Source organism: Streptomyces hyderabadensis (genome assembly GCF_020404845.1).
Classification (GTDB): Bacteria; Actinomycetota; Actinomycetes; order Streptomycetales; family Streptomycetaceae; genus Streptomyces; species Streptomyces hyderabadensis.
In genome coordinates this window covers 54,146-111,010 of sequence record NZ_JAIOJZ010000003.1, presented here as the reverse complement: position 1 = coordinate 111,010, position 56,865 = coordinate 54,146, and the positions used below count along the sequence as shown (strand labels likewise).

Annotated in this window: 50 protein-coding genes (2 of these 50 only partly in view); 22 read left to right on the top strand and 28 right to left on the bottom strand. The window is 71.8% G+C overall.

Annotation, left to right across the window (positions count from 1 at the left end):
• The 4 genes from K7854_RS04095 to K7854_RS04080 form a co-directional block, all read right to left on the bottom strand.
• Positions 1-94: the 5' end (the start) of a LysR family transcriptional regulator gene (locus K7854_RS04095; RefSeq protein WP_226024965.1), read on the bottom strand. Its footprint begins 812 nt before the window's first position; only the first 94 of its 906 coding nucleotides appear in the window; its start codon is at positions 92-94; the stop codon falls past the left edge of the window.
• A gap of 201 nt (positions 95-295) precedes the next feature.
• On the bottom strand, positions 296-1,474 hold the full coding sequence (locus K7854_RS04090) for a cystathionine gamma-lyase (RefSeq protein WP_226024964.1): 1,179 nt from the start codon (positions 1,472-1,474) through the stop codon (positions 296-298).
• Positions 1,471-1,965: a low molecular weight protein-tyrosine-phosphatase gene (locus tag K7854_RS04085; RefSeq protein WP_226024963.1), complete on the bottom strand. Its 495-nt coding sequence runs from the start codon at positions 1,963-1,965 to the stop codon at positions 1,471-1,473. The genes K7854_RS04090 and K7854_RS04085 overlap by 4 nt, the downstream gene beginning before the upstream one ends.
• Before the next feature lie 5 nt (positions 1,966-1,970).
• On the bottom strand, positions 1,971-2,348 hold the full coding sequence (locus K7854_RS04080) for a phage holin family protein (protein WP_127891969.1): 378 nt from the start codon (positions 2,346-2,348) through the stop codon (positions 1,971-1,973).
• A gap of 59 nt (positions 2,349-2,407) precedes the next feature.
• Between K7854_RS04080 and K7854_RS04075 the strand changes: the two genes are divergently transcribed.
• From K7854_RS04075 to K7854_RS04060, 4 genes are all read left to right on the top strand, one after another.
• A complete protein-coding gene (locus tag K7854_RS04075) occupies positions 2,408-2,725 on the top strand; it encodes a cupin domain-containing protein (protein WP_003975009.1) in 318 nt (105 codons plus the stop codon).
• 152 nt (positions 2,726-2,877) lie between these two features.
• A complete protein-coding gene (locus K7854_RS04070; protein ID WP_127891968.1) occupies positions 2,878-3,090 on the top strand; it encodes a DUF5326 family protein in 213 nt (70 codons plus the stop codon).
• Between the two features lie 330 nt (positions 3,091-3,420).
• Positions 3,421-4,134 (top strand): IclR family transcriptional regulator, encoded by a 714-nt coding sequence (locus tag K7854_RS04065; protein WP_372481001.1) that lies wholly within the window; start codon positions 3,421-3,423, stop codon positions 4,132-4,134.
• Between the two features lie 100 nt (positions 4,135-4,234).
• Complete coding sequence (locus K7854_RS04060; protein ID WP_127891967.1) at positions 4,235-4,672, top strand: SsgA family sporulation/cell division regulator; 438 nt, start codon at positions 4,235-4,237, stop codon at positions 4,670-4,672.
• 52 nt (positions 4,673-4,724) lie between these two features.
• Here the strand turns inward: K7854_RS04060 and K7854_RS04055 are convergent, their stop codons facing one another.
• Positions 4,725-6,317 (bottom strand): YibE/F family protein, encoded by a 1,593-nt coding sequence (locus K7854_RS04055; RefSeq protein WP_226024961.1) that lies wholly within the window; start codon positions 6,315-6,317, stop codon positions 4,725-4,727.
• 253 nt (positions 6,318-6,570) lie between these two features.
• On the opposite strand from K7854_RS04055, the gene thiC reads away from it, so the two are divergent.
• Both thiC and K7854_RS04045 read left to right on the top strand, forming a co-directional pair.
• Entirely contained in the window at positions 6,571-8,367 is a 1,797-nt protein-coding gene (gene thiC, locus K7854_RS04050; RefSeq protein WP_226024960.1) for a phosphomethylpyrimidine synthase ThiC, read from the top strand.
• A gap of 209 nt (positions 8,368-8,576) precedes the next feature.
• Positions 8,577-10,052: a VWA domain-containing protein gene (locus tag K7854_RS04045; RefSeq protein ID WP_226024959.1), complete on the top strand. Its 1,476-nt coding sequence runs from the start codon at positions 8,577-8,579 to the stop codon at positions 10,050-10,052.
• 24 nt (positions 10,053-10,076) lie between these two features.
• Here the strand turns inward: K7854_RS04045 and K7854_RS04040 are convergent, their stop codons facing one another.
• From K7854_RS04040 to K7854_RS04030, 3 genes are all read right to left on the bottom strand, one after another.
• Positions 10,077-10,949, bottom strand: a complete 873-nt coding sequence (locus tag K7854_RS04040; RefSeq protein ID WP_226024958.1) for a hypothetical protein — start codon at positions 10,947-10,949, stop codon at positions 10,077-10,079.
• Positions 10,950-11,131: 182 nt separating this feature from the next.
• Positions 11,132-12,238 carry a Ser/Thr/Tyr protein phosphatase SppA gene (gene sppA, locus K7854_RS04035; RefSeq protein WP_264086884.1) on the bottom strand — a complete coding sequence of 369 codons (1,107 nt, stop codon included), beginning with the start codon at positions 12,236-12,238 and terminating at the stop codon, positions 11,132-11,134.
• 506 nt (positions 12,239-12,744) lie between these two features.
• Positions 12,745-13,857: a LacI family DNA-binding transcriptional regulator gene (locus K7854_RS04030; RefSeq protein WP_087808419.1), complete on the bottom strand. Its 1,113-nt coding sequence runs from the start codon at positions 13,855-13,857 to the stop codon at positions 12,745-12,747.
• A gap of 414 nt (positions 13,858-14,271) precedes the next feature.
• On the opposite strand from K7854_RS04030, the gene hisC reads away from it, so the two are divergent.
• From hisC to K7854_RS04000, 6 genes are all read left to right on the top strand, one after another.
• Positions 14,272-15,351, top strand: a complete 1,080-nt coding sequence (gene hisC / locus K7854_RS04025; RefSeq protein ID WP_226024956.1) for a histidinol-phosphate transaminase — start codon at positions 14,272-14,274, stop codon at positions 15,349-15,351.
• Positions 15,352-15,646: 295 nt separating this feature from the next.
• Complete coding sequence (locus K7854_RS04020) at positions 15,647-17,152, top strand: cytochrome ubiquinol oxidase subunit I (protein WP_226024955.1); 1,506 nt, start codon at positions 15,647-15,649, stop codon at positions 17,150-17,152.
• A 20-nt stretch (positions 17,153-17,172) separates the two neighbouring features.
• Positions 17,173-18,177 carry a cytochrome d ubiquinol oxidase subunit II gene (gene cydB / locus K7854_RS04015; protein ID WP_226024954.1) on the top strand — a complete coding sequence of 335 codons (1,005 nt, stop codon included), beginning with the start codon at positions 17,173-17,175 and terminating at the stop codon, positions 18,175-18,177.
• 80 nt (positions 18,178-18,257) lie between these two features.
• Positions 18,258-21,782: a thiol reductant ABC exporter subunit CydD gene (gene cydD, locus K7854_RS04010; protein WP_226024953.1), complete on the top strand. Its 3,525-nt coding sequence runs from the start codon at positions 18,258-18,260 to the stop codon at positions 21,780-21,782.
• 134 nt (positions 21,783-21,916) lie between these two features.
• A complete protein-coding gene (locus K7854_RS04005) occupies positions 21,917-23,599 on the top strand; it encodes a GAF domain-containing sensor histidine kinase (RefSeq protein WP_226024952.1) in 1,683 nt (560 codons plus the stop codon).
• A 157-nt stretch (positions 23,600-23,756) separates the two neighbouring features.
• Positions 23,757-24,806, top strand: a complete 1,050-nt coding sequence (locus tag K7854_RS04000) for a M23 family metallopeptidase (RefSeq protein WP_226024951.1) — start codon at positions 23,757-23,759, stop codon at positions 24,804-24,806.
• Between the two features lie 46 nt (positions 24,807-24,852).
• Here the strand turns inward: K7854_RS04000 and K7854_RS03995 are convergent, their stop codons facing one another.
• The 5 genes from K7854_RS03995 to K7854_RS03975 form a co-directional block, all read right to left on the bottom strand.
• Positions 24,853-25,740 (bottom strand): HAD family hydrolase, encoded by an 888-nt coding sequence (locus K7854_RS03995; RefSeq protein ID WP_226024950.1) that lies wholly within the window; start codon positions 25,738-25,740, stop codon positions 24,853-24,855.
• A gap of 110 nt (positions 25,741-25,850) precedes the next feature.
• Entirely contained in the window at positions 25,851-26,756 is a 906-nt protein-coding gene (locus K7854_RS03990; protein WP_226024949.1) for an LLM class flavin-dependent oxidoreductase, read from the bottom strand.
• Positions 26,757-26,807: 51 nt separating this feature from the next.
• Positions 26,808-27,254, bottom strand: a complete 447-nt coding sequence (locus K7854_RS03985) for a hypothetical protein (RefSeq protein ID WP_226024948.1) — start codon at positions 27,252-27,254, stop codon at positions 26,808-26,810.
• A gap of 3 nt (positions 27,255-27,257) precedes the next feature.
• Positions 27,258-27,821, bottom strand: a complete 564-nt coding sequence (locus K7854_RS03980; RefSeq protein ID WP_226024947.1) for an RNA 2'-phosphotransferase — start codon at positions 27,819-27,821, stop codon at positions 27,258-27,260.
• A gap of 110 nt (positions 27,822-27,931) precedes the next feature.
• Positions 27,932-29,689 (bottom strand): SDR family oxidoreductase, encoded by a 1,758-nt coding sequence (locus K7854_RS03975; RefSeq protein WP_226024946.1) that lies wholly within the window; start codon positions 29,687-29,689, stop codon positions 27,932-27,934.
• 285 nt (positions 29,690-29,974) lie between these two features.
• Between K7854_RS03975 and K7854_RS03970 the strand changes: the two genes are divergently transcribed.
• The 4 genes from K7854_RS03970 to K7854_RS03955 are packed head-to-tail and all read left to right on the top strand — an operon-like array spanning position 29,975 to position 33,474.
• Positions 29,975-30,937 carry an ABC transporter ATP-binding protein gene (locus K7854_RS03970; RefSeq protein WP_226025082.1) on the top strand — a complete coding sequence of 321 codons (963 nt, stop codon included), beginning with the start codon at positions 29,975-29,977 and terminating at the stop codon, positions 30,935-30,937.
• Entirely contained in the window at positions 30,927-31,835 is a 909-nt protein-coding gene (locus K7854_RS03965) for an ABC transporter permease (protein WP_226024945.1), read from the top strand. Before K7854_RS03970 ends, K7854_RS03965 begins: the two co-directional genes overlap by 11 nt.
• Positions 31,832-32,743: an ABC transporter ATP-binding protein gene (locus tag K7854_RS03960; protein ID WP_102932619.1), complete on the top strand. Its 912-nt coding sequence runs from the start codon at positions 31,832-31,834 to the stop codon at positions 32,741-32,743. The genes K7854_RS03965 and K7854_RS03960 overlap by 4 nt, the downstream gene beginning before the upstream one ends.
• Positions 32,744-32,754: 11 nt before the next feature.
• Positions 32,755-33,474: an ABC transporter permease subunit gene (locus K7854_RS03955; RefSeq protein WP_226024944.1), complete on the top strand. Its 720-nt coding sequence runs from the start codon at positions 32,755-32,757 to the stop codon at positions 33,472-33,474.
• A gap of 253 nt (positions 33,475-33,727) precedes the next feature.
• On the opposite strand, the gene K7854_RS03950 is transcribed toward K7854_RS03955, so the two are convergent.
• The 9 genes from K7854_RS03950 to K7854_RS03910 form a co-directional block, all read right to left on the bottom strand.
• The gene (locus tag K7854_RS03950; RefSeq protein WP_226024943.1) at positions 33,728-34,570 is read right to left on the bottom strand and encodes an HAD family hydrolase; all 843 of its coding nucleotides are present in this window, start codon (positions 34,568-34,570) and stop codon (positions 33,728-33,730) included.
• A complete protein-coding gene (gene serS / locus K7854_RS03945) occupies positions 34,567-35,844 on the bottom strand; it encodes a serine--tRNA ligase (protein ID WP_226024942.1) in 1,278 nt (425 codons plus the stop codon). Before serS ends, K7854_RS03950 begins: the two co-directional genes overlap by 4 nt.
• 562 nt (positions 35,845-36,406) lie before the next feature.
• Positions 36,407-37,339 (bottom strand): prephenate dehydratase, encoded by a 933-nt coding sequence (gene pheA, locus K7854_RS03940; RefSeq protein ID WP_226024941.1) that lies wholly within the window; start codon positions 37,337-37,339, stop codon positions 36,407-36,409.
• Positions 37,340-37,419: 80 nt separating this feature from the next.
• Positions 37,420-38,733 carry an iron uptake transporter deferrochelatase/peroxidase subunit gene (gene efeB / locus K7854_RS03935; protein ID WP_226024940.1) on the bottom strand — a complete coding sequence of 438 codons (1,314 nt, stop codon included), beginning with the start codon at positions 38,731-38,733 and terminating at the stop codon, positions 37,420-37,422.
• A gap of 8 nt (positions 38,734-38,741) precedes the next feature.
• Complete coding sequence (locus K7854_RS03930; protein WP_226024939.1) at positions 38,742-40,817, bottom strand: copper resistance CopC/CopD family protein; 2,076 nt, start codon at positions 40,815-40,817, stop codon at positions 38,742-38,744.
• 13 nt (positions 40,818-40,830) lie between these two features.
• Entirely contained in the window at positions 40,831-41,352 is a 522-nt protein-coding gene (locus K7854_RS03925; protein ID WP_226024938.1) for a copper chaperone PCu(A)C, read from the bottom strand.
• A complete protein-coding gene (locus tag K7854_RS03920; protein ID WP_226024937.1) occupies positions 41,349-41,999 on the bottom strand; it encodes an SCO family protein in 651 nt (216 codons plus the stop codon). The genes K7854_RS03925 and K7854_RS03920 overlap by 4 nt, the downstream gene beginning before the upstream one ends.
• 132 nt (positions 42,000-42,131) lie before the next feature.
• Positions 42,132-42,893 (bottom strand): YcnI family copper-binding membrane protein, encoded by a 762-nt coding sequence (locus K7854_RS03915; RefSeq protein ID WP_226024936.1) that lies wholly within the window; start codon positions 42,891-42,893, stop codon positions 42,132-42,134.
• Positions 42,894-43,023: 130 nt separating this feature from the next.
• On the bottom strand, positions 43,024-43,866 hold the full coding sequence (locus K7854_RS03910; RefSeq protein WP_226024935.1) for a hypothetical protein: 843 nt from the start codon (positions 43,864-43,866) through the stop codon (positions 43,024-43,026).
• Positions 43,867-44,107: 241 nt separating this feature from the next.
• On the opposite strand from K7854_RS03910, the gene K7854_RS03905 reads away from it, so the two are divergent.
• The gene (locus K7854_RS03905; protein ID WP_226024934.1) at positions 44,108-44,572 is read left to right on the top strand and encodes an ATP-binding protein; all 465 of its coding nucleotides are present in this window, start codon (positions 44,108-44,110) and stop codon (positions 44,570-44,572) included.
• A gap of 75 nt (positions 44,573-44,647) precedes the next feature.
• On the opposite strand, the gene K7854_RS03900 is transcribed toward K7854_RS03905, so the two are convergent.
• On the bottom strand, positions 44,648-46,132 hold the full coding sequence (locus K7854_RS03900) for an aminopeptidase P family protein (RefSeq protein ID WP_226024933.1): 1,485 nt from the start codon (positions 46,130-46,132) through the stop codon (positions 44,648-44,650).
• 133 nt (positions 46,133-46,265) lie between these two features.
• On the bottom strand, positions 46,266-47,699 hold the full coding sequence (locus tag K7854_RS03895; RefSeq protein ID WP_226024932.1) for a PP2C family protein-serine/threonine phosphatase: 1,434 nt from the start codon (positions 47,697-47,699) through the stop codon (positions 46,266-46,268).
• Positions 47,700-48,347: 648 nt separating this feature from the next.
• On the opposite strand from K7854_RS03895, the gene K7854_RS03890 reads away from it, so the two are divergent.
• Positions 48,348-49,013: a bifunctional DNA primase/polymerase gene (locus tag K7854_RS03890; protein WP_226024931.1), complete on the top strand. Its 666-nt coding sequence runs from the start codon at positions 48,348-48,350 to the stop codon at positions 49,011-49,013.
• Between the two features lie 55 nt (positions 49,014-49,068).
• Complete coding sequence (locus tag K7854_RS03885) at positions 49,069-49,857, top strand: hypothetical protein (RefSeq protein ID WP_226024930.1); 789 nt, start codon at positions 49,069-49,071, stop codon at positions 49,855-49,857.
• 245 nt (positions 49,858-50,102) lie between these two features.
• On the opposite strand, the gene K7854_RS03880 is transcribed toward K7854_RS03885, so the two are convergent.
• The 3 genes from K7854_RS03880 to K7854_RS03870 form a co-directional block, all read right to left on the bottom strand.
• A complete protein-coding gene (locus tag K7854_RS03880) occupies positions 50,103-51,068 on the bottom strand; it encodes a DUF5926 family protein (protein ID WP_226024929.1) in 966 nt (321 codons plus the stop codon).
• 259 nt (positions 51,069-51,327) lie between these two features.
• Positions 51,328-51,966, bottom strand: coding sequence for an ATP-binding protein (locus K7854_RS03875; protein ID WP_226024928.1), 639 nt, complete (start codon positions 51,964-51,966; stop codon positions 51,328-51,330).
• A 127-nt stretch (positions 51,967-52,093) separates the two neighbouring features.
• On the bottom strand, positions 52,094-52,921 hold the full coding sequence (locus K7854_RS03870; RefSeq protein ID WP_226024927.1) for a glycerophosphodiester phosphodiesterase: 828 nt from the start codon (positions 52,919-52,921) through the stop codon (positions 52,094-52,096).
• A 262-nt stretch (positions 52,922-53,183) separates the two neighbouring features.
• Between K7854_RS03870 and K7854_RS03865 the strand changes: the two genes are divergently transcribed.
• Positions 53,184-54,776, top strand: a complete 1,593-nt coding sequence (locus K7854_RS03865; protein ID WP_226024926.1) for a S1C family serine protease — start codon at positions 53,184-53,186, stop codon at positions 54,774-54,776.
• Positions 54,777-54,891: 115 nt separating this feature from the next.
• Here K7854_RS03865 and K7854_RS03860 read toward each other — a convergent pair whose 3' ends face one another.
• A complete protein-coding gene (locus K7854_RS03860) occupies positions 54,892-55,785 on the bottom strand; it encodes an NADP-dependent oxidoreductase (protein WP_226024925.1) in 894 nt (297 codons plus the stop codon).
• A 70-nt stretch (positions 55,786-55,855) separates the two neighbouring features.
• On the opposite strand from K7854_RS03860, the gene K7854_RS03855 reads away from it, so the two are divergent.
• Both K7854_RS03855 and K7854_RS03850 read left to right on the top strand, forming a co-directional pair.
• The gene (locus K7854_RS03855; RefSeq protein ID WP_226024924.1) at positions 55,856-56,446 is read left to right on the top strand and encodes a TetR/AcrR family transcriptional regulator; all 591 of its coding nucleotides are present in this window, start codon (positions 55,856-55,858) and stop codon (positions 56,444-56,446) included.
• 322 nt (positions 56,447-56,768) lie between these two features.
• On the top strand, positions 56,769-56,865 hold the beginning of the coding sequence (locus K7854_RS03850) for an RNHCP domain-containing protein (protein ID WP_226024923.1). The gene runs 272 nt beyond the window's last position; 97 of the gene's 369 nt are visible here — the first part of the coding sequence; it begins with the start codon at positions 56,769-56,771; the stop codon falls past the right edge of the window.

Below are 56,865 nucleotides of genomic sequence, written 5' to 3'. Positions count from 1 at the left end.
CGGCGGGCTGGGAGAGGCCGAGCAGAGCCGCCGCGCGGGTGAAGGAACCGGCCCGGTGCACGGTGACGAAGGTGCGGAGCAAGGCCAGATCCACGGAAAGCCGTCCCCTCTTCTGTTCTTTCCCAGCCCTCCGGCCGTGCCCAACTATAAATATGTCGATAGGTCGCTGTCGCTACTGTGATTGGACACTGACACTGAGTCAACTAGCCTTGGTCGCGCGGTTCTTCGCGCGCGGAACCGGAGGGCGGTCCGAGCCACGAGGGGGGAGGCTCGGACCGCCCGTCGCGCATGGGCGTCAGTCCGCCGTTTCGTCCAGCGCGCGCAGCAGGTCCGCCACCAGGTCGTCCGGGTCCTCCGCGCCGACCGAGAGCCGGACGAAGCCCTCCGGCACCGCGTCGCCGCCCCAGCGTCCGCGCCGCTCCGCGGTGGACCGCACCCCGCCGAAGCTGGTCGCGCCCTCGACCAGCCGGAGCGCGTCGAGAAAACGATCGGCACGCGCGCGCGAGGGCAGCGTGAAGGAGACGACGCAGCCGTAGCGGTGCATCTGCTGCGCGGCGACCTTGTGGGACGGGTCGTCGGGCAGCCCGGGGTACCGCAGGCCGGTGATCTCGGGCCGCGTCCGGAGCGCTTCGGCCACCTTGAGCGCGGTGGCGTCCTGCCGGTCCACGCGCAGCTGGAGGGTGGCGATCGAGCGGTGCGCGAGCCAGGCCTCCATGGGCCCGGGAATCGCACCGACGATCTTGCGCCAGCGCCGTACGGCGGCCATCGCCCCGGCGTCGCGGCCCGCCACGTAGCCGAGGAGGACGTCGCCGTGGCCGGTCAGCTGCTTGGTGCCGCTGGCCACCGAGAAGTCGGCGCCCAGCTCGAGCGGACGCTGCCCGAGCGGCGTGGCGAGGGTGTTGTCGACGGCGACGAGCGCTCCGCGCGCGTGGGCCGCCTCGACGAGCCGCCGCACGTCGCACACGTCGAGCCCGGGATTCGACGGCGTCTCGATCCACAGCAGCTTCGCCCCGTCCAGGACCTCGAGCTGGGCGTCCTGGCCGGTCGGCGCGGTGCGCACCTCGATGCCGTACGCCTCCAGCTGCGCGCGGACCAGGGGAAGCGCCTGGTAGCCGTCGTCGGGCAGGACGACCGTGTCGCCGGCCCGCAGCTGGGAGAAGAGCACCGAGGAGATCGCGGCCATGCCCGAGGCGAAGACCAGTGTCTCCACGTCGGCCACGCCGGGCGCCTCCAGCTCGCCGATGGCGCTCTCGAGCCGTGTCCAGGTGGGGTTCTCGTCGCGGCCGTAGGTGTACGGGCCGGTCGGGTCGCCCGGCAGGTGGAAGTGGGCGGCGAACACCGGACCGGGCAGGGTGGGCTCGTGCTTGACGGGTTCGGGCAGCCCGGCCCGTACCGCGTGGGTGCCGTCACCGGGGCCGGAAGCGGATCTCTCCGTGCCCGTACCGGCCCTGTCGTTCGTAGCGGAATCGCTCATGCCGCCCGTCCTTCCACTTGCTCGCGTACCGCGGCGAGCAGTCCGGTGCTCGCCGCCTCCACCATCTCAAGGCATTCCTCGAAGCCGTCCCGGCCCCCGTAGTACGGGTCCGGCACGTCCAGGTCACCGCCCGCGGCGGCGGGGTCGTACGACCGCAGCAGGCGCACCTTGGCCGCGTCCCGTTCCATAGGGGCGAGCCGTCGCAGGGCCCTCAGGTGCCCGGCGTCGAGGGCGACGACCAGGTCGAGACGGGAGAACCAGGACTGCTGGAACTGCCGGGCCGTGTGGTCGAGGCCGTAACCGTGCTCCGTCAGGACGGCCACGGTGCGCGGGTCCGCACCCTCGCCCTCGTGCCAGCCGCCCGTGCCGGCGCTGTCGGCCTCGACGAGGTCGTCGAGCCCGGCGTCCGCCACGCGCGCGTGGAAGACGGCCTCGGCGATCGGGGAGCGGCAGATGTTGCCCGTGCACACGAAACAGACGCGGTAGGTCATCGGGCTCAGTCCCCGTCGGGCAGGAACGCGTTGAGGGCCCAGGAGACGATCGAGACGATCAGGCCGCCCAGGACCGCGGTCCAGAAACCGTCGACGTGGAAGCTCACGTCGAGCTTGTCGGCCACCCACGACGTGAGCAACAGCATCAGCGCGTTGACCACCAGCGTGAACAGGCCGAGGGTCAGGATGAACAGGGGAAAGGTCAGCACCTGCACGATCGGCTTCACGACCATGTTGACCAGGCCGAACACCAGGGCGACCACGATCAGGGTGAGGGCCTTCTCCCCGGTGCTGCCCCCGGTCAGGGTGATCTTGTCGAGCAGCCAGACGGCGACGGCGAGGGCGCCGGCGTTGGCGATCGTCTTGACTAGGAAATTCTTCATGTGTCTGATCGTGGCAGACGCGATCGGACCAGAACGGCGAGGCAGGGGCGGACGAGGCGATGAAGGCATTCCGGCTGGACGAACTGGAGGCGGAGCGCGCCGCCAACGACGGTGCCTACCTGCAGTTCCTGCGGGAGCGGAACATGTCGGTCGGCCTGTACGCCCTCGACGCGGGGACCACCGACCCGCAGAAGCCGCACGCGCAGGACGAGGTGTACTTCGTGGTGAGCGGGCGGGCCGCGATCACGGTGGGCATGGAGACCACCCAGGTCGCCCGGGGCAGCGTGGTCTACGTGCCGGCCGGGGTCGCCCACAAGTTCCATCACATCAGCGAGGACCTGCGGGTGCTGGTGGTGTTCTCTCCGCCGGAGAGCTGAGGCCCGGCCCCGTGGTTCCCTAGGGGATCGGTCAGGGGGAGACAAGGGATGCGGGGCCCCTGCCGTGGCGTTCGCGGCTCTAGCATCGAGGGCAGGACATCAGAGGATTCCCCAGGACTCCTGGGACTCCCCGAAAGGTGAGGGCAAGGGCGATGCGAGAGATCTTCACGGGACTGCCGTGGTGGGTGAAGTGGATCGCGGTGCCGGTCATCGCCCTGGTCGTGTTCGGCGGGCTGATCGCCAGCGTGGTCGGGTTCGTGATCGGACTGCTGTTCAAGCTGCTGATCTTCGTCGCGCTCGTCGGCGGACTGATCTACGTCGTACGCAAGTTCATGTCGAGTTCGTCGTCGCGCAGCGACTGGTGAGAGCCGTGGGACACCGGTGGCGGTAACAGGAACCACCGGTTCCCTCGGGCGAGGGAAGTTTCCCGGACGGGCCGTCGGTGAGCGGTGACCGGCGGTTAGAGTCCGGAACTCAAGGCGGGGGCGACCTCGCGAACGGCGTACACCCCCACCCGTGTTCTCCGCACGGGCTGCCACCTCGCGTTCCGGGAGTGACCCTTGGCCACGGCTGACACCGCATTCGCTCAGCTGCACGCCCTGCCCGTGCAGCCCTGCTCGACGCCTCGGACACCCCCCGCGTCGGCCTCCGCCGATCCGCCCTCCGCGACTCTGATCGGCTCGGTGCAGCGGGCGATGCGCCTGCTCGAGTGCGTCGCCGGGCACGAGTACGGGGCCCCCGCCAAACAACTGGCCCGCGAGACGGGGCTGGCGCTGCCCACGGCGTACCACCTGCTGCGCACCCTGGTGCACGAGGGGTATCTGCGCCGGGACAAAGGGCTGTTCTTCCTCGGCGAGGCCGCGGAGCGGCTGAGCAGCAGCGGGGCGGAGCAGAAACGTCGCAGCACGGTGGTGGACACCATGGCGCGCTGGCGCGACGCGATCGGCGTCCCCGTGTACTACGCCATGTACCGGGACGGCGAGATCGAGGTCATGTGCGTCTCCGACACCCCGGGCAATCCGGCGGTCGAGGAGTGGGCGGACTTCCGCGAGACGGGACACGCGCACGCCATCGGCCAGTGCCTGCTGTCCCAGCTGGACGAGGACGCGCGCCGTGACCACCTGGACCGCTACCCGGTGCGGCCGCTCACGGCGTACACGGTGCGTGACGGCCACAGCCTGCTGAAGCGACTGGAACGCATGCGCCGGATGACGCCGGTGACCGAGCGCCAGGAGTACGCGTTGGGGACGGTCTGCGCGGCGATCCCCATCACCGTCGGCACCACGGCCGCCACGATGGCCATCTCGCTGCCCCTCCAGCAGGCGGACCGGCTGCTGCCCGCGGCACAGCGTCTGCAGACCGAGGTGGGGCGGCGTCTGGGCTCGCTCGCGCTCTCTATCAGTATCTGAAAACTCACTCCTTGTGATCTGGTGTGTACGTTGAGCAAGATGCCACCAGTGTTAGAGGTTTGATTCCCGGACAGTCGACGGCGAATGACGGGGTAGGCGAATGGGCGAGTCCGTACAGGCAGAGGTCATGATGAGCTTTCTCGTGTCCGAGGAGCTCTCTTTCCGCATCCCGGTGGAACTGCGCTACGAGACCCGGGATCCCTATGCCGTACGCCTGACCTTCCATCTGCCCGGAGACGCGCCGGTGACCTGGGCCTTCGGCCGGGAGTTGCTGGTCGACGGGGTGGGCCGGCCGTGCGGCGACGGCGATGTGCGCATCGCGCCGGTCGACCCCGAGCCACTGGCCGAGGTGCTGATCCGCCTTCAGGTCGGCGGCGACCAGGCGCTGTTCCGTTCCTCGGCGGCGCCACTGGTGGCTTTCCTCGACCGCACCGACAAGCTGGTGCCGCTGGGCCAGGAGGGTGCGCTCGCCGACTTCGACAGCCACCTCGACGAAGCCCTGGACCGCATCCTGGCGGAGGAGCAGAGCGCGGGCTGAACCGTTACGGCAGTCCCGCGGCGGTGGCGTAACGCTTCACCGGGCGGGTCCGTCAGCGCTTACGGCGACGGCCCCGCCCGCGCGCCGGTGCTCCGGCGCCGGCCGCCGCCTCCGGGACCCGGGACGGCCGGTCCGCCGACACGACCAGGGCGGCGAGGGCCGTGGTGACCGGCACGGACGCCACCAGGCCGATCGAGCCGACCAGCGTCCGCACGATCTCCTCCGCGACCAGTTCGCTGTTGGCGACCGTCCCCACCCCGCTCTGCGCGATCGAGAACAGCAGCAGCAGAGGCAGCGCCGCGCCCGCGTAGGCCAGGACCAGCGTGTTCACGACCGAGGCGATGTGGTCGCGGCCGATGCGGATGCCCGCGCGGTACAGGCCGCGCCAGCCCATCGTCGGGTTGGCCTCGTGCAGCTCCCAGACCGCCGACGTCTGGGTGACCGTCACGTCGTCGAGGACACCGAGCGAACCGATGATGACCCCGGCCAGCAGCAGACCGCTCATGTCGATCGACGGGTACAGGCCGTGGATGAGGCCGGTGTTGTCGTCCGTGTTGCCGGTGAGCGCGGCCCAGCCGATGAAGAGCGAGCCGAGCACACCGATCAGCAACAGCGAGATCAGGGTGCCGAGCACCGCCACGGACGTGCGGGCCGACAGTCCGTGGCACAGGTACAACGCGATCAGCATGATGGCGCTGGACCCGATCACCGCCACGACCAGGGGGTTCGAACCCTGCAGGATTGCGGGCAGGATGAAGAAGTTCAGCAGCAGGAAGCTGATGGCCAGCGAGACCAGCGCCATCAGGCCGCGCAGCCGTCCGACGACCACGACGGCGAGGGCGAAGATGCCCGCGAGCAGGGCCAGGGGGAGCCGGCGGTTGATGTCGGTCACCGAGTACTGCAGGTCCTTGGGCGCGGAGGGCTCGTAGGCGACCACCACCTTCTGTCCCTCGTGCAACTGCCGTGACTGGTCCGGCTGCACGATCTCTTCGAACGTACGGCCCTTGTCGTCGCCGGTGTCCACCCGGATGGTCGCCCGCTTGCACTCGCCCTCCGCCTGCTGCACCGCGGAGGAACCCTCGGCGGTGGAGGTGTCGCCGGTCGGGGTGGAGCCCGAGGCGTTGACGGACTGGCAGCTCAGCTCGACCACCTTGGTCACGGTGGCCTGCTGCGTCTGCCGGTCGAAGCCGACCCCGGTGCGCTCGTGCGGCGGGGCGCCGCCGGGCCACAGCACCGCCAGCCCGACCACCACGGCCGCGGCGAAGGGAATCAGGATCGCGGCGATGACCTTCCGCAGGTGCCGGGAGACGGGGGCCGCCGGACCATGACCGTGGGCGTGCGAGTGCCCGTGCCCGCCACCGGCCCCGTGCCCGCCGCCAGCTCCGTGGCCACCGTCGGCCCCGGAGCCACCGCTCGCTCCGGGCCCATTCCCCGCCCCGGGCCCACTTCCCGCGCCGTATCCAGCCCTCGCGCCGTGTCCGGCTCCCGCGCCGGGGCCGTGGCCGTGATCGGCCTCGGGTCTGCCGGTGCCCGCGCCTTGAGCGTCGACGGGGGCGTGGCCGGTGGCCCGGCCGTCGCCCTCTTCGGCGTTCGGTCCGCGGCGGGGCCGACGCGGCGGAAAGGAGGGATGCTGCGGTGTGGTCACCGCCCGATCATCGCAAGAACGAGGGGGGCCCTCTGTTCACCGCGCCCGAATGGGCGTTAGCGTGGAGGCACCTTTGTACACGCGGGAGCTCGGAGCACCGGGCTGAGAGGGCGCTGACCTCCGTCCCAGCGATGTTTCACGGGAAACGTCACCGAAACCGAGTGATGTATCCCACGAAGCGTCACCGGACGGAATCCGCTGCGTCGACCGCCGAACCTGTTACCGGGTAATGCCGGCGTAGGGAGTAGGTCTCATGACCATCAAGGACGCACGCACGCCTGCCTCCGCGCAGAACTCCGCAACGGAGGCCGGGAAGTCCATCGGCTGGCACAAGGCGTACATCGAGGGCTCGCGCCCCGATCTGCGGGTGCCGGTCCGTCAGGTGCACCTCACCAACGGGGAGTCCGTCACCCTGTACGACACCTCGGGCCCGTACACCGATCCGCTCGTCGACACCGATGTCCGCAGGGGCCTCGCACCGCTGCGGGAGCACTGGATCATCGCCCGCGGCGACACCGAGGAGTACGCGGGCCGTCCCGTCCGTCCCGAGGACGACGGCATCAAGCACACCTCGCCGCGCGGCGGCCTGCGCAACCTCGACGCCGTCTTCCCCGGTCGCCCGCGGCAGCCCCGGCGGGGCCGGGACGGCACCGCGGTGACGCAGCTCGCGTACGCGCGACGGGGCGAGATCACCCCGGAGATGGAGTACGTGGCCGTCCGGGAGAACGTCTCGCCGGAAGTGGTCCGCGAGGAGATCGCGGCGGGACGTGCCGTGCTGCCCGCCAACGTCAACCACCCCGAGATCGAGCCGATGATCATCGGCAAGCGGTTCCTGGTCAAGGTGAACGCCAACATCGGCAACTCGGCGGTGACGTCCTCCATCGAGGAGGAGGTCGAGAAGATGACCTGGGCGACCCGGTGGGGCGCCGACACGGTCATGGACCTCTCCACCGGCCGCAACATCCACACCACGCGTGAGTGGATCCTGCGCAACTCCCCCGTTCCCATCGGGACCGTGCCGCTCTACCAGGCACTGGAGAAGGTCGACGGCCGGGCCGAGGAACTGACCTGGGAGATCTACAAGGACACCGTGATCGAACAGGCCGAGCAGGGCGTGGACTACATGACGGTCCACGCGGGTGTGCGCCTGCCGTACGTGCCGCTGACCGCGAACCGCAAGACCGGCATCGTCTCGCGGGGCGGCTCGATCATGGCGGCGTGGTGCCTGGCGCACCACAAGGAGTCCTTCCTCTACGAGAACTTCGAGGAACTCTGCGAGATCCTCGCCGCCTACGACGTCACCTACTCCCTCGGTGACGGCCTGCGTCCGGGGTCGATCGCGGACGCCAACGACGAGGCGCAGTTCGCCGAGTTGCGCACCCTCGGGGAACTCAACCGGATCGCCAAGCGTTGCAACGTACAGACCATGATCGAGGGCCCGGGACATGTCCCGATGCACAAGATCAAGGAGAACATCGACCTTCAGCAGGAGATCTGCGATGAAGCTCCGTTCTATACGCTCGGCCCGCTGACCACGGACGTCGCGCCGGCGTACGACCACATCACCTCCGGCATCGGTGCCGCGATGATCGCCTGGTGGGGCACGGCCATGCTCTGCTACGTCACGCCCAAGGAACACCTGGGCCTGCCCAACCGTGACGACGTCAAGACCGGCGTCATCACCTACAAGATCGCCGCCCATGCCGCTGACCTCGCCAAGGGTCACCCAGGTGCACAGGAGTGGGACGACGCGCTGTCCGACGCCCGGTTCGAATTCCGGTGGGAGGACCAGTTCAACCTGGCCCTCGACCCGGACACGGCACGGGAGTTCCACGACGAGACTCTGCCGGCCGAGCCCGCCAAGACGGCCCACTTCTGTTCCATGTGCGGGCCCAAGTTCTGCTCGATGAAGATCAGCAGGAGCATCAGCGAGCAGTTCGGCTCTGACAAGGCCGTGGCCGACCAGGACGAGGTCGTGGCGGGGATGCTCGCCAAGTCGAAGGAGTTCGCCGAGGCGGGCAACCGGCTCTACCTGCCGCTCGCGGACTGATCTCCAGGCGTCCCGCCGACCGCCCGCACAGAGATCGCCCCCGGCTCCGGGATGCCGGGCCGGGGGCGAGTCGTGTGGTGGACTGGCCCATGTCTCGATGTCGTCCGTGCCATGGTGTCCGGCCGTGGGCGCATCCTCGCGGTCCGAGGGGACAGGCCGCGCGGTCGGCCCTCTCCCCGTCGTGGGGCCCCGCTCGGCAGACTGGACGCATGACAGCCATCTCCCTGAGCAAGGGTGCCAACGTCGCCGTCCACTCCCCCGCGGTGCGCGTCGAACTCGTGTGGTCCGCCGCGCCGGGCGTCCCCGAGGTCGACGCCTCGGCGCTGCTGCTCAGCTCGGCCGGACGGGTGCGGGACGACGGCGACTTCGTCTTCTACAACCAGCCCCGCCATACCTCCGGGGCGGTGCGGCACCTGGGCAAGCGGGGCGGCCCCGGTGCGGACGCGGGCGTCACGAGCGACGCCGTCGAGGTGGATCTGCGGGCGGTGGAGCCGGCTGTCGAGCGCATCGTCCTGTGTGCCTCGGCGGACGGCGGGACGTTCGGCCGGGTCCCGGGGCTGTCGCTGCGGATGCTGGACGCCGCGACCGGCACCGAGCTGGCCCGGTTCGACATCGCCGCCGGGCCGGAGACCGCGCTCGTCGGCGGCGAGCTGTACCGGCGCCAGGGGGCGTGGAAGTTCCGTGCGGTCGGACAGGGATACGCCTCCGGACTCGCGGGGCTGGCCACCGACTTTGGCATCACCGTCGACGACGCTCCCCCGGCGGTGGCCAGCACCCCGGTCGCCGCACCGCCGACGGCTGCTCCGGCGCCGGTCCCACCGCCGACGGCCCCCGCGCCGCCCGTAGCCCCCGTACCGTCCGCGCCTCCCGTACCGCCCGTACCTCCCGCGCCGCCGACCCCGGCGCCGGCCGCCACCGGCCCCCGTCTCACCAAGGGCGAAGAACACCTGCCGGTGGACATGCGCAAGCGGCTGTCGCTGCGCAAGGAGCAGGTCGCGGTCAGCCTGAGCAAGCACGGGGCGACCGGGGTCACCGCACGCGTCGTCCTCGTACTGGACGCCTCCGGGTCCATGTCCTTCCTCTACTCCAAGGGCGTCGTCGCGGACGTCGTGGAGCGGATGGCCGCCGTCGCCGCGCAGTTGGACGACGACGGTGAGATGCAGGCGTGGACCTTCGCCTCCAACCCGGCGCGCCTGCCCGACCTGCGCCTGGGCGAGCTGCCCGAATGGTTGCGGCTGCACGTGCGGGTGGGGGAGATCAGCCTGTTCCGGCGGGGGCGGAAGAAGGGCCTGCACCCCGAGCAGGTCGACATGCGGGCGGTCGGCATCCAGAACGAGGAGCAGAAGGTGATCGCCGAGGTCCGGGCCTTCGTCCGGGACAACCCGGCACCGGTGCCGACCCTGGTGCTCTTCTTCTCCGACGGCGGTGTCTACCGCAACGCCGAGATCGAACGGGAGCTGCGGGAGGCCGTGGCGGAACCGGTCTTCTGGCAGTTCGTGGGGCTCGGGCGCGCCAACTACGGGGTGCTGGAGCGGTTCGACACCCTGCCGGGCCGTCGCGTCGACAACGTCGGGTTCTTCGCCGTCGACGACATCGGCACCGTACCGGACCCGGAGCTGTACGACCGTCTGCTGTCCGAGTTCCCGTCCTGGATCACTGCCGCCGGCCGGGCGGGCATCCTCTGAAGCGCTGCCCGCCCGTGCCGGTGGCTATTCGGGCCGGTGTTCCGGGCCACCGAAGTCCGGGCTGCTGTAGTCCGGGCTCGAGTAGCTCGGCCGCGGGCCCGCGTCGGGGCCGCCGTCGGGGCTCGTGAACCCGGGACGGCCGTAGCCCAGGTGCGGCATGCGGCTGCTGCTCGGGGCCGCCGGTCCCGTCCGGTGCAGCGCCGCCGTGTCCGGTTCACCGAGCGCGTCCCGCAGGAAGGGCAGGATGCCCCGTTCCAGCAGCGCCTCGTGCCAGGCTTCCCTGGCCCGGGCCACCTCCTGGTCCCGGGCGTCGTAGAAGCCGGACTCGGCCGAGGGGCGGTTGCGCAGCGCGGTGAGCAGCAGTCCCGCCGCGGCGACGAGGATCGCCACCGCGGTCACGGCGCCGAACACCCATCCCGTGGTGAGCATGGTCTGCGCGAAGGCCTGCCCCGGGTCGAGCATCTTCAGCAGGTAGCCGACCAGCAGGAATATCGCCGCGGCGGTACCGGCCAGGACCGGTGCCAGGACGGCGACGACGGCGACGGCTCCCGCCCCGGTCGCCTCGGCCATCTCGCCCATGGTGGCGGCGAGTCCCCCCGCGCCCGTGCCCTGCTCCTGGGAGCCGGATTCGCGCGTGCCGGAGGACGGGCCCGAGGGCGCCGGGTGGCGCAGTTCCTCGCGGACCTTCACGTAGTGCTGGTACTCGGTGGTGGCCGCCGCCGTGATGAGGGCGGTGGCGTTGAGTGCCATGGTGCGCAGTTGTTCGGAGTTGAGCCGCTGTCCGGCAGCGGCCGGCTCCGGGCCGTGTGGTGCGGAGCGCAGCGCCTCGTCGAGGATCCGCTCGTACTCCTGGCGGTCCTCGTTCGACAAGTGCTGCGGAACGCTGTTCATGTGCATCCCCCGATGCTCCGTAGGGCTTGGGGCTCGCATGCCAACGAGCCGTCGGGCAGAAACGGAGGGGAGCCTGCTACGGATAAGCCGATGGTAGAGCGGCGACGGTGGAGGGTGACAGGGGGTTTCCAGAAATTGGGTGCCGGCCCGTAGGGACAACACCGCCGGATCGGCCGTCCGACGAACGGTCAGGCATCCAGCGGAAGTTGCTGGACCAGCAGCTTTCCGGCCATGGTCACGCCGCCGTCCATCGCGATGGCCAGGCCGTCCGCGTAGACGTGCGGTCCCTCGACCACGGTACGGGCGTCGTCCTCGCCGTCCTCGGAGCCGACCTCGCCGAGCAGATAGGGGATGGGGCTGTGGCCGTGAACGATCCGGGTGCCGCCGTACGTATCCAGCAGTGAGCGCACGGCGTCGGCGCCGCCCTCGTCGCGGAAGGAGAAGCGCTTGGTGAACTTGCGGAACAGGTCCCACACCTCCTCCGCGTCGTTGCGCGTGAGCGTCTCGCGCACCGTGTCGTTGACCTCTTCGATGGAGCGGCCGTAGTCGAGGTAGGTGGTGGCGTCCGAGTGGACCAGGAGGTGGTCGTCGACCTCTTCCATGGCGTCGAGACGGGCCATCCACTGCAGGTGGTGGTCCTGCAGGCGGTCCATGTCGGTCTTCTGGCCGCCGTTCAGCAGCCAGGCGGCCTGGAAGGTGGCGGTGCCCGCGCCGGAGTTGACGGGCGTGTCGCCGAACCGCTTGGCGCCGAGCAGCAGCAGTTCGTGGTTGCCCATCAGCGCCTTGCAGTAGCCGCCGGCCGCGGCGGCCTCGGCGGACAGCCGCATCACCAGGTCGATGACGCCGATGCCGTCCGGGCCGCGGTCGGTGAAGTCGCCGAGGAACCACAGCCGGGAGGTGCCCGCGCACCACTGGCCGGCCTCGTCGACGAGGCCCTTCTCGCGCAGGGCGGCCAGCAGCTCGTCGAGGTAGCCGTGCACGTCGCCGACGACGAACAGGGGGCCCTGTCCGGTGGCCGGCTGCTGCACCGCGGCCGGTGCGGGGTCGACCGAGACCTGGACCGTGTCACCCCGACGGATGACCGGCAGATCGCGCTGGGTGGGTGTGTACCCCTCGGGCAGGGCCTCGTCGAGCCCCTCCTCGGAGGGCGGTGCGGACTCGCCCGTGTGCGCGCCGGGAGCAGCGTACGGAGCGGTCTCGTGGACGTACGCGGGCACCCGGAAGTCGCGCACCGTCGCCGTCCGCTCCACCTCGGGTCCCTGACCGGCCCCCTGAGTCATCGACCCCTCCACCATCGCGCCGCATCTGCACCGCTTCGGACTGCCTGGTCGCAGCGGCCCGCGGTGTGTGGGCCCATCATAGGAATGCGGATCGCGCTGTGTGATGACCCAGGGGTGGTGAATCCGGACAGGACCCCGGTTCACCGCGGCTTTCGCCCCGATTGGGCCTGGCTTCGCCCGTCCGCAACCGCGGCCCGTCCGTGTTCCGGAAGTGCCGGGTGTGGCCTTCGCCGCCCTGTTTCGCCGTCCCGTTTCGCCGCGCGACGCCGCGTGCGCCGCCGCCGCGCGTATGCCGCGCACTCGTTCGTCGGCCCCGACCGCCGGCCCCGACCGCCGGCCCCGACCGCCGGCCCCGTCCGTCGGCCCCGTCCGCCGGTCTCGTCAGTGGCCCGCGTCCGCCGTCCCCTCCCGCCGCGCGGTCGCCGCCAGGAGGACGTCGGCCATGGCGTGCGGGCGTGCCTCGCGACCCGGCCGCGCCCCCGCCCGCCCTGCTCGCGCTCCGGCGCACCCCCCGTCCCGTCCTACTCGCGCTCCGGTGACCGCGGCGGGCTGACCGTCGTACGCGGCGGACGCCGCTGCGACGACGTGCGCACGATCAGCTCGGTCGGTATCACCTGCTCGACCGGCTGGTCGGAGTGCAGCCCCTCGATGGCGTCGATGAGGACCTGGATCACGGCGGTGCCGATGCGGCGCGGTTTCAGCGACAGGGTGGTGATGGGCGGCTCGGTGCTGGCGTACACCGTGGACTCGCTGCAGCAGACCAGCAGCAGGTCCTCGGGGACGCGCAGCCCGTAGCGGCGGGCGGCGGCGAGCAGATCGGTGCCGTTCGGGTCGAACAGGCCGTAGACGGCGTCGGGCCGGTCCGGCCGGGCGAGCAGCCGGTCGGCGGCGACCGCGCCCGCGCACGGGTCGTGGGCCGGATAGGCCTCGTAGACCGGGTCCTGGCCGACGCGCTCGCACCAGCGCAGGTAGGCGGTGGTCGACAGGTGGGTGTACGTGTCGGTGGTGGTGCCGGTGAGCAGGCCGATCCGGCGGGCGCCGGCGTCGGCGAGGTGGTCGAGGATGCCGAGGACGGCCGCCTCGTGGTCGTTGTCCACCCAGGCGGTGACCGGCAGCGAGCCGGCCGGGCGGCCGTCGGAGACGACGGGTAAGCCCTGGCGGACCAGTTCGCTGACGACCGGGTCGTGGTCCGAGGGGTCGATGACGACCGTGCCGTCGAGCGCGACGTTGGACCACACGTCGTGCCGGGAGGTCGCCGGGAGGATGACGAGGGCGTAGCCGCGGGCGAGCGCGGCGGACGTGGCGGCGCGCGCCATCTCGGCGAAGTACGCGAACTCGGTGAAGGTGAAAGGTTCATCCCCGTACGTCGTCACGGTCAGGCCGATGAGTCCGGACTTGCCGGTGCGCAGCGTGCGGGCGGCGGCCGAGGGCCGGTAGCCCAGTCGGTCGGCGACCTCGCGCACATGGCGCCGGGTGGCATCCGGGAGTCGGCCCTTGCCGTTGAGGGCGTCGGAGACGGTAGTGATGGATACTCCGGCGGCGGCGGCCACGTCCCTGATGCCCGCCCGGCCCGGCCGGCTGCCTCGACGTGAGGTTTCCGCGCGGCTCACCTGGTGCTTCCCTGCTGCTGTCATGGCGAGCCGATAGTAGGGCTCATGGGGTGGGGTAGTGCGGACGCATATGCACGTGTTGACAGTCACGTTTCTGCAAGATCATAAATGGCGAACAGCCTTGGAAAGCAATCCAGTTGGGTCCACTCATCCCATTAGCTGACGTGTTGGCGAGTGAGGGCCTGCGGGGTGGCGGATGTTGCGAAGAGGTCTCAACTCACCTGCACGAGGGATGCGCGCCACGGCGTGAGCCACCGGCGCGTAGATATATGTGTGGCGCGCCCCCCGAATCGTGCGCCTTCGTGCCCTGATGCCCCTGTTGCCAGTGTGACGGACGAGGTCTGCTCCCACCGATACGCAGCGGCCTTACGCAGCGGCGGCGAATCCTCATAAGGTGAGAAGTATTCGATGCCGGTGGTGGTCACGAGGAGGACTGCGGTGAGCGAGAAGAGCCCCAAGCTGCGCGCCGAGCTGGAAGGGATTCCCACCTACAAGCCGGGCAAGCCCGCCGCGGCCGGCGGCCCGGTGGCCTACAAGCTGTCCTCCAACGAGAACCCCTATCCGCCGCTGCCGGGAGTGATGGAGACGGTGACGGCCGCCGCCGCCTCCTTCAACCGGTACCCGGACATGGCCTGCACGTCGCTGATGGCCGAGCTGTCGGACCGGTTCGGCGTGCCCCTGGCCCACCTGGCCACCGGCACCGGGTCGGTCGGTGTGGCCCAGCAGCTGATCCAGGCGACCTCGGGCCCCGGCGACGAGGTGATCTACGCCTGGCGCTCCTTCGAGGCGTACCCGATCATCACCCAGATCAGCGGCGCCACCTCCGTGCAGGTGCCGCTGACGCCGGGCGAGGTGCACGACCTGGACGCCATGGCGGACGCGATCACCGACCGGACCCGGCTGATCTTCGTCTGCAACCCCAACAACCCCACCGGCACGGTGGTGCGGCGGGCCGAGCTGGAGCGGTTCCTGGACCGGGTGCCGAGCGACGTGCTGGTGGTCCTCGACGAGGCGTACCGCGAGTTCATCCGCGACGCCGAGGTGCCCGACGGCGTCGAGTTCTACCGCGAGCGGCCCAACGTCTGCGTCCTGCGCACCTTCTCCAAGGCCTACGGCCTGGCAGGTCTGCGGGTCGGGTTCGCGATCGCCCACGAGCCGGTGGCGGCGGCGCTGCGCAAGACGGCGGTGCCCTTCGGGGTCAGCCAGATCGCGCAGGAGGCGGCGATCGCCTCGCTGCGCGCGGAGGACGAGCTGATCGGCCGGGTCGGCTCCCTGGTCTGCGAGCGCACCCGCGTCGTCGACGCACTGCGCGCCCAGGGCTGGACCGTGCCGGAGACCCAGGCCAACTTCGTCTGGCTGCGGCTGGGGGAGCGCACGCTCGCCTTCGCGGACGCCTGCGAGCGGGCCGGCGCCGTCATCCGCCCCTTCGCGGGCGAGGGCGTGCGCGTGACGATCGGGGAGAGCGAGGCGAACGACATCTTCCTGAAGGTGTCGGAGGAGTTCCGCAAGGAGCTGTAGCCCGCACGACGCAGGAGGACGAACCGCGGGACGGCAGGCGCCGTCCCGCGGTTCCGCATGCCCGTGGACGGTGCTGCCGGGCCGGCCGCCGGTTCGATGATTTGTTGAAGTTCCCGCCAAGGGGTTGACGTCACAGGGGACCCCCCTTCCGGTGTCGAAAAGCAGTAGGTCATAATTGCTTGTGAATGTGAACGCGTTCACAAGCGTGTCCCGATTACGCCCGCGTTGGGTGTGACAAACGCGCCCAAACCGCCGACTGACCACGGCGGTGCGGCGATGTGAGGAGAGTGACGACGTGGACCTGGCTCTGGCGCCGGAGACGCTGGCGCGATGGCAGTTCGGCATCACGACCGTCTACCACTTCCTGTTCGTCCCGTTGACGATCTCGCTGGCCGCCCTGACGGCCGGACTGCAGACCGCCTGGGTCCGCACGGAGAAGGAGAAGTACCTCAGGGCGACCAAGTTCTGGGGCAAGCTCTTCCTGATCAACATCGCGATGGGGGTCGTCACCGGCATCGTGCAGGAGTTCCAGTTCGGCATGAACTGGTCGGACTACTCCCGCTTCGTCGGCGATGTCTTCGGTGCCCCGCTCGCCTTCGAGGCGCTGATCGCGTTCTTCTTCGAGTCCACCTTCATCGGGCTGTGGATCTTCGGGTGGGACAAGCTGCCCAAGAAGATCCACCTGGCCTGCATCTGGATGGTCTCGATCGGCACCCTGCTGTCGGCGTACTTCATCCTCGCGGCCAACTCCTGGATGCAGCACCCCGTCGGCTACCGGATCAACGAGGAGAAGGGCCGCGCCGAACTCACCGACTTCTGGCAGGTCCTCACCCAGAACACCACCCTCAACCAGGTCTTCCACAGCTTCTCGGCGGCCTTCCTCACCGGTGGCGCCTTCATGGTCGGCATCGCCGCCTTCCACCTGATGCGCAAGAAGCACATCCCGGTGATGCGCACCTCGCTCCGCCTCGGCCTGGTGACCCTGGCGGTCGGCGGCCTGCTCACCGCGGTCAGCGGCGACACCCTCGGCAAGGTCATGTACGAGCAGCAGCCGATGAAGATGGCCGCCGCCGAGGCCCTGTGGGACGGCGAGGAACCGGCGCCGTTCTCCGTCTTCGCCTACGGGGACGTGGACAAGGGGCACAACAAGGTCGCCCTGGAGATCCCCGGCCTGCTCTCCTTCCTCGCGCACAGCGACTTCGAGTCCTATGTGCCCGGCATCAACGACACCAACAAGGCCCTCCAGGAGCAGTTCGGACCCGGCGACTACAAGCCCATCGTCCCCGTCGCCTACTGGGGCTTCCGCTGGATGATCGGCTTCGGCATGGTGTCCCTCGGCCTCGGCATGCTCGGCCTGTGGCTGACACGGAAGAGGTTCCTGCTGCCACCGGCCCTGCGCACCGGCGAGGACGAGGTCCCGCACCTGGTGCTGCTGAAGAAGCCGCTCGGGGCGAGGCTCTCCCGGATGTACTGGCTGCTGGCGCTGTGGACCATGGCGTTCCCGCTGATCGCCAACTCCTGGGGCTGGATCTTCACCGAGATGGGCCGGCAGCCCTGGGTCGTCTACGGCGTGATGCAGACCCGCGACGCGGTCTCCCCCGGCGTCTCCACCGCCGAGGTCATCACCTCGATGTCCGTCTTCACCCTGCTGTACGCCGTCCTGGCCGTCATCGAGGTGAAGCTCCTGGCGAAGTACGTGAAGGCGGGACCGCCCGAGCTGACCGAGGCCGACCTCAATCCGCCCACGAAGATCGGCGGCGATCTCCGTGACGCCGACAAGCCGATGGCCTTCTCGTACTAGGCCGAGGGAGCTGCACAGTCATGGAACTGCACGACGTCTGGTTCGTTCTGATCGCCGTCCTGTGGACCGGCTACTTCTTCCTGGAGGGCTTCGACTTCGGGGTCGGTGTGCTGACCAAGCTGCTCGCCCGGGACCGGGCCGAGAAGCGGGTGCTGATCAACACCATCGGCCCCGTGTGGGACGGCAACGAGGTGTGGCTGCTCACGGCGGGCGGCGCCACCTTCGCGGCCTTCCCCGAGTGGTACGCCACGCTCTTCTCCGGGTTCTACCTCCCGCTGCTGGTCATCCTGGTCTGCCTGATCGTCCGGGGGGTCGCCTTCGAGTACCGAGTGAAGCGGCCCGAGGAGAGGTGGCAGCGCAACTGGGAGACGGCGATCTTCTGGACCTCGCTGATCCCCGCCTTCCTGTGGGGCGTGGCCTTCGGCAACATCGTCCACGGTGTGGAGATCGACCGGGACCTGGAGTACGTCGGCTCGGTCTGGGACCTGCTCAACCCGTACGCCCTCCTCGGCGGCCTGGTGACGCTGACGCTGTTCACCTTCCACGGGACGGTGTTCACCGCGCTCAAGACCGTCGGCGAGATCCGCGAGCGGGCGCGGGCCCTGGCGCTGCGGGTCGGTCTGGTCACGGCCGTGCTGGCCCTGGCCTTCCTGGTCTGGACGCAGGCCGACAACGGGGACGCGAAGAGCCTCGTCGCCCTGGTGGTGGCCGTCGCCGCCCTGGTCGCCGCCCTGATGGCCAACCAGGCGGGACGTGAGGGCTGGTCGTTCGCGCTGTCCGGCGTCACCATCGTGGCCGCCGTGGCGATGCTCTTCCTGACGCTCTTCCCGAACGTCATGCCGTCCACGCTGAACGCGGACTGGAGCCTCACCGTCACCAACGCCTCGTCCAGCGCCTACACGCTGAAGATCATGACCTGGCTGGCCGTGATCGCCACTCCGGTCGTCCTGCTCTACCAGGGCTGGACGTACTGGGTGTTCCGCAAGCGCATCGGTACCCAGCACCTCGCCGACGCCGCGCACTGAGTCCAACGAGGGGCGGTTCCACCGCGTTTCACGTGAAACACGGTGAGACCGCACCCCTGGGGCAGGAAGGCCTGTTTCACGTGAAACCCATCGATCCACGTCTTCTGCGCTACGCCCGTGCCACCCGGTTCTTCCTGGCGGCGGTCGTCGCTCTGGGCGCCGTCGGGGCCGGACTGCTCGTCGCGCAGGCGATGCTCATCGCCGAGGTGGTGGTGGGCGCCTTCCAGCACGGAACGTCGGCGGCCGGACTCCGCACTCCGCTGCTGCTGTTGGTGGCCGTCGCCTGCGGCCGGGCGCTGGTCGGCTGGCTCACCGAACTGGCCGCGCACCGGGCGAGCGCGGCGGTGAAGTCGGAGCTGCGGGGCCGGCTCCTGGAGCGGGCCACGGCGCTCGGCCCCGGCTGGCTGGGCGGGCAGCGGACCGGTTCGCTGGTCGCCGTCGCCACCCGTGGAGTCGACGCCCTCGACGACTACTTCTCGCGCTACCTGCCGCAACTGGGTCTCGCGGTGGTCGTGCCGGTCGCGGTGCTGGCCCGCATCGTCACCGAGGACTGGGTGTCGGCGGCGATCATCGTCGGCACCCTGCCGCTCATCCCGATCTTCATGATGCTGATCGGCTGGGCCACCCAGTCCCGGATGGACCGGCAGTGGCGGCTGCTGTCCCGGCTGTCCGGACACTTCCTGGACGTGGTGGCGGGGCTGCCGACACTGAAGGTCTTCGGCCGGGCCAAGGCACAGGCCGAGTCGATCAGACGCATCACCGGCGAGTACCGACGGGCGACCCTGCGGACCCTGCGGATCGCCTTCCTGTCGTCCTTCGCGCTGGAACTGCTCGCCACGCTCTCCGTCGCGCTCGTCGCCGTCACCATCGGCATGCGCCTGGTCCACGGGGACATGGCCCTGTACGACGGTCTGGTCGTGCTGGTCCTCGCGCCCGAGGCCTATCTGCCGTTGCGGCAGGTGGGAGCGCAGTACCACGCGGCTGCCGAGGGCCTTGCCGCCGCCGAGGACATCTTCTCGGTACTGGAGCGTCCGGTACCGGCGGCCGGGACCGGGCCGGTTCCGGCGAACGGCGCCCTGGCCTTCGAAGACGTGACGGTCCGCTACCCCGGCCGCGCCGCGGCGGCCGTCACCGACGTGAACCTCACCGTCGAGCCCGGGGAGACGGTCGCGCTCGTCGGCCCCAGCGGAGCGGGCAAGTCGACGCTCCTGAACGTTCTCCTCGGCTTCGTCTCCCCGACCGGCGGACGGGTCCTGGTCGGGGGCGCCGACCTCGCCTCCCTCGACCTGGCGCAGTGGCACGCCCGCGTCGCCTGGGTGCCCCAGCACCCGCACCTGTACGCCGGCACCATCGCGGAGAATGTACGGCTGGCCCGGCCCGACGCCGACGACACCGCCGTCCGCCGGGCCCTGCGGGACGCGGGCGCCCTGGAGTTCGTGGACGCGCTGCCCGAGGGCACGGCGACCGTGCTGGGAGAGGACGGAACCGGTCTGTCCGCGGGGCAGCGGCAGCGGCTCGCGCTGGCCCGCGCGTTCCTCGCGGACCGGCCGGTGCTGCTGCTCGACGAGCCGACGGCGGCCCTGGACGGGGCCACCGAAGCCGAGGTCGTGGACGCCGTGCGCAGGCTGGCCAAGGGGCGGACGGTCCTGCTGGTGGTGCACCGGCCGGCGCTGCTGGAGGCGGCCGACCGGGTGGTGCGGCTGGACACCCCGGCAACCGTCGCCGCATCCGACGACGGCGTGCCGCCGGTCGCCGCGGAGACGAGCCCCCGCTCTTCCGCCTCGGGTTCCTTCGACGAGCCGGCCGGCGGGTCCGCTCAGCCCGCCGAGCCCGCTGGGTCCGCCGCGAGCGCGCGCGGGAGCGTGCTGTCCCGGGTCCGCGCCATGTCGGCGGCGCGGCGCGGGCGGCTGGCGCTCGCGCTGCTGCTCAGCAGTCTGGCGCTGGGCAGTGCCGTCGGCCTGATGGCGACCTCCGGGTACCTCATCTCGCGGGCCTCCGAGCAGCCGCCGGTGCTGTACCTGATGGTGGCCGTGACGGCGACGCGCGCCTTCGGCATCGGGCGGGCCGTGTTCCGCTACGCGGAGCGGCTGGTCTCGCACGACGCCGTGCTGCGGATGCTGGCCGACACGCGGGTCGCCGTGTACCGGCGGCTGGAGCGGCTCGCCCCCGCGGGGCTGCGCCGCAGCCGCCGGGGCGACCTGCTGTCCCGCTTGGTCTCCGACGTCGACGCCCTGCAGGACTACTGGCTGCGCTGGCTGCTGCCTGCCGGCAGCGCGGCGGTCGTCTCCCTCGCCGCGGTCGGCTTCACGGCCTGGCTGCTGCCCGAGGCGGGCGTGGTGCTCGCGGCCGGCCTGCTGGCGGCAGGGGTCGGTGTTCCGCTGGTCACCGCCGCCGTGGCTCGGCGCGCCGAACGCAGGCTCGCCCCCGCCCGGGGCGTACTGGCCACCCGGGTGACGGAGCTGCTCACCGGCACCGCCGAGCTGACCGTCGCCGGTGCCCTGCCCGGGCGGACCGCCGAGGCGCGGCGGGCCGACGGCACCCTCACCCGGATCGCCTCGCGAGCCGCCACCGCCACCGCGCTGGGCGACGGGCTCACCGCGCTCGTCTCGGGCCTGACCGTCGCGGGTGCCGCCCTCGTCGGGGCCCAGGCGGTCGCCGACGGCCGACTCTCCGGGGTGGCCGTGGCCGTCGTCGTCCTCACCCCGCTGGCCGCCTTCGAGGCCGTACTCGGACTGCCGCTCGCGGTGCAGTACCGGCAGCGCGTGCGCAGGAGCGCCGAGCGCGTGTACGAGGTGCTCGACGCCCCGGAGCCGGTGCGGGAGCCGGAGGCGCCCCGGCAGGCGCCCGCCTCGCCGTTCCCGGTGGTCCTCAAGGGGCTGTCCGCCCGTCACGCCGGGCAGGACAGGGACGCGCTGGCCGGGCTCGACCTGACGCTGGCGGAGGGGCGCCGCATCGCCGTGGTCGGACCGTCCGGGTCCGGCAAGACGACCCTGGCCCAGGTGCTGCTGCGCTTCCTCGACCCGGACGCGGGCTCCTACACGCTGGCCGGTGTCGACGCCTACGCCCTGGCCGGCGACGACGTACGGCGGCTCGTCGGTCTGTGTGCCCAGGACGCGCACCTCTTCGACAGCTCGGTCCGCGAGAACCTGCTCCTGGCCAGGAAGGACGCCACCGAGGGCGAGCTGCGCGACGCGCTGGCGCGGGCCCGGCTGCTGGAGTGGGCCGACAGCCTGCCCGAGGGCCTGGACACGCTGGTCGGTGAGCACGGGGCCCGGTTGTCCGGTGGTCAGCGCCAGCGGCTCGCGCTGGCCCGGGCGCTGCTCGCCGACTTCCCCGTCCTCGTGCTCGACGAGCCCGCCGAGCACCTCGACCTGCCGACCGCCGACGCGCTCACCGCCGATCTGCTGGCCGCCACCGAGGGCCGTACGAGCCTGCTGATCACCCACCGGCTGGCGGGACTGCGGGCCGTGGACGAGGTGATCGTCCTGGACCGGGGCCGGGTCGTGCAGCGCGGTACGTACGCGGAGCTGGCGGCCGTGCCGGGGCCCCTGAGGGAGATGGCCGGACGGGAGGCGGCGGCGGAACTGCTGGTGGGGGCGTCGTGACCGACGCTGCTCCGGCGCCACACCCCCCGGGTCCCCCGACGACCCGGGGGCGCCGCACGAGGCGGGGCAGAGGCTCGCGAAAGTTTTCGCTAATCCGACTTTCCTGAACAAAAGGGTCTGATTAGGCTCGGGTCATGTCACCAGCCCAGCCTCCCGGCTCCCCGCCGCCTCGTGAGGGGGCCTCGGCCGAGCTACTGGCACGGGTGCCGAAGCTGCTGGACGCGATGCGTTCCGTCGGCAGTGGACTGGGACTGCACGCCACGCTGAACCGGATCTGCGAGACGGCCGCCGAACTGGCACACGCCCGCTACGCGGCCATCGGCGTGGTCGACGAGGACGGCGAGGGCCTTGCCGACTTCGTGTACCACGGCCTCGACGAGGCGACCGTCCGGCGCGTCGGCCGTCTTCCGGACGGCCGCAAGGGCCTGCTCGGCGCGCTCGTCCGCGATCCCGAGCCGGTCCGGCTGACCGACCTGGCCGAGGACCCGCGCTCGTGCGGTATTCCCGCGCACCACCCGCCGATGCGCAGCTTCCTGGGCGTTCCCATCCGGGTGCGGGGTGAGATCTTCGGCAACCTCTACCTGACCGACAAGCTCGCGGGTGAGCCCTTCAACGACTACGACCTCGCCATGGTCCGGGTCCTGGCCACGGAGGCCGGTATCGCCATCGGCAACGCCCGCCTGCACGAGGCGGCCCAGCAGCGGGAGCGGTGGATCGACGGGTCGGTCGCCGTCACCACCGCCCTGCTGGCCGGCGGCGACACCGACGACGCCCTGCAGACCGTCGCCGAGCAGGCCCGCCGCCTCTCCGGGGCGGCCGCCGGGATCGTGCTGCTGCCGGCCGACGGCGGCGGCCTGGAGATCGTCGCCGTCGACGCGCCGAGCCCCACGAACGCCCTCGGTACGGTCATTCCGCCGGACAAGCCCGTCGTGACGGAACTGCTCGCCGGACGGCCCGTGTTCGTGGACGACGCCGCCACCGATCCCCGCCTGGACGACGGACCGGCGCGCTCCTACGGGCCGGTCATGCTGTTGCCGCTGTGCCGGGACGGGAAGGTCCTCGGGTGCCTCGTCATGCCGCGTGCCCGGGGGGACCGCCCGTTCACCCGGACCGAGCGCGCGCTCGGCGACCGCTTCGCCGCGCAGGCGGCGCTGGCGCTCACCATGGCCGAGGCCCAGCGCGACCGGGAGCGGCTCGCCGTGTACGAGGACCGGGACCGGATCGCCCGGGACCTGCACGACCTCGTCATCCAGCGGCTGTTCGCGACGGGGATGATGCTGGAGAGCGCCCAGCGCAAGGCGGCCGTGCCCGAGGTGCGCGACGGGGTGGGCGGGGCCGTCGACGAACTCGACGTCACCATCCAGGAGATCCGCTCGGCGATCTTCGCGTTGCAACAGCCGGCCGAGGCGCCCGCGGGGCTGCGCACCCGGGTACTGCGCGAGATCAGCATGGCCGCCGTCCCGTTGGGCTTCACGCCCGCGCACCGCTTCGTCGGCCCCGTCGACACCGCCGTCGGCGAGCCGACCGGCAAGAACCTCATCGCCGCGCTGCGCGAGACCCTGTCCAACGCCTTCCGGCACGCCCACGCCGGCCGCATCGAGGTGGTCGTGGACGCGACGGCGACCCTGCCGGACGGCCGGCCGGGCGTCCGCCTGACCGTCGCGGACGACGGTGTCGGCGTTCCCCGGGGCGGCCGGCGCAGCGGCCTGCACAACCTGGAGCGGCGCGCCGAGTCCGTGGGCGGCGCCAGTCGGCTCGGGCCGGGCATCGGGGCGGACGGCGGCGGCACGACGGTGCTGTGGGAAGCGCCTTACTGAGCACGTGCCGAGCGCGGTACCGAGCGCCGTACCGGGCACGGGCGACGCCGGGTTGCCCCGTGTGCAGCAGCCGCGCTGAGCCGTGTGCAGCAACGCGTCCCCCACTCGTACGACGTGAACGAGACCGTGGGTGCCACGCGGGTCCACGATCGCTGACATGCGCTCATCCCGCCGCCGCTCGCTGTCCGTTCCGGTGCTGCTGTGCGCGCTGGCCGTGCTCGCGGCCCGCCCCACCGACGGTATGGACGGGGACGGCGGACCGGGCGCCGCTCTCGGCCCGCAGGTGGCGCGACTGTACGAGGACGCGGCGAAGGCGACCCGCCAGTACGAGGACGGGCGGCGTGAGGCGGAGGAACAACGGTCGAAGGCGCTCGAGTACGAGCGGCGGCTCGACGGACAACGGCGGAAGATCGACGCCATGCGCGAGGACCTGGGCCGCATCGCCCGTGCCCAGTACCGCGACGGCGGCGGGCTCCCGCTCACCGCCCGGATGCTCCTCGCCGACGACCCGGAAGAGCTGATGCGCGGTCAGCATGCCGTTTCCCGCGCGAACCTGGCCGTCGACCGGGCCATCGGGAAGAACCTGCGGGCCGAGGCCCGGCTCGCCGCCGAGGAGGCCAAGGCGCAGGCCGCCTGGCAGGCGCTGGAGAAGCGCAACGCCGACCTGGCGAAGCTGAAGAAGAAGATCGAGAACAAGCTGGAGGTGGTGCGTTCGCAGCTGGAGGGGCAGGCGGACTCCTCCGTCGCGGCCGGTTCGTGCCCCGGCGCGGTCCGCCTCGACCAGCCGGACCTGCCGGCCGGACCGGCCTGGGTGGCCCCGGTCGAGGGCTACGACCTGTCGGCGTCCTTCGGCAGCGGCGGATCGCGGTGGGCGAACCGGCACACCGGCCAGGACTTCGCGGTGCCGGTCGGGACACCGGTGCGCTCGGTCGGTACGGGCCGGGTCCTGAAGGTGTCCTGCGGCGGGGCCTTCGGCATCCAGGTCGTCGTCCAGCACGCGGGCGGCTACTACACGCAGTACGCCCACCTCGCCGCCGTCGCGGTCGACCAGGGCGACCGGGTCGGCCCCGGGCAGTGGATCGGGCAGTCCGGCAGCACCGGCAACTCCACCGGACCACACCTGCACTTCGAGGTACGGGTCACCCCGGAGATGGGCTCGGCGGTGGACCCGGTGCCGTGGCTGGCTCAGCGCGGGGTGCCGCTGTGAGAGCACCGGGCGCGCCGCGGGGCCGGGCGTCGCGCGGGGGCGAGCGTCAGGGCAGCTCCGCCAGCATCCGCTCGATCACGACCGCCACGCCGTCGTCGTTGTTGGCGACCGTCCGACCGGAGGCGGCGGCGATCACGTCCGGATGCGCGTTGCCCATCGCGTACGAGCGTCCCGCCCAGGTGAGCATCTCGACATCGTTCGGCATGTCGCCGAAGGCCACGACCTCCTCGTGCGAGATGCCGCGCTCGGCGCAGCACAGGGCGAGGGTGCTGGCCTTGGAGACGTCGGGCCCGCTGATCTCCAGCAGGGCACTGGGGCTGGACCGGGTGACGTTGGCGCGGTCGCCGAGGGCGAGGCGGGCCAGGGTGAGGAAACCGTCCGGGTCCAGCTCCGGGTGGTAGGCGAGGATCTTGAGCACGGGTTCGGCGGCGGCGCGACCGCCCGGCGCCAGGATCTCCTCGGCGGGCAGGAGGTCGTCGGGGACCTCCATGTGCAGTTTCGGGTAGTCGGGTTCCTGGTGGAAGCCGTACGTCTGCTCGACCGCGAAGACCGTGCCGGGCGCCGCCTCCCGCAGCAGCCGTACGGCGTCCAGCGCGTTCTCCCGGGGCAGCTCGCGGACCTTCACGAACCGGTGCTTGCCGGGGCCGCCGTGCAGGTCGACCACGGCGGCGCCGTTGCCGCAGATGGCGAGGCCGTGACCGTGGACATGGGCGCTGACGACGTCCATCCAGCGGGCGGGGCGGCCGGTGACGAAGAAGACCTCAATCCCCGCCTGCTCCGCGGCGGCCAGCGCGGCGACCGTGCGCGGGGAGACCGACTTGTCGTCGCGCAGCAGGGTGCCGTCGAGGTCGGTGGCGATCAGCCGCGGGCGAGTGGCGGCGGCCGGGGGCTCGGACTGTCGGGTCGCTGAGGTCACCCGGTCATTGTCACGCATCTGCGTGCACGCCCGTGCGGGGGTCCGCACATCTGTGAGCTACGGCTCTCCTGCAGCTGCGAACTACGACTCTCACGCCCGGCACCCCGTCCCTGCCCGATTCCGCGTGCTCATCCCTTCAGCTGGGCCAGTGCCTCCATGGCGATCCGCTCGAAGACCTTCTCGTCCGCGGCGAAGTCCGAGCCGGGGATCGGCCAGTGGACGACGAGTTCGGTGAAGCCCAGGTCCCGGTGGCGTCCGGCGAAGTCCACGAACGCGTCCACGGACTCCAGGGGCCGACTGCGCTCCGGTGTGAAACCGGTGAGCAGGACCCTGTCCAGCTCTCCCACATCACGGCCGATGGCGGCGCAGGCGTCGGCCAGGCGGTCGCCCTGCTGCCGCAGCGCCCGGTCCGACTGCTCGGCGGTGCCGTTCTCGAACAGCTTCGGGTCACCGGTCGTCACCCACGCCTGGCCGTGGCGGGCGGCGAGCGCCAGACCCCGTGGACCGGTCGCCGCCACCGCGAAGGGCAGCCGGGGCCGCTGTACACAGCCCGGGATGTTGCGTGCCTCGTGTGCCGAGTAGAAGTCGCCCTCGTACGACACGGCGTCCTCGGTGAGCAGCCGGTCGAGCAGCGGCAGGAACTCGCCGAACCGGTCCGCCCGCTCTCGCGGGGTCCATGGCTCCTGGCCCAGGGCCGTGGCGTCGAAACCGGTGCCGCCCGCTCCTATGCCGAGGGTGATCCGCCCGCCGGAGATGTCGTCGAGGGAGATCAGCTCCTTGGCGAGCGTCACCGGGTGCCGGAAGTTCGGCGAGGTGACCAGGGTGCCCAGCCGCAGCCGCTCGGTCACGGCCGCGGCAGCGGTGAGGGTCGGCACGGCACCGAACCACGGTCCGTCCCGGAAGCTGCGCCAGGAGAGGTGGTCGTAGGTGTACGCGGTGTGGAAGCCGAGCTGCTCGGCGCGCGTCCAGGTCGAACGGCCGCCCTCGTGCCAGCGGCGGTACGGGAGGATCACGGTGCTCAGACGCAGACTCATGTCCCCGAGCCTATGCGGCACTCGTCGGTTTCACGTGAAACAGCCGCGGCGTCACCGTACGCGACTGCTCAGCCACGGGGTGAGGAGGAGCATCGACACGTGCTCCGTGTGGGTCCGGTCGCCCGGCAACGGCACGATCAGGCGGTAACCGGGCGGGAAGCGGCGACCGTGGACGTAGGCGAGGCCGCCGAAGACGGAGCGCAGGAACGCGGGCACGTCATCGCGTTCCACGTCGGGGAACTCCACGTTCTCGACGGTGATCAGGGCATCGCCCTCGTGGAAGAGCCGGACGCTCACCCGGGGGACGCCGCCGAACTCGACGAACGCCTCGTGCGGCAGGGAGCCGTCGGCGTCGGTGGTCACCCCCACGCCCGCGGCCATGCGACGGGAGGTCTGGTCGGCGCCGATGTCGTCGGTGACCTCGATCTCCCGCGCGTACTCCGCGGCGACGGCGCGCAGAGCGGTGACGGCGGACTGGGTGGTCGGCAGGTGCTCCATGCCTCAGATCATGCGGGACCGGTGCGGAGCGGGAAAACGCAGATAGCGGGCCGGCACGTGCTGGGTCAGCCAGACCCCGTTCGCGCTGACCCGGAAGACGTGTCCGTCGCGGTGCATGGCGGCGGCGTCCACCGGGAGGACGACCGGCCGGCCACGGCGGGCTCCTACCCGGGTCGCGGTCTCGCGGTCCGCCGAGAGGTGCACGTCGTGCCGGTTCATCGGCCGCAGACCCTCGGCACGGATGGCCTCCAGATGCCGGGCCACGGTCCCGTGGTAGAGGTACGGCGGCGGGGTCGCCGAGGGCAGCTGGAGATCCACGTCGATGCTGTGGCCCTGGCTGGCCCGGATACGGGTGCCCTCGACGGCGAAGCGCCGCTTGTCGTTGGTGGCGACGACGTGGTCGAGCTCCTCACGCGTGAAGCGGAAGCCGTGTGCGGCCGCGGCGGCGATCAGCGTGTCGATCTCGACCCAGCCGCCCTCGTCGAGGGTGAGTCCGATCCTCTCCGGCTGGTGGCGCAAGTGCTTCGACAGGTACTTGGACACCTTCACCGAGCGTTCCCGTTGCATGGCACCAGCCTGCACAGTGAGACGCGTGTCACGCGATCGATTTTGCCGCCGAGGTTTGATCCACAGTCAAGTGCAGTTATCCACAGGCTGGTTGGCGTCCTCTGTGGAAACTACAGAGGCGGCTTCACCCGAGCGAGGCCCCGCAGGACCCGGGGTGCGAAGCGGGACAGGAGATGAGCGCCGCGCGCCTCCGGTGTCACCGGGACCACGGCCCTGTTGTGCACGATCGCCTCCAGGACGGCGTCCGCCACCTTCTCCGGCGGGTAGTTGCGTGCCCCGTACAGCCGGGCGGTGCGCCGCTGAAGGCGTTTCTCCTCCTCGGCGTCCGCACCCGCGAAGTGCGCGGTGGAGGTGATGTTGGTGTTGACCAGGCCGGGGCAGATCGCCGTGACGCCGATGTCCTGACCGGCCAGTTCGGCGCGCAGGCACTCGCTGAGCATCAGCACGGCCGCCTTGGAGGTGCCGTAGGCGGGCAGCGCCCGGGAGGGCTGGAAGGCGGCCGCCGACGCGGTGTTGACGATGTGGCCGCCCTGTCCGCGCTCGGCCATCTGCCGGCCGAACAGACGGCAGCCGTGGATCACGCCCCACAGGTTGACGTCGAGGACCTTCCTCCAGTCGTCCGGCGTGGTGTCGAAGAAGGAGCCCGACAGGCCGATCCCGGCGTTGTTCACGAGGACGTCCACCACGCCGTACTCGGCGGCGACCCGGGCCGCCAGCTTCTCCATGGCCTGCTCGTCGGAGACGTCGACGGTCTCGGCCCAGGCGTCGGGCGCCCCGATCAGCCGGGACAGCTCCGCCGTCCGGGCGGCGGCCTCGGCGTCCCGGTCGACGGCCACCACGCGCGCGCCGGCCTCGGCGAAGGCGAACGCCGTCGCCCGCCCGATGCCGTTGCCCGCACCGGTGACCAGGACCAGCTGCCCGCCGAAGCGGTCCGCGTACGCGCCGTTCGCCGCCGTCCCGGGGCGGCCGTCCTCGGTGGCGTTGACGAACTCCGTGATCCAGTCCGCCAGCCGGTCCGGCCGGGTGCGCGGCACCCAGTGCTTCGCGGGCAGCGTGCGCCGGGTGAGCCGCGGCGCCCACAGCTCCAGTCCGTCGTAGAGCCGCTCCGACAGGAACGCGTCACCGAGGGGCGTGATGAGCTGCACGGGCGCGTGCGCGTAGGCGTCCTCGCGCGGCCTGCGCAGCCGGGCCCGCACGTTGTCCCGGTACAGCCAGGCCCCGTGTGCCGCGTCCGACGGGAGGGACGCGGTCGGGTAGTCGCTGCCGGGCACCTTCTCGACCCGCTCCAGGATGCCGGGCCAGCGCTTGCCGAGGGGGCCGCGCCAGGCCAGCTCCGGGAGCACGGGGGTGTGCAGCAGGTAGACGTACCAGGACTTGGCGCCCTGGCCGAGGAGCTGGCCGACCCGGCGCGGAGTGGGTCGCCTGAGGCGCTTGTTGATCCAGTGCCCGAAGTGGTCGAGGGAGGGTCCCGACATCGAGGTGAAGGAGGCGATGCGCCCCTCGGTGCGCTTGACCGTGACGAACTCCCAGGACTGCACCGAGCCCCAGTCGTGGCCCACCAGGTGCACGGGGCGGTCCGGGCTGACCGCGTCGGCCACCGCCAGGAAGTCGTCCGTCAGCTTCTCCAGCGTGAACCCGCCCCGCAGCGGGCTCGGCGCGGTGGACCTGCCGTGGCCGCGGACGTCGTAGAGGACCACGTGGAAGGCGTCGGCCAGGCGGGCGGCGACCTCGGACCAGACCTCCTTGCTGTCCGGGTAGCCGTGCACCAGGACGACCGTGGGCCGTCCCGGATCGCCCAGCTCCGCCACGCACAGCTCGACCCCGCCCGTGCGCACCCGGCGCTCCCGCGCACCGTCCAGCACCGTCATGACCCCTCCGTCCAGTGCCGCTCGCCCGTACCGCGACGTGGCCGAATCTCCCAGTTGTTAGACCCAACGTCAATAGGCGGTCGGCAAGCGGCGGTCGCGGTTCCGAAAGACTCCGGAAGGCCCTGGAAGGTGCCGGACGGGCGACTTGCGCCGCCCACGAAGCCCGCGCCGTGGCTCTCAGGTACGGCATCCCCTACGGGCCCGTACTACTCGAGTCTGACGCGAAGACGGCTCTGCGGTCTGACGACCGCAGTGGCGGGCGTCACTACTGTCGTGGATGTGACTGTGATCGCGACCGAAAGCCTGAGCAAGCGGTTCCCCCGGGTGACCGCGCTCGACCGGCTCTCCGTGGACGTCGGACCCGGTGTGACCGGACTCGTCGGTGCCAACGGCGCCGGCAAGTCCACCCTGATCAAGATCCTGCTGGGTCTGTCTCCCGCCACCGAGGGCCGGGCCGAAGTGCTCGGACTCGATGTCGCCACCAAGGGCGCCGACATCCGCGAGCGGGTCGGCTACATGCCGGAGCACGACTGCCTGCCACCCGACGTCTCGGCCACCGAGTTCGTCGTCCACATGGCACGCATGTCCGGCCTGCCGCCCACCGCCGCCCGCGAGCGCACCGCCGACACCCTGCGCCACGTCGGCCTGTACGAGGAGCGCTACCGCCCCATCGGCGGCTACTCGACGGGCATGAAGCAGCGCGTGAAGCTCGCGCAGGCCCTGGTCCACGACCCCCAGCTGGTCTTCCTCGACGAGCCGACCAACGGCCTCGACCCGGTCGGCCGCGACGAGATGCTCGGCCTCATCCGCCGCATCCACACCGACTTCGGCATCTCCGTCCTGGTCACCTCGCACCTGCTGGGCGAGCTGGAACGCACCTGCGACCACGTCGTCGTCGTGGACGGCGGCAAGCTGCTGCGCTCCAGCTCCACCACGGACTTCACCCAGACCACCACGACCCTCGCGATCGAGGTCACCGACACCGACGAACACCCCGACGGCACCCGCGCGGTGCGCGACGCGCTCGACGCGCGCGGGGTCACCGTCGAGGACGGCAGCGGCCTGCCCGGCGCCGGCCACGTGCTGCTGCTCACCTCGGCGGGCGAGGAGACCTACGACCTGGTCCGCGACGTCATCGCCGACCTCGGCCTCGGCCTGGTCCGCATGGAGCAGCGCCGCCACCACATCTCGGAGGTCTTCACCGACAACGACGCAGCACGGAAGGAGGCGGTCGGCCATGGCAGCTGAACAGCCCACAGCCACGGTGCCGGGTGATCAGACCCGCATCCACAACATCGGCTACCGCAGCTACGACGGTCCCCGCCTCGGCCGCGCCTACGCCCGCCGCTCGCTGTACTCGCAGTCCCTGCGCGGCGCCTACGGCCTCGGCCGCTCGGCCAAGTCCAAGGTGCTGCCGATGCTGCTGTTCGTGGTGATGTGCCTCCCGGCGGCCATCATGGTCGCGGTCGCCGTCGCCACCAAGGCCAACGACCTGCCCGTGGACTACACGCGCTACGCGATCATCCTGCAGGCCGTCATCAGCCTCTACGTCGCGTCCCAGGCCCCCCAGTCCGTCTCACGCGACCTGCGCTTCAAGACCGTGCCGCTCTACTTCTCCCGGCCGATCGAGACCTCCGACTACGTCCGCGCCAAGTACGCGTCGCTGGCCTCCGCCCTGTTCATCCTCACCGCCGCACCGCTGCTGGTGCTCTACGTGGGTGCGCTGCTCGCCAAACTCGAATTCGCGGACCAGACCAAGGGGTTCGCCCAGGGACTGGTCTCCGTGGCACTGCTCTCCCTGCTCTTCGCCGGCCTCGGCCTGGTCGTGGCCTCGGTCACCCCGCGCCGCGGCTTCGGCATCGCGGCCGTCATCGCCGTCCTGACCATCACCTACGGCGCGGTCTCCACGCTCCAGGCCATCGCGGACGTCCAGAGCAGCTCCGGAGCCGTCGCCTGGATAGGCCTGTTCTCGCCGATCACCCTCATCGACGGAGTGCAGTCCGCCTTCCTGGGGGCCACCTCGGCCTTCCCCGGCGGGGTCGGCCCGAGCAACGGTGTGGGCGCCGTCTACGTCCTCGTCACCCTCGGCCTGATCGCCGGCTGCTACGGCCTGCTGATGCGCCGCTACCAGAAGGTGGGACTGTGACCACGCTGAACATCGACCACGTCTCCCGCTGGTTCGGCAACGTGGTCGCCGTCAACGACATCACCATGACGATCGGCCCCGGCGTCACCGGCCTGCTCGGCCCGAACGGTGCGGGAAAGTCCACCCTCATCAACATGATGGGCGGCTTCCTCGCCCCCTCCACCGGCAGCGTCACCCTTGACGGCCAGCCAGTCTGGCGCAACGAGGACATCTACAAGCACATCGGCATCGTCCCCGAGCGGGAGGCGATGTACGACTTCCTCACCGGCCGCGAGTTCGTCCTCGCCAACGCCGAGCTGCACGGTCTGGGTGCCAAGGCGGCCGACGAGGCCCTCGCCACCGTGGAGATGGCCTACGCCCAGGACCGCAAGATCGCCACGTACTCCAAGGGCATGCGCCAGCGCGTCAAGATGGCCTCCGCCCTGGTCCACCAGCCGTCGCTGCTCCTGCTCGACGAGCCGTTCAACGGCATGGACCCCCGCCAGCGCATGCAGCTGATGGACCTGCTGCGGCGCATGGGCGACGAGGGCCGCACCGTGCTGTTCTCCTCGCACATCCTCGAAGAGGTCGAACAGCTCGCCTGGCACATTGAGGTCATCGTCGCCGGGCGCCACGCGGCCAGCGGCGACTTCCGCAAGATCCGCCGCCTGATGACCGACCGGCCGCACCGCTACCTGGTGCGTTCCAGCGACGACCGGGCCCTCGCGGCGGCACTGATCGCCGACCCGTCGACGTCCGGCATCGAGGTCGACCTCGCCGAGGGCGCCCTGCGCATCCAGGCCGTCGACTTCGGCCGGTTCACGGCGCTGCTGCCGAAGGTCGCCCGCGACCACGGCATCCGGCTGCTCACGGTCTCGCCGTCGGACGAGTCCCTCGAGTCCGTCTTCTCGTATCTCGTCGCGGCGTAGGAGGCCGAAGAATGTACGACCCCACAGTCGCCCGGCTCACCTACCGGGCCCTGCTCGGCCGCCGCCGGGCCCTCATCCTGGGCGCGCTCCCCCTGCTGCTGCTCGTCATCGCCGTTGCGGTGCGCGCGCTCGCCGGGGCCGACGACCAGACCACCACGGACGTGCTGGGCGGCTTCGCCCTGGCCACCATGGTGCCGATCATCGGCGTCATCGCCGGCACCGGCGCCATCGGCCCCGAGATCGACGACGGCTCGGTGGTGTACCTGCTGTCCAAGCCGATCAAGCGGCCGACGATCATCTTCACCAAGCTGATCGTCGCCATAGCCGTGACGATGGTCTTCTCCGCCGTGCCCACGCTGCTCGCCGGCCTGATCCTCAACGGCAACGGCCAGCAGGTCGCCGTCGCCTACACGATCGCCGCGCTGGTCGCCTCCATCGCCTACGCCGCGCTGTTCCTGCTGCTGGGCACCGTGTCCCGGCACGCGGTGGTCTTCGGGCTCGTCTACGCCCTGGTCTGGGAGGCACTGTTCGGCTCCCTGGTGCCGGGCGCCCGCACGCTGAGCGTCCAGCAGTGGTCGCTGGCGGTGGCCCAGAAGGTCGCCGACGGGAACCTGGTGACCTCCGACGTCGGTCTGCCGACCGCGACGGTGCTGCTCGCCGCGGTGACCGTGCTCGCCACCTGGTACGCCGGCCAGAAGCTGCGGTCGCTGACGCTGGCCGGGGAGGAGTGACCCCGGCCCGTCGGTAACGCGGCGTGCGCCACTTTCAAGTCGTACGTCCCCTTTTAATCGGTGGCGCCCGGCTTCCCGTGACGGCACTGTGGGGGATGCACGAGGCCGGACGGCGACGGTGTGACGGGAGGCCGCTTCGAGCACGCGGGACGCCCCGCGTGGGCCGACCGACGGGGACGCCGACGCCGTCCGGACCGTGCGCCGGGGCCGAGTCGCAGCCCCTGGGACTGAGGCCGCAGCCTCCGGTCCGGCCTCAGGCCGTCAGCCGCTCCAGCACCACCGCGATGCCGTCCTCGTCGTTGGTGGACGTCACCTCGTCGGCCACCGCCTTCAGCTCCTCGTGGGCGTTGGCCATCGCCACGCCCCGGGCCGCCCAGCCGAACATCGGGATGTCGTTGGGCATGTCGCCGAAGGCGATCGTGTCCGCCGCCCTCAGACCGAGCCGGCGGGCCGCCAGCGACAGCCCCGTGGCCTTGGACAGTCCCAGGGGCAGCAGCTCGACGACGCCCGCTCCCGCCATGACGACGGTGACGAAGCCGCCGGCGGCGCTCCGGGCCGCCTCGGCCAGTTCGTCGTCGGACAGGGTCGGATGCTGGATGTAGATCTTGTTCAGCGGCGCCGACCACAGGTCCGAGGCGTCGGTGAACGGCACGGCGGGCAGGTCGCCGCCGACCGCGTAGCCCGGGCCGACCAGCACGTCGCCCTCCAGGCCGTCCCGGCTGGCCGCCAGGTACAGCGGGCCGGTCTCCGCCTCGATCTTGGCCAGCGCCACCCCGGCCAGCTGCCGGTCCAGGGTCACGGAGGTCAGCAGCCGGTGCTCCCCGGCGTGGTAGACCTGCGCGCCCTGACCGCAGACGGCCAGCCCGTCGTAGCCGAGGTCGTCCAGGATGTGCCGGGTCCACGGCACCGCCCGGCCGGTGACCACGATGTGGGCGGCGCCCGCCGCGGTGGCCGCGGCGAGCGCGTCCCGGGTGCGCTGCGAGATCGTGTCGTCGCCGCGCAGCAGCGTGCCGTCGAGGTCGGTGGCGATCAGCCGGTAGGGGAAGCCCCCGGCGGATCCGGTGCCGGGAACCGCGGCGGTGCCGGTGTCACTCACTTGGCCACCGGCTCCAGGACCTCCCGGCCGCCCAGGTACGGGCGCAGCACCTCGGGCACCCGGACCGAACCGTCGGCCTGCTGGTGGTTCTCCAGGATCGCCACGATCGTGCGCGGTACGGCGCACAGCGTGCCGTTGAGCGTGGCCAGCGGGCGCACCTTCTTGCCCTCGCGGACGCGGATCGACAGCCGCCGGGACTGGAACTCGGTGCAGTCCGAGGTCGAGGTCAGCTCGCGGTACTTGCCCTGGGTCGGGATCCACGCCTCGCAGTCGTACTTGCGCGCGGCCGAGGCGCCCAGGTCGGCCGAGGCCACGTCGATCACCCGGAACGGCAGCTCCAGCGACGTCAGCCACTGCTTCTCCCACTCCAGCAGGCGCTGGTGCTCGGCCTGCGAGTCCTCGGGCAGGACGTAGGAGAACATCTCGACCTTGTCGAACTGGTGCACGCGGAAGATGCCCCGGGTGTCCTTGCCGTGCGAGCCCGCCTCGCGGCGGAAGCAGGGCGAGAAGCCGGCGTAGCGCAGCGGCAGGCGGTCGGCGTCCAGGATCTCGTCCATGTGGTACGCGGCGAGCGGCACCTCGGAGGTGCCGACCAGGTACAGGTCGTCCTTGTCGAGGTGGTAGACGTCCTGGGCGGCCTGGCCGAGGAAGCCGGTGCCGGCCATCGACTGCGGGCGCACCAGCGCCGGGGTCAGCATCGGCGTGAAGCCGGCCGCGGTGGCCTGCGCGATCGCCGCATTGACCAGCGCCAGCTCCAGGAGGGCGCCCACGCCGGTCAGGAAGTAGAAGCGCGAGCCGGAGACCTTGGCGCCGCGCTCCACGTCGATGGCGCCGAGCAGCTGGCCGAGCTCCAGGTGGTCCTTGGGCTCGAAGCCCTCGGCGGCGAAGTCGCGGTGCGTGCCGTGCGTCTCCAGCGTGACGAAGTCCTCCTCGCCGCCGACGGGCACGTCGGGGTGGACGAGGTTGCCGAGCCGCTGGAGCAGCTCCTGGGTCTCGGCGTCGGCCGCGTCACGCTCGGTGTCAGCGGCCTTGACGTCGGTCTTCAGCTGCTCGGCCCGCTTGAGCAGCTCGGCCTTCTCGTCCCCGGTGGCCTTGCCGATCAGCTTGCCGAGGCCCTTCTGCTCGGCACGCAGCTCGTCGAAACGGACGCCGGACGACCTGCGCCGTTCGTCGGCGGACAGGAGGGAGTCGACGAGCGCGACGTCCTCTCCACGGGCGCGCTGCGACGCGCGCACACGGTCGGGGTCCTCACGGAGCAGGCGAAGGTCAATCACGCGGTCAAGGCTACCGGTGCGGGATGGGGGCTCTCGACCGACTATTGCCGTACGCGGGCCGCCCGTCCCGTTCGACCGGTCAATGAGACGTTGCGGCATCCCCGGAACGAGGCGCCGCACGGGCGCCGGGTTGACCGGATTTCCTTGTGGAGAACGGGACTTGAGGCACCGCCGTCCACAGGAATCCACAGCCCGGAAAAGTTATCCACAGGGTGTGCGAAAGATCTGTGGATGCACGGAAGTGATCATTCCCAATTCGTGGAGTCGGACTGTCCAAACCCTTCACGCCCGCACTTTCGAGTGGAAACGGGGCACTGGGTGTCACTCCGGAGTATGGGGTGCAAGAAACAGGTGGACGAAGGGTGACCTGGCCCTCTGTGGGCGAAGTGGGATGCCGTAGGGGGATATGTCGACTGAATGCCGGTTCGTTGTCGACTTGTCCCCAGGTCGAGAAGCGGACCTGTGGATAACTCCTGTGGACAACGAAAATCGGCAGATAGGACGGTCGGTCGTTTCCGATGGCCGGAACCGATGGCCGGAACCAGACGGTCGGAACCGACGGTCAGAACCGGCCGTCCTGGCAGCGCGCCACCCAGTCCGCCGCCGCCACGAACGCCTCGTCCGAGGTGCCCGGCCGCAGCGCGTCCACATCGGCCGGCCCGACCTCCGCGCGGGGGTACGAGCCGAGGTAGCGCACCTGGAGGCAGGCCCGCTTCAGGCCCATCAGCGCGTCGGCCACCCGGCGGTCGGAGATGTGCCCCTCGGCGTCGATGCAGAAGCAGTAGTTGCCGATGCCGGCACCGGTGGGGCGGGACTGCAGCAGCATCAGGTTGATGCCCCGGGTGGCGAACTCGCCCAGCAGGTCGCGCAGGCCGCCGGGGTGGTCGTCGCGCTGCCAGAGCACGACGGACGTCTTGTCCGCCCCGGTCGGTGCCGCGGGCCGGGCCGGCCGGCCCACCAGCACGAAACGCGTCTGGGCGTTCTCCGCGTCGTGGATGTCGGCCTCCAGCACCTCCAGGCCGTAGCGCTCCGCCGCGAACTCACCGGCGAAGGCCGCGTCGTACCGCCCCTCCTGCACCAGGCGGGCGCCGTCCGCGTTGGAGGCGGCCGATTCCCAGGCGACGTCCGGCAGGTGCGCCTTGATCCAGTTGCGCACCTGGGGCTGCGCGGCCGGGTGGGCGGTGACCGTCTTGATGTCCGACAGCTTGGTGCCGGGGCGGACCAGCAGCGCGAAGGTGATGGAGAGCAGCACCTCGCGGTAGATCATCAGCGGCTGGCCGGCGACCAGCTCGTCGAGGGTGGTGGTGATGCCGCCCTCGACGGAGTTCTCGATCGGCACGAACGCGGCCTCGGCCTCGCCGGTGCGCACCGCGTCGAGCGCGGACTGCACGGAGACGTACGGGACCAGTTCCCGGGTCGCCGTCTCCGGGAGGGTGCGCAGGGCTACTTCGGTGAAGGTGCCTTCAGGGCCGAGATACGCGTAACTGGCTGACATGTCCTCACCCTAATGGGCCGCGGCACGCCCGGCTCACGCCTCCGGCACAAGCCCCTCCGCGGGGTGACGTGCTGCCGGATTCACCCCTCCAGCAGCCGCTGGCCCACGTACTCTCCCTCGGACGCCCCGCCCGGCACCGCGAACAGGCCGCTCGCCTCGTGCCGGATGAACTGCGACAGCGCGTCGCCCCGGTCCAGCTTGCGCTGCACGGGCACGAAGCCCCGCAGCGGATCGGCCTGCCAGCAGATGAAGAGCAGCCCGGCGTCCGGGACGCCGTCGGCGTCGAAGCCGTCGTGGTACGAGAAGGGCCGGCGGACCATGGCGGCGCCGCCGTTCTGGTCGGGGCGGGTGATGCGCGCGTGGGCGTTGATGGGAACGACGAGTTTCCCGGAGGCGTCCGTCTTCTCCAGGTCCATCTCCGTCGTCTCGGTGGCGTCGCTCCCTCCGGACAGCGGTGCCCCGTCGGACTTGCGGCGCCCGATGACGTCCTCCTGGGCCTTGAGGGACAGTTTCTCCCAGTCGTCGAGGAGCATCCGGATGCGGCGTACGACAGCGTAGGAGCCGTTCGCCATCCAGACGGGCCCGGCCTTTCCGGACCCGGGCGCCTCCGGCACGAAGATCCGCTCGTCGAAGTCGGCGTCGGCGGGCTTCGGGTTGCGGGTGCCGTCGACCTGGCCCATCAGGTTCCGGGCGGTCATGGGGTGGGCGGTGGCGCCGGGCGAGCGGTTGAAGCCGTTCATCTGCCAGCGGATACGGGCCGCCGTCCCGGCGTCCTGCTGGATCGCGCGCAGGGCGTGGAAGGCCACCAGGGCGTCGTCGGCGCCGATCTGCACCCACAGGTCGCCGTTGCTGCGGTTCTTGTCGAGATGGTCGGAGGAGAAGTCGGGGAGCGGATCGAGGGCGGCCGGGCGCTGTTCGTCGAGACCGGTCCGGCCGAAGAAGCTGTGCCCGAAACCGAAGGTGACGGTCAGCGATGCGGGTCCGGCGTCCCGGGCCACATCCGTGTCACGGGTTCCGGCCGGCTCGCCCGCCATCAGCCGCCGGGCCGTCTCCGACCAGCGGCGCAGCAGCGCGGCGGCCTCCTTGCGGCCGGACCCGGCCGCGAGGTCGAAGGCGACGAGGTGGCCGCGGGCCTGCATCGGGGTGGTGATGCCGGGCTGATGTTTCCCGTGAAACATCGCCCGCTCGCTGCCGAGCGAGGTGAGGGGAGCGGCGGCGGAGGAGGGCGCGGCGGCGTAGCCGGCGGCGGCGCCCGCCACCCCGAGGACGAGCCCGGTGGCGCCGGCGGTGCCGAGCATCCGCCGTCGTGAGATGCCCTCGGGTGCGGTGGCGTTCCCAGGGATCTCGGGGCCCGAGGGGACCGAGGGGACCGCCTGGTTGGACTGGTCAGGCATGGTGCGGTTCAGCCGATCTGCGCGTTCTTGGAGATGGTGACCTGGTCGATGTCGGAGGTGCGCACGGTGACGGCAACCTCCCAGTCGCCGGCCATCGGGATCTGTACTCCGCTCGCCGACCAGTGGCCGGTGGTGATGTGGTCGGGGGCGACGGGCAGCGGCCCGATGTCCTTGGCCTTCTGGGTGAGGGCCACCTTCACCTCGGGGATGTCGAAGGCGGTCCCGTCCGGGCGCTCGACGTAGAGGTGCAGGTCGTTGGCGCCCACCCGGGCGGGGTCGAGTTCGACCCGTACGACGCCCTTGCCGTTCTGGCTCCCGGTGTCGAAGGGCATGTCCAGCGTCACCGCGCCCGTGGCGGGGGCGGAGTCGGCGGCGGCGGACGTGCCGGCGGCCTTGGCCTCCTCCTCGGTGCGGCCCGGCTCGGTCTGGGTCAGGACGGTGGTCACGACGAGCAGGACGACGGCGATGCCCGCCTCGGCGAGCACGGAGCGGCGCAGTCCGAAGCGGTTCGGGTCGGCGTCCCGTTGCCGCTTCTGCCGGGCGGCGTCCACGGCCGCGCGCTGCCGGGCGAGCTGGGCGGCCCGCTGGGAGCTGCCGGAACCACCCTTCGCCGCGCCGGGCACCTTCTCGGCGACCTTCGCCTTCGCCGAGCCCTTCTCCTCGGCGGAGTCCTTCTCGGCGACCTTCGCTTTCGCCGAGCCCTTCCCCTCCGCGGAGTCCTTCGCGGACCCGCTCTCCGCCGTCTTCCCGGAGGCCTTCCCGGACCCTCGCTCCGCCGCCTTGGCGGAAGCCTTCCCGGCCGTCGTCCCGGCCGCCTTCGCCGCGCCCCGCGCGGCCCCCGCCACGGCGGGCGTCGCCTCCGCGAGCTGCGCCGTCCACCGGCGCGAGAAGTAGGCGACGCCGACGAGTACCGCCACGAGCCCGATCTTCACGAGGAGCAGCTGTCCGTACCGGGTGTCGGTGAAGGCCGTCCAGGAGCCGAGCTGGCGCCAGGACTGGTACGTGCCGGTCGCCACCAGCGCGATCACGCTGCCGAAGGCGACGCGCGAGAACCGGCGTACGGCGAGGGCGGGGACCGGGGTGTCCGCCGGGCCCCGGTACAGGGCGACGAGCAGCGCGGTCAGTCCGCCGAGCCAGGTGGCGACGGCGATCAGGTGGACGACGTCGACCGGCATGGCGAGTCCGGCCTGGAGGCCGACGGAGGCGTGCTCGGACATCGCCCAGGTCGCCGCGAGGCCCGCCGCCACGACGCTGCCGCCGACCGCGAGCCCGAAGGCGAGGTCCCTCCTCTCCTCGTCCTCCCGTTTGTCGTACGCGCCGAAGAGCACGGCGATGAACAGCGCGGCCGCCGCCAGCAGCAGCAGCCGGGAGACCAGCGCGGCGCCGGACTTGGTCTGCAGCACCTCCCCGAGCAGGCCGAGGTCGAAGACGTCGGCGACCTTCCCGGAGCCGGTGTAGGAACCGCGCAGCAGGAGGAGCAGCAGGGTGGCGGCGGTCAGCGCGAGCCAGCCCGAGACGACGAACCGCTGTACGACGCGCACCCCGGAGCCGCGCGGCCAGCAGACGAGGACGAAGGCGGCGCCGCCCACCAGCACGGCGAAACCGGCGTACGACACATACCGTCCGACGCCGTACAGCCCGCCGACGAGCCCGCCACCGGCTCCCTGCCCGGCAACGGTGACCGAGGTCTCGGAGGGGGCGCCGACGGAGAAGGTGTAGGCGCCGGAGACCGGGTGGCTGTCGGCGGAGACGACCTGGTAGGTCACCGTGTACGTGCCGTCGGGCAGCCCGGCGTGCAGTTTCACGGCGTAGGTCGTGCCGCCCGTGCCGGACGGCTTGCCGGAGTCGACGCGCTTGCCCTTGGGGTCGAGGACGCGCAGCGAGTCGTCGTCCATCGAGACCGACTCGGAGAAGGTGAGCGACACCTGGGCCGGAGCCTTGTCGACCACCGCCCCCTCCCGGGGGTCGCTGCCGGTCAGCGCGGCGTGCGCGGCGGCCGGTCCGGCGCCGGCCAGCAGCGCGCAGGCCGCGGCCAGGAGCAGCAGCACCAGGGTCCGGACGCGCGGGGCGATGGTCTGCGTCAAGGTGGTCCCTCCCTCAGTGTCCGGGGTCTTCGGAGTGCCCGGAGTGTCCGGCGGTGGGCTGGTAGGTGGCCGCCTTCACGGGCAACTCGACCGTGACGGGGCCGGAGTGGGCGAAGTGCAGTTCGACGGTGACGGACTGGCCCTGCTTCGGCTGCTGCTTCAGCTTCTCGAACATCAGGTGGTTTCCGCCGCTCTTGAACACGAGTTGACCGTGCGCGGGGACCTCGAGGCGGTCGACCTCCTTCATGGTCCCGTCGACGGTCTCGTGCACGGTGACCTCGCCGGCCTCGCTGGTGACGGAGGTCAGCTCGTCCGCGGTGCCGCCCTCGTTGGTAATCGTGAGGAAACCGGCCGCCATCGAGTCGGAGACGGGCTGCGGTATGTAGGCGGAGCCGACGGAGAGTTCGGCGCCGGAGTCCGCGGAACCGGAGTCGGAGTCCGAGCCGCCGCAGCCCGCGAGGGCGAGGGCGCCGATCACCGCGACGGCGGCGAGGGCCGGACGGCGCCCTGCCGCCCCTCCCGCGGGCCGCCTCACGGGTTCTGCCCCTTGATGAGCTTGGGGAGGTCCTTGGTGTAGTCGTCGACCGTGGCGTCCTCGCCGTACAGGACGTAGCCCGCGTCGGACTTCGGGGAGAAGGCGACGACCTGGGTGCCGTGGGTCGAGACGATCTTGCCGTCCTTGTCCTTGGTCGGCGGGTCGATCGAGATGCCGAGGGTGCGGGCGCCGGCCTGGATGGTGTCGAAGTCGCCGGTCAGGCCGACGATCTGCGGGTCGATGCCCTTGAGCCACTTGCCGAGCGCGGCCGGGGTGTCCCGCTCCGGGTCGGTGCTGACGAACACGACGCGGAGCTTGTCCTGCTCCGCCTGGGAGAGCTGCTTCTTGGCCACGGCGATGTTGTTCATGGTCAGCGGGCAGACGTCGGGGCAGTGGGTGTAGCCGAAGTAGATCAGCGTGGGCTTGCCCGCGGTCTGCTCGCGGAGGTCGTACTTCTTGCCCTGGGTGTCGGTGAGGACCAGGTCGGGCTTCTCGAAGGGCTTGTCGAGGACGGTGGCGGCCTGCTGGCTGTTGTCCTCGGAGACCACGGTCACGGGCTTGTCGCTGTCGGCGCCGCTGCCGCAGGCGGACAGCGTCAGAGCGGCGGCGGCGAGCAGGGCGGCCATGGCGAACGTCTTCTTGCGCATAGAAAAATGTCCCAGATGTGAGGTGCTCCGGTGCGCGCCGGGGTCCGTCGGAGGTCCGACGGACGGTGCCCGGCGCGCACCGGACGAGAGGATGCGCCGACGAGGTGGGGCCGGCGCACCGGCGCGGCGTCGTTACGCCGTCGCGCCGGAGTCGCGTCGGCGGCCGGCCAGCACGCCGTAGCCGACGCCCGCCGCACCGACGACGATGCCGACGATGCCGAGGACCCGGGCGGTGGTGTCACTGCCGTCGCCGGAGCCGGAGTCCGACGAGGAGGCGTCGGCGGCGGTGTTCTGCGCGTCCGCCCCGGTGTTCTCGGCCTTCGCGTCCGAGGAGCCCGCCGCGCCGTGGGCGTCGTCCTCGGCGGCGGCCAGCTGGAGCACGGGCGCCGGGGTCTCGGGCTCCTCCTGGCCCTCCTGCGGCACCTCGATCCAGCGCACGACCTCCTTGTTGGAGTACGTCTGGATCGCCTTGAACACCAGCTGGTCGGCGTCCTCGGGCAGGGCGCCGATGGAGACCGGGAACTTCTGGAAGTAGCCGGGCTCGACGCCCTTGCCGTCGGCGGTCCAGGTCACCTTGGTGACGACCTCGGTGATCTGCTTGCCGTGCGACTCCAGCGGCTTGGTCGGCTTGGCCTTGGTGACCACGGCCTTCCAGCCGGGGACCGGCTGCGGCATGACGGACGCCAGCGGGTGGTCGGTGGGGAAGTTGACCTCCAGCTTGGTGGTGGAGGCGTTGTCGCGCTCGTTGGGGACCTTGAAGTCGACGACCGCGTAGCCGCCCTTGGCGGCCGTGCCCTCCGGCTGCACGCTGACGTGCGCGAAGGCGGGGGCGGACAGGGCGAGGACGGCGATGCCGGACACGGCGCCGGCGGCGGCGATACGGGAAGCCTTCATGGACGGAGTACTCCGCTTCGTGTGGACACCGGTGCCGAGCAGCCGGTGCCGAGTGACAGGAGGGATGCGCGCACGCGCGCGTGCCGCACGACGGCGGCCCCTCCCGGAGCGGGACGGCGGTCGCGTCGTGTCAGGCGGCGAGGGCGAACGCGTCACTCGGCGGTCCGCGCCGGACGACCGTGTGCTGAAGCGCGGTGGTACGGGGCCGGGGCGGCACCCACAGGGCGGGGCGCGGCGGACGCGGACCGGTACGGGGGGCCCCGGCCAGTCCGGCGTGCAGGGCGCGCACCAGGGAGAGCGCCGCGCGCAGGGCGCGGACGAGCGCCGCCTCGGCCATGGCCTGGGCCGAGTGCGCCGAGAGTTCGACGAGCCGGGTCAGGGCCAGGTCACCGCGCCGCAGCAGCCAGCCGGCGGCCAGGGCCGCGAGGACGTGGCCGAGCAGCATCGGCAGCGACGGCAGCAGCGCGGCGGAGCCACCGGCGGACAGCACGTCGGCCGGGTGGTGCGCCGCGCCGGTGTGCACGTCCGGGGCGATCCGCGCGTCGGTGAGGATCCGCTCGGCCTGGGCCGGGCTGATCGCCGCCGCGGTGGTCCCGCAGACCAGCCGTGCGGCCTGCTGGACCAGGGAGGCGTCGGACAGCGCGCCCGCCCCGCCGGACGCGGCGGCCGTGCCGGGGACGCCGGCCGCGACGGTGCCGTGCTGGCCGAGCCCGAACAGGGCGTGCAGCGCGGTCTGTCCGACGGCGAGCAGCACGACGATGCCGGGCAGCGAACGCCGGCGCCCGGCGAGCGGCACGGCGACCAGGACCGCCCCGAGGAATCCCGCGCCCAGCGACCACAGCGGAACGGTGGCACAGGAGGCGAGGGTGTGCCCCGCCGCGGCCAGCACGACACAGACCGCGGCGAACACCGCGGCCCGCAGGACCCGGAGATCGTGTCCGGAGCGCGCCGTTGGCGGGTGGGGGGCAGTCATGGCGGGCTCATCATCGCACCCACGGCATGGGCGCCGTACGGCAGGTCCACAAGATGCCGTACGACCGGAAGACGGGGAACGGGGCGGAAGGTCACCCTCTGGTACGAGTCGCCCCGCATACACCGGCCGACGGCGGCGACGCATCCGCCAGATGAGCGGTGTCACGGGCGCGACGCGCTTACGCCCGGGCATGAGGGGCAATACGTATCGGTATGTCGAGCCGCGGCCGGGAGGCTGGAGCATGAGCATCTGGTGGTCACTCCATTTGCGGCGCGAGGCTGCGAGCGTCCCCCTGGCCCGCCGCCTGCTGATCGGCACCATGGAGACCGCGGGCGTCGACCCCGACATCTCCTTCGACCTCTCCGTCGCGCTGAGCGAGGCCTGCGCCAACGCCGTCGAGCACGGCGGGGACGGCGGGTCGGGCGGCCCCGGGGAGGCGTACCGCGTCACGGCCTACCTGGACGGCGAACGGTGCCGCATCGAGGTCGCCGACACCGGCCCCGGTTTCCCCGCCCCCGCTCCGGGCGGGCCGCAGGGCCTCGCCCGGCCGGTGTCCCCGGAGGCGGAGAGCGGCCGCGGCCTGTGTCTCATCCGGGAGCTGGCCGACCATGTCCACATCGGCAGTGCGCCGGGGCGGGCCGGGGCCGTCGTGAGCTTCGACAAGGTCCTCAAGTGGCGCGAGAACGCCCCGCTGGTGGCGGTGTGACGAGTCGACTCGTCCTGGGCAGACCGACGGCCGGGCACCCCACGGGGCGCCCGGCCGTCGTACGCCGGGTGCGGGTCAGCCCTGCAGCGCGGCCATCCACTGCTCGACCTCGTCCGAGCGGCGCGGCAGGCCGGCGGACAGGTTCCGGTTGCCGTCGGCGGTGACGAGGATGTCGTCCTCGATGCGCACGCCGATGCCCCGGTACTCCTCGGGCACGGTCAGGTCGTCGGCCTGGAAGTACAGGCCGGGCTCGACGGTGAGCACCATGCCGGGCTCCAGCGTGCCGTCCACGTACGACTCGACGCGCGCGGCGGCGCAGTCGTGGACGTCCATGCCGAGCATGTGACCGGTGCCGTGCAGCGTCCAGCGGCGCTGCAGGCCCAGCTCCAGGACCCGCTCGACGGGGCCCTCGACCAGGCCCCACTCGACGAGCCGCTCGGCCAGCACGCGCTGGGCGGCGTCGTGGAAGTCGCGGTACTTGGCGCCCGGCTTCACCGCGGCGATGCCCGCCTCCTGGGCGTCGTACACGGCGTCGTAGATCTTCTTCTGCAGCTCGCTGTAGGTGCCGTTGACCGGCAGCGTGCGCGTCACGTCGGCGGTGTAGTACGTGTGCGTCTCCACGCCCGCGTCCAGCAGCAGCAGGTCGCCGGAGCGGACCGGGCCGTCGTTGCGGACCCAGTGCAGGGTGCAGGCGTGCGGGCCGGCGGCGCAGATGGAGCCGTAGCCGACGTCGTTGCCCTCGACGCGGGCGCGGAGGAAGAAGGTGCCCTCGATGTAGCGCTCGCTGGTCGCCTCGGCCTTGTCGAGGACCTTCACGACGTCCTCGAAGCCGCGCACGGTGGAGTCGACGGCCTTCTGCAGCTCACCGATCTCGAACTCGTCCTTGACCAGCCGGGCCTCGGAGAGGAAGACGCGCAGCTCCTCGTCGCGCTCGGCGGTGACCTTGTCGGTCAGGGCCGCATCGATGCCGGCGTCGTAGCCGCGCACGACGCGCACCGGGCCGGTGGCCTCGCGCAGGGCGCCGGCCAGCTCGCGGACGTCGGAGGCGGGGATGCCGTACAGCTTTCCGGCCTCGGTGAGGGAGTGGCGGCGGCCGACCCACAGCTCGCCCTGCCCGCTCAGCCAGAACTCGCCGTTCTCCCGGTCCGAGCGCGGCAGCAGGTAGATCGTCGCGGTGTGGCCCTCGCCCTCGGGCTCCAGGACCAGGACGCCGTCCTCGGTCTGGTTGCCGGTCAGGTACGCGTACTCGACCGAGGCGCGGAAGGGGTACTCCGTGTCGTTGGAGCGGGTCTTGAGGTTGCCCGCGGGGATCACCAGGCGCTCGCCGGGGAAGCGGGCGGACAGGGCGGCGCGGCGGGCGGCGGTCTCGGCGGCCTGGGCGATCGGCTCCAGGTCGTGCAGCTCCGTGTCGGCCCAGCCGGACTGCATGTTCTCGGCCAGCTCGTCCGACACGCCCGGGTACAGGCCGTTCTTGCGCTGCTTGACGGGCTCTTCGCCCGCCGCGTCAGCGGCGTCCTCAAGCACAGCTTCCGGGTTCTCCGGGGTGAGCTCCTCCGCCACGGTCATCCTCCTCGATACGGCACTGGACCACCCCCCATCGTACGGTCGTACGGAAGGGGGCCCAGGGCCGAAGGGCCTGTTACGTCCCTGCACTACCGTCCGTTATGCGGAGCGTGCGGGGCGTCAGTGACCGCTATTCGAACCGGACCGCCAGCAGGGCGACGTCCTCCTCGGAGTCCGCCTCCGCCTTTCCGCCCGGCAGCACGGTGCGCAGGACGTGCTCGACGACCGCATCCGGGTCCTGCCGCGCGGCCCGGGGGACACCGGCCGCCGCCGCGTGCAGCCGGGCGAAGGCGCGGTCGGCCGGGTCGCCGGTGCGGTGCAGCAGCCCGTCGGTGTACAGCAGAACCGTCTCTCCCGGCTCGGCCTGCAGCTCCACGCTGGGCGCCTCCCAGCAGGCGAGCATGCCCAGCGGCGCGGAGACGGAGGTCTCGACGAACTCCGTGCGCCGCTGCCCGATCAGCAGGGGCGGACTGTGCCCGGCGCCGGCCAGCGTGATCCGGCGCAGCGCGGGCTCGCAGTAACCGAACAGCGCGGTGGCCGAACGGGCCGGTTCGGTCAGCCGCAGCAGCAGCTCCAGGTCGGACAGGACGGCGACCGGGTCCTCGCCCTCCATCACGGCGTACGCGCGCAGCGAGGCGCGCAGCCGCCCCATCGCGGCGACCGCGCTGGGCCCCGACCCGGTGACGGATCCGACGGCGAGGCCGAGTGCGGCGTCCGGCAGCGGCAGGGCGTCGTACCAGTCGCCGCCGCCCCGCGGACCGGTGCGGTGCCGGACGGCGAGCTGCACGCCGGGCACCCGGGGCAGGCGGGAGGGCAGCAGTTCCTCGGCCATCGTGGCCATGGACGCGCGGGTGCGCTCGACCTCCAGGAGGCGCGTCAGGTGCTGGGCGGCGTACCGGACGTACAGGCCGGCGAGGTGGCGCTGCCGTTCACCCGGTTCGGCGGGTTCGTCGTAGAGCCAGACGGCGGCGCCCAGGCGTCCGGTGCCCTCGGCGGACAGGGGGAGCGCATAGCTGGCGGCGTAGCCGAGGCGGGCGGCGACCTCGCGGTGGCGGGGGTCGAGGGACTTCTCGGCGAACAAGTCGGGTTCCGCGATGCCGTCCTCGCCGACCGGCAGTCCGTCCAGGATCCGTCCGTAGGACAGGCAGGTGCGGGGCACGGTCTCGATGTGGCCGAGGTCGGCGCGGGCGAGACCGAGGCCGACGGTGGTGCCGGGGCCGAGTCCGTCGGCCGGTTCCAGCACGACGAGTCCGCGCCGGGCGCCGACCAGGGCGGCTCCGGCGCGCAGTACTTCCTGGAGGCCGTCGGCGAGGGTGTCCGTGCGGAGCAGGCGTTCGGTCAGTTCGTGCAGGGTCGTGAGGTCCGAGACCCAGCCGGCCAGCCGGTCCTGGAGCAGGGCCCCGGGGGCACAAGGAGTGCCCGAGGGGTCCGTGGCGGCCGCGGCGTCCGTGGTTGGGGGCTCGGCCGCCTGGGGGGTGCCGGCGGCGGCGGACGCGACAGTGTGTGCGGGGGACGGGACCGTTGAATCGATTCCGGCCACTTTCGCAGGGTGCGGGGCGTTCATGGCGTCCGGCCTTCCGACCGGCGCTTACTGCTCAAAAGCATCGCAAACCCCCATGTCATTCTGCGCCGCTAGCAGTGTCTCCACATGTACACGCACTCGTAAGGGGATGTCCAGCATTGTCCTGCTGGGATTCCTGGTGTCCGTGGGGTGTGAGCGGCCTTCTTCTCGGCCTCTTGCGGAAAAGCGAATTTGGCTTGAAACTGCCCCAGAGGACGGCTTGTTGCGGTCGACTGGGGGTGCTTCACGGAGCGTCACAGCGGTCGTGATGGGTACGTACTCGGAGAAGGCCGGGGGTGGTTGGGGGCCACCGGGAACCTGGCGACGGACCCGGGCGTCCTATCCACCGACGACCGTGCCCCATCCTCCCGTGGCGGAGGCGGAGAGAAATACGCGCGACGGCAAAACGCCAGACTTCGCCACCCCCGCGCCACGCCATGCTTTTGATAGACGCAGTGGCCGGAACCGTCACGGACGCAGTCAGTGCTCGACCCACAGGGGTTTCCCTTGCCCTTGGCGGAGACGTGCCCCGTGGGGGCGTCTCCCGGCAGGGGTGTGATGCGCCACCAGCAACGCACAGCGAAGTGATCGACACATGGTGTGAAGAGACCACGGTGTTGCCAGGCGTGCAACGGAAAGGAACGAGCGCTCATGCGCGAGATCCTCGGAAGGCGACGCAGGCTCCTGTCCCCGCACGACGACGGGCAGCCTGAGCTGATCGGCGCGGCCCTGACCTACGCGACACGATGGCAGTGGCCCGTACTCCCGGGCGCGACGGCGGATCCGCGGGCCCGGTCAGGCTGCTCCTGCCCCGACCCCGAGTGCACGGTGCCGGGCGCCCACCCCTTCGACCCCGGTCTCCTCGCGGCGACCACCGACGCGCGCATGGTGCGCTGGTGGTGGACCAACCGGCCGACCGCGCCGATCGTCATGGCCACCGGCGGCAGCGCCCCGTGCGCCGTCTCCCTGCCCGCCCTGCCGGCCGCCCACGCCCTCGCCGCGCTCGACCGCGCCGGGCTGCGGCTCGGCCCCGTCGTCGCCTCGCCCACCCGCTGGTCGCTGCTGGTCAGGCCGTACTCCATGGAGCAGCTGGGCGAGCTGCTCTACGCCAAGGACTTCGTCCCCGGCTCCCTGCGCTTCCACGGCGAGGGCGGATACCTCGCGCTGCCCCCGTCCGAGACCGGCGCCGGGGCCGTCCGCTGGGAGCGGGCTCCGCTGCCCGGCTCCGCCTCGCCCTGGGTGCCCGACGTGGAGGCCGTGGTGGACGCGGTGGTCGACGCCCTCACTCGTACGGGTGTGAGCGCGCCCGAGTTGTAGGGGGTGTCGGCGCGCGCGGGAGTCCGTGCCCGCCCTCGGTCGTTATCGTCCGGGCATGCCGCTTCATGCAGGGGAGCACCGCGCCGTCGGGCCGCGCCGCACCGGGTCACGCCGCAGCGGCCCGGACCGTCGGCGGATCCGTCTGTACGGGCTCGCGGGTGTCGTGGTGTGCGCGGTCGTACTGCCGTTCGCGGTGGCGTCCGCGGGGCCCCCGGGTGACGCGGACGGCGAGAGAGCCGAGGTTTCGACGGCGGTGCCGCTCCTCGCGCGGGGCGGTGACGACAAGGCGTCCGCCACCGCGTCGGCAGCCGCGGCCGGGGCTGCGGCGGAGCCGGGGGACCGGTTCGGGCTCGCGCCGGGGGTCCTGTCCCAGGGAGCCGACCGCGTCGCGGACGAGGGCGCAGCTGCCCGTTCACCGTTGCCGCCCGGCCCCGCACTGGCCGCGCGCTGCGGCCCCGAACTCACCTCGCCCGCGGGCGTCGAGGCACAGACCTGTGTACTGACCCGGGGGGCGGAGACCTGGGCGCGGACCTACTACCGCAACGCCACCGGCGGCCCGCTCGAGTCCGTGCTGAGCCTCATGGGACCCGGCGGACGCAGCGTGCGGACGAGCTGTGCGGTGGGTGTCGAGGACGCGCCGGGCACCTGCGAGACGCCGCCGCAGGACACCGGGGACGCGAGCCGGGGCGGCCTGGCGGGATACACCGCGGTCGCGGAGTTCGCCCGCCGGGCCGGGTACGGGCCGCTGCTGCTGCGGGCCGGGAGCGGCGAGAGCGGCCGGGACGGCGAGGGCAACGGCAGCGGGCTCGGTGACGCCAAAAGCCCCTCGGGTACGGGGAGTTGACCGGCGGCTGCGGTGCGTGCGCGAGCGGGCGCATGGAAAGACCCGGTTGCTGGCGACGGGGGATGCACCAGCAACCGGGCTACTGGAACGGTAACAAGAGATCGGCTGTTAGCAAATTCGGTCTCCTGCTTTCCGGTCACCGACTGGCCTGTCCCTACCGGGAGTTGTGACCGGAGTCACCCGTCCACGAGCCACCGCTCCGGCTGACCGGTCGGTCAGCCGGACGCGGCTCGCACGGCTGTGCGTCAGCTGAGTGTGACCTGCCGGTTGGTGAGGCCGCCGCGTGCCCGGCGCTCGTCGTGCGTGAGCGGAGCGTCCGTGGCCAGGGCCTCGGCGAGCCGCTCGGCGAACTCCGCGGCCGGCTTCTCGATGTCCTGCGCGGAAATCTCGCTCGGCAGGTCCCACACCGGCACGGTGAGCCCGTGGGCGCGGAAGGAGCCGACGAGGCGGGTGCCCTCGCCGAGGGACGACCGGCCCGCGGCGTGCAGCCGGGCGAGAGCGTCCAGAAGCCGCTCCTCCTCGTGCGGCATGACCCAGCGCAGGTGGTTCTTGTCCGGCGTCTCGCACCAGTAGGCGGCGTCGACGCCCTGCAGCCGGACGGTCGGGATGGCCGCGGCGTTGGCGCGCTCCAGGGAGGCGGTGACGTCCGGCGTGGCGTTCTCCGGGTCCGGGACCCAGAACTCGAAGCCCGAGTGCACCTCCGGCTCGAAGGCGCCCTCGGGCGAGAGCAGGTCCTGCAGCCGGGGCCCGTCGGCCGGCGCGCGGCGGCCCTGCACCGGGGTGCCCGGGTCGGCGGTCAGCGCCCGCGCGAGGGTGTCGGCGAGGTCGCGGCTGATGTCGCCCGACGCCGTGTCGTTCTGCAGGCCGAGGAGGACCGAGCCGTCGTCGCGACGCAGGGCCGGCCAGGCCATCGGCAGCACCGTGGCCAGTGTGACGGAGGGGACGCCCTCAGGCAGGCCGTCCCGCAGGGTCAGCCCGACCGTGGCCGCCGGCACCAGCTCCCGCAGCGCCACCCAGTCGCACTCGCCGGGCAGCCCCTCGAACGGGCGCTGCACCAGCGCGGTGGTGGCCTGCGCGGCGGTCCGGCCGTGGCAGGCCTTGTACCGGCGGCCGCTGCCGCAGGGGCAGGGCTCGCGGGCGCCGACGACCGGGACCTCGGCATCGTCGAGCTGGGGCCGCTTGGCCTTCGTCTGGGGTCGCTTCTTGGCCATCGTGGGTGTCTCCCGGTTACGGCTCTACTCGTACGGGCGCGAGCCTAGCCGCTCCCACACCGGCCGTCGGGACCCTGTGGACGACGGGCCGCCTGTGGACAACTCGCCACCCCGCACGGCCCCGTAACGGTGACGGCGGCACAGGGGCACCGCGGGGTTGCGGTCGTACGGGGGTCGGCCCTGGTCGCCGTATGCCGACCTCTGCTGATCCGTGCCGGCCGTACGGGGTCGGCTTCGGCGCCCGGACGCCGAACCAGCGTCAGCCCAGGTCCTCGAGGGCGTCCGCGAAGTCCAGGCCGGGGATCTCCGACACCGCCGGTGCCGAGATCCGGGCGGCGAAGTCGTCGCGCCGGTGCGCGGCGTCCGGATCGTGCACGTCGTCGTGGACGACGACCCAGACGGTGACCTCACCATGGGCGTCGTCCCGTACGCCCCAGTCGTCGGCGAGCGCCGTGATGATGTTCAGCCCGCGGCCGCCGTGTGCCGTGACCGAGGGGGTCGCCGGAGCCGGGCGGGTCGGGCCGCCGCCGTCCGTCACCTCCACGAGGAGCCGGCCGCTCGCGTCCACCTGCCACGCGGCGCGGACGTCGCCGTCCCCGGCCAGCGCGTCGCCCAAGGGGCGGCCGTGCTTGCACGCATTGCTCAGCAATTCGGAAAGGACCAGTACAGCGTCGTCGATGACCGATTCCGCCACTCCGCCCCTGCGCAACTGATCACGCATGCGGTGTCTCGCTTCCCCCACGCCCGCAGGGCCATGGGGCACGGCCATGCTCGACGACGTGGGCACCTCCTGTGCCACCACCAACGCCACCCCCGAGACCTCCTTCGCCCCACGCCACGGTGTGGATGCCCCATCGCCCTGAGCCGGAAACCGGCCGATCCCCGCACGGTGACGCATTCGACACGGTCGAACACGTACCGAACGCGCCGGTGCACTCCCCGTAATCGCATGGCTGGATTTGGTCGGTGTGGCCGAGACCGGAGAATGGGGCAGCCGGACCGCCGGGTCAAGAGGTACGGACGAATCAGCGGCCCAGGTGGTCCAGGACGGCGCGCGGCCGGTTGGTGATGATGGCGTCCACGCCCAGGTCGGAGCAGAGATCCACGTCGGCGGTCTCGTTCACCGTCCACACGTGCACCTGGTGACCGGCCCGCTTCAGGCGCTCGATGTACGCGGGGTGATTGCGCACGATCCGGATCGAGGGGCCCGCGATTCGGACACCCGCGGGCAGCCGCCCGTCGCGCAGCCGGGGTGAGACGAACTGCATCAGATAGACCGTCGGCAGCGTCGGCGACGCGGCCCGCACCCGGTGCAGCGACCGGGCCGAGAAGCTCATCACCCGTACCGGGGACTCCTCCGCCGAGGCCGGGGCGTCGAGTCCGAACCGCTTCAGGAGCAGCAGCAGCCGCTCCTCCACCTGTCCCGCCCAGCGCGTGGGGTGCTTGGTCTCGATCGCCAGCTCCACCCGCCGCCCCGCGTCGGCGACCAGTTGCAGCAGTCGCTCCAGGGTCAGGACGGAGGTCTCCTCCCGGTCCTCGGGCCGGTGCTCCCAGTCGGGCTGCTCGTCGCGCGTGCGCCAGAACTCCCGGGTGCGCCGGGCGCCGAAGTCCAGTGCGGCGAGATCGGCCAGCTCCAGCGCGGACACCGCACCGCGGCCGTTGGACGTACGGTTGACGCGCCAGTCGTGGACGCAGACGAGGTGGCCGTCCGCGGTGAGGCGGACGTCGCACTCCAGGGCGTCCGCCCCGTCCTCGATCGCCTTCCGGTACGCGGCCAGGGTGTGCTCGGGGGCCTCCTCGGAGGCGCCACGGTGGGCGACGACCTGAATCCGGTGCTGTCGTGCGTGGGTCACCGCGTCATGGTGCCACCGCGGACGGGTAGACGTGCCATCGGCGGAAACGGCAACGCGTCCGTTTAGTCTTGCATAACCCATATAAAGGACGGTCGGGGACCCACAGCAACCGCTTATGGTGCTCTGACGGCCCGTGGGAAAAGCTGATGGCATACAAAATCACCAGCACATCCGCATCGCGCCGGACCGTGGAGCAGCGCGTGAGCGTCGCTGAGCGCGACCAGGGTGAGCGACAAACAGCCGTGGAACGAGGAGAGAAGCTGTGAGCACCGAGAACGAGGGCACCGCGGTACCCCCGGCCCCGTCCGCACCTCCCGTGCCGGTGGATGCTCCCGCTGCCTCCGCCCAGCCCCCCGCGCCGCCCGCCGACGACCAGGCACCCGCCGCCCCCGAGGCCCCGGCGGCTCCCCCCGCCCAGCCCCCGGCCGCGCCGCAGGACCACCCGGCTCCCGAGGGCGCCGACACCCCGCGGGGCTCCACGGCCCCCGACGCCTCCTGGCCCCCGCCCCAGCCGCCGGGCACCCCAGCCGCCCAGACTCCGCCGGCGGGCCAGGACCCGACGGCCGCCCAGACCCCGACGTACGGCGGAAGCGGCCACAACGGCTTCGGCAATGACTTGGGCGGTGGTTTCGGCGGCGGCTCCGGCGGCGGTTTCGGTGAGGGCCCCGGTGGCGGGGCAGGCGGCGGAGCGGGCGGCTGGGGCGCCTCGTACTACCAGCAGCCCGCGCCGAAGCCGGGCCGCGGACGGGGCGGGCTGGTCGCCGGCGTCCTGATCGCCGCGCTGGTCGCGGGCGGTCTGGGCGGCGGTCTCGGCTACACCCTGGCCAAGAACAACGACGAGGGCGGTTCCACCACGGTCTCCGCCTCCGACACCGGCGGCTCCGTCAAGCGGGACGCGGGCACCGTCGCCGGAGTCGCCGCCAAGGCGCTGCCCAGCACGGTCACCATCCAGGCCGAGGGGAGCAACGGCGAGGGCGGCACCGGCACCGGCTTCGTCTTCGACAAGGAAGGCCACATCGTCACCAACAACCACGTGGTGGCGGAGGCGGTCGACGGCGGCAAGCTCAGCGCGACCTTCCCCGACGGCAAGAAGTACGACGCCGAGGTGGTCGGCCACGCCCAGGGCTACGACGTCGCGGTCATCAAGCTCGAGAACGCGCCCTCGGACCTGAACCCGCTCCCCCTCGGCGACTCCGACAAGGTCGCCGTGGGCGACTCGACGATCGCCATCGGCGCCCCCTTCGGCCTGTCCAACACCGTGACCACGGGCATCATCAGCGCCAAGAACCGCCCCGTGGCCTCCAGCGACGGCAGCGCCGACAGCAAGGCGTCCTACATGAGCGCCCTGCAGACCGACGCGTCGATCAACCCGGGCAACTCCGGCGGCCCGCTGCTGGACGCCCAGGGCAACGTCATCGGCATCAACTCCGCGATCCAGTCGACCAGCAACGGCGGCTTCGGCACCGGCCAGGCCGGCTCCATCGGCCTGGGCTTCGCGATCCCGGTCAACCAGGCGAAGTTCGTCGCCCAGCAGCTGATCAAGACCGGCAAGCCGGTGTACGCGAAGATCGGTGCCTCCGTCTCGCTGGAGGAGACGACGAACGGCGCCAAGCTCACCGAGCAGGGCGTCGGCGGCTCCGACCCGGTCGAGCAGGGCGGCCCCGCCGACGACGCGGGCCTCAAGCCCGGCGACGTCATCACCAAGCTCGACGACCGGGTGATCGACAGCGGCCCGACCCTGATCGGCGAGATCTGGACGCACAAGCCCGGCGACGAGGTCACCGTCACCTACGAGCGCGGCGGCAAGCAGCACACGACCGAGGTCACCCTGGGCTCGAAGCTCGGCGACGACTGATCCCCGCCCGCTCAGACAGCCCGCCCAGACCGCCTGCTCCGCGCCCTCCGCGCCCATCGCGATCGGCCCGACTTCGCCACCGGGGACAGCCCGGTGGCGAAGTGCGTTCAGCGGTTCAGACGACCAGGACCCGGCGCCCGCGCGTGTGTCCCGCCCGGCTGTCGACGTGCGCGGCCGCGGCCTCGGCGAGCGAGTACGACTTCTCGACCGGGATGTGGAGCTTCCCCCGCGAGATCAGGTCGACGGCCTCGGCGAGCGCGGCAGGCACGCTGCCGGCCACCCCGGAGAAGCGGACGCCGAACTCGGGCGCCCCGAGGTCGGCGATGCTGACGACCTTCTCCGGCGCCCCGGTCAGCTCGACCAACTCGCGGATCACACCGGAACCGGCCAGGTCGAGGGCCGCGTCGACCTCGCCGAGCCGCCGCACCCGCTCGACCCAGCCCTCGCCGTACGTCGTGGCGACGGCACCGAGGCCGCGCAGGTAGTCCTGGTTGGCGGCACCGGCCGTACCGATCACCTTGATGCCCCGGTCGCGGGCGATCTGCAGCACCGCCGACCCGACTCCCCCCGACGCCCCGCTGACCAGCAGCGTCTGCCCGGGCCGGACACCGACCTCGCGAATGACGCGCAGCGCGGTCTCCACCACGGAGGGGTACCCGGCCGCCTCTTCGAACGTCAGCCCCTCCGGCATCCGCGCCCAGGCCCCCAGTACGGCGAACTCGGCGTAGGTACTGGCACCCTCGCCGAACACCCGGTCCCCGACCTCGACCCCGGTCACTCCCTCGCCGATCTCGTCCACCACCCCGGCGGCGTCCAGCCCCACACCGGAGGGCAACTCGACCGGGTGGGCGCCCAGCACCTGTCCTTCCCTGACCCGCCAGTCGACGGGATTCACCCCCGCCGCCCGTACGGCGATGCGTATGCGACCGGGCCCCGCGTGGGGCTCCTCGGCGTCGATCAGCTGCAGCACGTCCGGACCGCCGAACTCGGCGAAGCTCACTTTCCTCATGCCGCGAACGTAGCACTAACGGATAGCGTTTCATAACGGTTATTGTTTCGTACCTGCTAGCCTGCGGGTCATGACCGTGCAGCAGTCGGGCCGCCGTGAGCGCAAGAAGGCCGCGACCCGCCAGAAGATCGCCGACACCGCGCTGCGGCTCTTCCTGGAGCGCGGATACGACGCGGTGGGCATCCGTGACGTGGCCGCCGAGGCCGACGTGGCCGTCACCACGCTCTTCTCCCACTTCGCCTGCAAGGAGGCGCTGGTCTTCGAGCAGGACGAGGACTTCGAGCACCGCCTCACGCGGGCGGTCACCGACCGCGCCCCGCACGAGCCGCTGATCCCCGCGCTGCGCCGCGAGGTCCTGGCCCTGGTCCGGCACTGCACCGCGGACGGCGCCGCCCCGATCTGGCGCATGATCGACGCGTCTCCCGCCCTGCGGAAGTACGACGAGTCGGTCCGCCTGCGCCATGCGGAGGCGCTGGCCGCGGCCATCGCCGCCGACCCGGCCCTGACCCGGAGCGAGACCGCCGCCCGCACCCTCGCGCGGTTCGTGATCGACGCCTACTCCCTGTCCCGCGAGGCCTCCGACCCCGAGGCCGCCCTCGACGAGATCTTCCCGATGATCGAGGCCGCCTGGCATGCTGCCCGCCCCGCACGCCACACGTGAGCCCCGCAGGGGCGGAATAAATGCGTTGACGCCGCCGGAAGGCGCCCTGTTAACCTCAACTGATCGTTCTGATTCGTTATGGGCCCCTGTGCCCTAGAAGAGGGTGTTTTGATGACCCGGCCCGCGCCGAGTGCGCCTCGCCACACCGCGTGACCGTCCGCCGCCTCTCGCCGCCCGCTTCCACCGGCGGCTGCCGGATGCGTCCTCCGGTGCTCTGACCTGCCCGTGCGCCGCTGAGCCGCAGCGCCAACGGGCTGCTTTCTGACGAGGCCACTCGGCCTGCTCTTGCTGTCTCGATCACTTCCCAGCAAGGAGCACCCGGGTGTCCAGCCACACCACCACCAACAACACTCTCAACCTCGGCACCTTCGCCTGCGCCTGGTGCGGGCTGACCGTGTCCGCGTACGCCGCCGACGGCG

What these genes read in the sequence shown, in the direction of transcription:
- K7854_RS04090 (WP_226024964.1), bottom strand. Translation starts at nt 1,474, where the DNA reads ATGAGCGATTCCGCTACGAACGACAGGGCCGGTACGGGCACGGAGAGA.
- K7854_RS04085 (WP_226024963.1), bottom strand. Translation starts at nt 1,965, where the DNA reads ATGACCTACCGCGTCTGTTTCGTGTGCACGGGCAACATCTGCCGCTCC.
- K7854_RS04080 (WP_127891969.1), bottom strand. Translation starts at nt 2,348, where the DNA reads ATGAAGAATTTCCTAGTCAAGACGATCGCCAACGCCGGCGCCCTCGCC.
- K7854_RS04075 (WP_003975009.1), top strand. Translation starts at nt 2,408, where the DNA reads ATGAAGGCATTCCGGCTGGACGAACTGGAGGCGGAGCGCGCCGCCAAC.
- K7854_RS04070 (WP_127891968.1), top strand. Translation starts at nt 2,878, where the DNA reads ATGCGAGAGATCTTCACGGGACTGCCGTGGTGGGTGAAGTGGATCGCG.
- K7854_RS04065 (WP_372481001.1), top strand. Translation starts at nt 3,421, where the DNA reads ATGCGCCTGCTCGAGTGCGTCGCCGGGCACGAGTACGGGGCCCCCGCC.
- K7854_RS04060 (WP_127891967.1), top strand. Translation starts at nt 4,235, where the DNA reads ATGGGCGAGTCCGTACAGGCAGAGGTCATGATGAGCTTTCTCGTGTCC.
- thiC (WP_226024960.1), top strand. Translation starts at nt 6,571, where the DNA reads ATGACCATCAAGGACGCACGCACGCCTGCCTCCGCGCAGAACTCCGCA.
- K7854_RS04045 (WP_226024959.1), top strand. Translation starts at nt 8,577, where the DNA reads ATGACAGCCATCTCCCTGAGCAAGGGTGCCAACGTCGCCGTCCACTCC.
- K7854_RS04040 (WP_226024958.1), bottom strand. Translation starts at nt 10,949, where the DNA reads ATGCACATGAACAGCGTTCCGCAGCACTTGTCGAACGAGGACCGCCAG.
- sppA (WP_264086884.1), bottom strand. Translation starts at nt 12,238, where the DNA reads ATGGTGGAGGGGTCGATGACTCAGGGGGCCGGTCAGGGACCCGAGGTG.
- K7854_RS04030 (WP_087808419.1), bottom strand. Translation starts at nt 13,857, where the DNA reads ATGACAGCAGCAGGGAAGCACCAGGTGAGCCGCGCGGAAACCTCACGT.
- cydB (WP_226024954.1), top strand. Translation starts at nt 17,173, where the DNA reads ATGGAACTGCACGACGTCTGGTTCGTTCTGATCGCCGTCCTGTGGACC.
- K7854_RS04005 (WP_226024952.1), top strand. Translation starts at nt 21,917, where the DNA reads ATGTCACCAGCCCAGCCTCCCGGCTCCCCGCCGCCTCGTGAGGGGGCC.
- K7854_RS04000 (WP_226024951.1), top strand. Translation starts at nt 23,757, where the DNA reads ATGCGCTCATCCCGCCGCCGCTCGCTGTCCGTTCCGGTGCTGCTGTGC.
- K7854_RS03995 (WP_226024950.1), bottom strand. Translation starts at nt 25,740, where the DNA reads ATGCGTGACAATGACCGGGTGACCTCAGCGACCCGACAGTCCGAGCCC.
- K7854_RS03990 (WP_226024949.1), bottom strand. Translation starts at nt 26,756, where the DNA reads ATGAGTCTGCGTCTGAGCACCGTGATCCTCCCGTACCGCCGCTGGCAC.
- K7854_RS03985 (WP_226024948.1), bottom strand. Translation starts at nt 27,254, where the DNA reads ATGGAGCACCTGCCGACCACCCAGTCCGCCGTCACCGCTCTGCGCGCC.
- K7854_RS03980 (WP_226024947.1), bottom strand. Translation starts at nt 27,821, where the DNA reads ATGCAACGGGAACGCTCGGTGAAGGTGTCCAAGTACCTGTCGAAGCAC.
- K7854_RS03975 (WP_226024946.1), bottom strand. Translation starts at nt 29,689, where the DNA reads ATGACGGTGCTGGACGGTGCGCGGGAGCGCCGGGTGCGCACGGGCGGG.
- K7854_RS03965 (WP_226024945.1), top strand. Translation starts at nt 30,927, where the DNA reads ATGGCAGCTGAACAGCCCACAGCCACGGTGCCGGGTGATCAGACCCGC.
- K7854_RS03955 (WP_226024944.1), top strand. Translation starts at nt 32,755, where the DNA reads ATGTACGACCCCACAGTCGCCCGGCTCACCTACCGGGCCCTGCTCGGC.
- pheA (WP_226024941.1), bottom strand. Translation starts at nt 37,339, where the DNA reads ATGTCAGCCAGTTACGCGTATCTCGGCCCTGAAGGCACCTTCACCGAA.
- efeB (WP_226024940.1), bottom strand. Translation starts at nt 38,733, where the DNA reads ATGCCTGACCAGTCCAACCAGGCGGTCCCCTCGGTCCCCTCGGGCCCC.
- K7854_RS03920 (WP_226024937.1), bottom strand. Translation starts at nt 41,999, where the DNA reads ATGCGCAAGAAGACGTTCGCCATGGCCGCCCTGCTCGCCGCCGCCGCT.
- K7854_RS03915 (WP_226024936.1), bottom strand. Translation starts at nt 42,893, where the DNA reads ATGAAGGCTTCCCGTATCGCCGCCGCCGGCGCCGTGTCCGGCATCGCC.
- K7854_RS03910 (WP_226024935.1), bottom strand. Translation starts at nt 43,866, where the DNA reads ATGACTGCCCCCCACCCGCCAACGGCGCGCTCCGGACACGATCTCCGG.
- K7854_RS03905 (WP_226024934.1), top strand. Translation starts at nt 44,108, where the DNA reads ATGAGCATCTGGTGGTCACTCCATTTGCGGCGCGAGGCTGCGAGCGTC.
- K7854_RS03895 (WP_226024932.1), bottom strand. Translation starts at nt 47,699, where the DNA reads ATGAACGCCCCGCACCCTGCGAAAGTGGCCGGAATCGATTCAACGGTC.
- K7854_RS03890 (WP_226024931.1), top strand. Translation starts at nt 48,348, where the DNA reads ATGCGCGAGATCCTCGGAAGGCGACGCAGGCTCCTGTCCCCGCACGAC.
- K7854_RS03885 (WP_226024930.1), top strand. Translation starts at nt 49,069, where the DNA reads ATGCCGCTTCATGCAGGGGAGCACCGCGCCGTCGGGCCGCGCCGCACC.
- K7854_RS03880 (WP_226024929.1), bottom strand. Translation starts at nt 51,068, where the DNA reads ATGGCCAAGAAGCGACCCCAGACGAAGGCCAAGCGGCCCCAGCTCGAC.
- K7854_RS03875 (WP_226024928.1), bottom strand. Translation starts at nt 51,966, where the DNA reads ATGCGTCACCGTGCGGGGATCGGCCGGTTTCCGGCTCAGGGCGATGGG.
- K7854_RS03860 (WP_226024925.1), bottom strand. Translation starts at nt 55,785, where the DNA reads ATGAGGAAAGTGAGCTTCGCCGAGTTCGGCGGTCCGGACGTGCTGCAG.
- K7854_RS03855 (WP_226024924.1), top strand. Translation starts at nt 55,856, where the DNA reads ATGACCGTGCAGCAGTCGGGCCGCCGTGAGCGCAAGAAGGCCGCGACC.